Below are 56,715 nucleotides of genomic sequence, written 5' to 3'. Positions count from 1 at the left end.
CCCGGTGAGCAGGGCACGGACGGCGGCCGGGAAGAACTCGCCCGCCGGGACGTCGAGAGTCGCCGCGGCGTGCACCGCGACGTCGTGGCCCGCGGCCAGCTCCGCGACCCGGTCGGCGTCGGTGACGTCGCCGGTCGTCGCGTCGAGGTCCGCGTGCTTGGACGGGTCGTGTACCACTCGTGTCACCGCGTGGCCGCGGGACTGTGCCTCCGCCGCGATGGTGCGGCCCGCGCGGCCGCCTGCTCCGAAAACGATGATTTTCGCCATGGCTGGGACGGTAGCGGGGACCATGGTTACCGCCCGGATACCTCATGTCTCGCTAAGCTGGGACGATGCGACCGCTCCATCCGCAGATGTTCGACGAACTGTGCCCGTCGGTCTTGTCGCCCGTTCGCATCGGGGACAAGTGGGGCGCACTGGTCGTGGCCTGTCTCGCCGACGGGCCCCGCCGGTACTCCGAGCTTCCGAATTCCATTGGCGCGCATCACGCCCAAGGTCATGACGCAGTCCCTGCGGACCCTCGAGCGGCTCGGTCTGGTGGCTCGGACCGCGGTGGGCCGCCAGGTCACCTACGAGCTGACCGCCCTCGGCTACAGCATGCTCGAACCGCTGGAGGCGATCTGCGTGTGGGCGGCCGAGCACTGGGACGAACTGGTCGACGCCGTGGACCCGGACGAGGTGTCGGAAGCGCTGGGGGCCTGAGTGCCCGTCGCCTCAGAACCTTTGCCGCGCCGGGTGTTCCGTGCCGTTCCCGGCCGTCTCCTCTTGGCGCAGGTCGCGTACGAGCAGGGTGGCGCCCGCGACCGCGCCGGGCATGAGGAATACCGCTACGAACGGGATGAGGAAGGCCGCGGCCAGGGGAATGCCGAAGCCCCACACCAGCATTCGGCGGGTGCGCAGCAGGTTCAGTTGATCGCGGAGTTCGACGCCGCGCCGGGCGAGGGCCACCGAGGTCAATTCCTGGGCGAGGAACCAACCGGTGACGCAGACTCCCAGCACGGGCACCACGGTCTGGCCGACCACCGGCAGGAATCCCGCGGCGAACAGGAGTACGCCCCAGCAGGCCGCGCGCGCCACGATCCGTAGCCCGTCGCGTACCGAGATCCACAGTTCGCGCAGGAACGGCAGCCCCGATTCCGGCGCGGTGCCGTCGGGCGACTGTGACCGGTCCACCTGCTCGGACAGCGCCTCGTAGAACGGCTGGCCGATCACCAGCGTCACCGCGGTGAAGGTGACCACCGATAGCAGCAGCCCGAGCGCCACCAGCAACACCGCGAGAAAGCCTCGCAGCAGCCCCGGCCACGGCGACGCCCAGGAGTCGGCGAACGGCGTCGCCCAATCGACGATATCCCCCGCGAAGACCACCAGCGCCACCAGCGCCACCACGTACAGCACCAGCGAGATCAACCCAGGAATCAACCCCAACCCGAGCGCCCGCCGATGCGCCCCCACCCACCGCTGCCCGCGCAACAGATACCCGAACCCACTCGCCAGATCACGCACCGCCCCAGGGTAATCGGGTCTGATCCGTACGGCCGTTTCCGCACCGGTCCAGTGTGATGGGGTCCCGTCCGCGTGTCCCGGTTCCGCACCGTTCCCGGCGTGGTTGGGTCCCATCCGTGCGGCGGGCATCCGCACCGGGCCAGTGTGGTCGGTTCCATCCGTGTGGCCTGGTTCCGCACCGCTCGGTGTGGTCGGGTTCTGTCCGTGCGGCCTGTTTTCACTCCGGTCCGGCGTGGTTGGGTCTCCGTCCGTGCGGCGGGCTTAGGTCGGCGTTGGTGATGAGAGTGCGGGCGCCGACGTCGGCGGTCAGCAGGATGATGGCGCCGATCAGCGCGGAAAGGGGATCAGGACGCGGTGGGCGGGGCCGATGGCGCACCGGGCCGGTGTGGTTGGTTCCATCCGTGTGGGCTGGTTCCGCACCGCTCTCGGTATGTCGGGTTCTGTCTGTGCGGCCTGTTTCCACTCCGGCGCAGCGTGGTCGGGTCCCGTCCGCGTGGACTGGTTCCGTATCGCCCCAGCGTGATCGGATCCCGCTTGCGTGGCTCGCTCGCATAGTGCCCCTCGGTATGGGTCTGCTGTGTCTGTTCACCCAGGGACCGAGCCGGTTCCACACCCGGGGCCGTGAGTGGTGGACATCGGTGGTTACGGCTGTCGGAGGTTGTCCATCTGCTGAGGCCGGGCGGTGTGCTGGTTTCATCGCTGGTACGGGGTTGCTGCCGGGCCGGTGGCGTGTGGTTGCGAAGAGTTGTGTGCGTGTGGGGGTTCACAGGAGGGGGTTGGGATCGGGGGTGGGTGGCGGGCCTAGAGTTGGGGCCGTGTCCGAATCCCGAACCACTGTGGGTCCGCATTCCGATGGCGCGTCGGCGCGTGAGGGGGAGGCCGGGTTCCCGTTCTCGGCTGTGGTGGGGCAGGAGCGGCTGCAGTTGGGGCTGATCTTGTGTGCGGTGCATCCGGGTATCGGCGGTGTGTTGGTGCGTGGGGAGAAGGGCACCGCGAAGTCGACGGTGGTGCGGGCGCTCGCGGAGTTGCTGCCGCCGGTCGTGGACGAGCGTGGTGAGCGGCCCGCGCGGCTGGTGGAGCTGCCGGTCGGGGCCACCGAGGACCGGGTGGTCGGCTCGCTGGATCTGCAGCGCGTGCTGCGCGACGGCGAACAGGCGTTCCGGCCCGGGCTGCTGGCCGCCGCGCACCACGGCGTGCTCTACGTCGACGAGGTGAACCTGCTGCACGACCATCTGGTGGACGTGCTGCTCGACGCCGCGGCCATGGGCCGGGTGCACATCGAACGCGACGGGGTGTCGCATTCGCATCCGGCGCGGTTCGTGCTGGTCGGCACCATGAATCCGGAGGAGGGGGAGCTGCGCCCGCAGCTGCTGGACCGCTTCGGCTTGACCGTCGATGTGGCCGCCTCCCGCGACGTCGATGTGCGCATGGCGGTGGTGCGCCGGCGGCTGGACTACGAGGCCGACCCGGCGGCCTTCGCGACTCGCTACGCCGAGGCCGATCGTGAGGTGGCCCAGCGCATTCGGGCCGCGCGCCGTCGACTCGGGGCAGTGGCCCTCGACAATGTGGAACTGCGCCGGATCGCCGCGCTGTGTGCCTCCTTCGACGTCGACGGTATGCGCGCGGATCTGGTGGTGGCCCGTACCGCGACCGCGCACGCCGCGTGGCGGGGCGGGGACCGGGTGACGGCCGAGGATGTGCGTGTCGCGGCGGAACTGGCGCTGCCGCATCGTCGTCGGCGTGATCCGTTCGACGAGCCGGGCATCAGTGAGGAGCAACTGGACGAGGCCATGCGGCAGGCCGACGAGGAGGTTGCCCGCGCTGAGCCCGAAAACGGCGGCGGCACAGGCGAATCGGGTGCGTCCCAGGATGGCGGTGCCGATTCGGACGGCGTGCCCAGTGATGGATCGGGTGGGGCGAACGGTGATCCCGGTGAGCCGAGTGATGGTTCGCGGGGGCCGCAGGACCGCACCGACGAACCGGGTGACCGAGGGCCGAAGGGCGACCCCGACGACCCGAGCGGCGGTCTCCGCGATTCCGATAACGGTCCCGGCGATCCGGACAGCCGCCCCGGCGACCCGCACAACGGACCGGGCGACCCGGACAACGGACCCGGTGATCCGGACAGTGGGCCCGATGGCCCGGATGACGGACCTGATGGTCCGGACGGTGGGCCTGACAATCCGGATGGTGGCCCAGGCTCGGGGCGCGGGCAGTCTCGCGCGGGCAATGCGGGTACGCCGGTGAATGCCGGTGCGCGCCCGCCTCGTTGGGAAATTCCCGGAATCGGCGAGGGCGCTCCCGGCCGTCGCTCCCGTGCCCACACCCGGCACGGACGGGTGGTGCGCTCCACGGCCGACCCGTCGGCGGGACTGCACTTGCTGGGCACCGTCTTCGCCGCCGCGCCGCACCAGAACGCGCGCGGCCGCGTCGCCGGACCGCTGGCTCTCGAACCGGCGGATCTGCGCGGCGCGTATCGCGAAGGGCGGGAAGGCAATCTGGTGGTGTTCGTGGTGGACGCCTCCGGCTCGATGGCGGCCCGCGACCGCCTGTCCGCGGTGACCGGCGCGGTGGTGGCGCTGCTGCGCGACGCCTATCAGCGCCGCGACAAGGTCGCCGTGATCACCATGCGCGGCGCCGAGGCCGAACTGGTGCTCCCGCCGACCTCCTCGGTCGATATCGCGGTGCGGCGCCTGTCCGGCCTCCGTACCGGCGGGAAAACCCCACTGGCGCAAGGACTTCTGAAGGCGCGCGAGATCGTGCAGCGCGAGCGAGTGCGTGATCCGCGCCGCCGCGCGCTGCTGGTGCTGCTCACCGACGGCCGCGCCACCGGCGGCGTCGACCCGCTGCCCCGCGCCCGCGCCGCCGCCCGCCGACTCGCCGGTGACGGTGTGGCGGGAGTGGTGGTCGACTGTGAACGGGGCATGATCCGGCTCGGCCTCGCCGCGGAGCTGGCGCGCGAGCTGCGCGCGACCTATCTGCGGCTGGCCGAACTCACCGGTGACTCGGTGGCCGGTGCGGTGCAGGCGGCGAGGTCTTCCAGCGCGGCCTGATCCGGCCTGCGCGGACACAATTCGCGCTCACGTGGTCGAATTTCGCGCTCTCGCATCGATCTGTGTCCGCTTAGACCGGGCGCCCCCGGGTCGCACCCGTCCGAGCTTTCAATATCCGATGCCACCCAAGGCCGGAACAGCATTCGGCGGCAGAGCCCGTAGTCTTCCGCGCGGGCGATGTCAGCCGACAGGATGATCAGCGCGTTTTGCGGCCGGGCGGCCGTGGGCAGGCCTTCATCTACGTTGACGGCTTCCACCGCCGTCGATAATTCGTGATCATGTCTGGCAGCCCCCGCCTCCCCGGCCTCTCGCTCTCCGAGGCGGATCTGGTGGTCCAAGCCGCGTTGGCGGTCGGCGCCGAACGCGGGTTCCCGCCGCTTGCGGTGGCGGTGGTCGACGTGACCGGAGAGGTGATCGTCCTGCGCCGGGCCGATGGCGGTATGCCCATGACCAGCCGGATCGCCGTGGCCAAGGCGCGCACGGCGCTTCATACGTTGCAACCGTCCGGTCGGCTCCAGCTGCCCGGCCCGATCGCCGACAGCATCCAGCATCTCTACAACGGGGACTATGTCCCGTACGCCGGCGGTGTTCTGATTGTCGACGGCGACTTGATCATCGGCGCCGCGGGCGCGTCCGGGGCGCACGCCGCGGAGGACGAGGAGGCCGTGCAAACCGCGGTACGGCAGTGGCAGGAGTACCGCTCGGCCTGATGGTCCCGAGGTCCAGCAGATACCGTCCGCAGCCCACGCCGATTCAGGCCGCGACAGAGGCGCTGCGCTCGGCCAATGCGGACAGCACGTCGGAGCAACTCGCGTCGACCGTGAGCGTGGCGAGGTCGTCGCCCCGGGTGCGACCGCGATTGAGGATGACCACCGTCCGCCCCGTCTTCGCGGCGTGCCGGACGAACCGCAGCCCCGACATCACCGTCAGCGAAGACCCGGCGACCAACAGCACCTCGGCCCGGTCCACCACCTCGAACGCGGCCGCCACCCGGTCCTTGGGCACGTTCTCCCCGAAGTAGACGATGTCGGGCTTCAGCATCCCGCCGCAGTGGGCGCAGTCGACCATCCGGAAGCTGCCGGTGTCGATGACCACGGCGTCGGCGTCGGGCGCCACCTCGAGACCGTCGAGAGTGGCGTCCTCGGCGAAGCCCGGGTTCGCGTCCTCGAGCCGGTCGGCCAGTGTCATGCGGGAGATCAGGGCGTCGCAGCGCAGGCAGCGCACCCGCGCGTAGGTGCCGTGCAGGTCCAGCACCCGGCGGCTCCCGGCCTTGGTGTGTAGCAGGTCGACGTTCTGGGTGATCACGCCCGTCACGATGCCCGCGCGTTCCAGCCGCGCGAGGGCGCGGTGCCCGGGGTTCGGCCGCGCGGCGTCCATGCGCCGCCAGCCGACGTGGTTGCGGGCCCAATAGCGCTGCCGGAACACCGGATCGCCGACGAACTGCTGATAGGTCATCGGGGTGCGTGGCGGCGAGCCCGGACCGCGGTAGTCGGGAATACCACTGTCGGTGGAGATCCCGGCGCCGGTCAGCACGGCCGTGCGGCGGCCCGCGACAAGCTCCAGCAGGGCATCGACGGGTGGCGGCAGATCCGGCATGCCATCCAGGGTACGGGCGGGTCAGCGCAACCGCGGCGGTCGCGATATGGCACCGTGGAGCGGCAGTGCAGGTGCGAGAAGGAGCGAATTGATGCCCAAGGGTGTTCCGGAGACGATTCCCGACGACGGACTGACCACCCGGCAGCGGCGCAATCAGCCGGTCCTCGCGGTGCACACCGGGCCGGGCAAAGGCAAGTCGACCGCGGCGTTCGGCATGGCGCTGCGAGCCTGGAACCAGGGCTTCGACGTCGCGGTGTTCCAGTTCGTCAAGAGCGCCAAATGGAAGGTGGGGGAGGAGGCGGCGTTCCGTACGCTCGGCCGCCTGCACGCGGAGACCGGGACCGGCGGGGCGGTCGAATGGCACAAGATGGGCGAGGGCTGGTCGTGGGTGCGTAAGGCGGGCACCGAGGAGGACCACGCCGCCGCGGCGCTGGCGGGCTGGCAGGAGATCTCCCGGCGCCTCGCCGCCGAGCAGCATCGGTTCTACGTGCTCGACGAATTCACCTATCCGTTGAAGTGGGGCTGGGTCGACGTGGACGAGGTCGTCGAGACCCTGCGCGCCCGGCCCGGCAACCAGCACGTGGTGATCACCGGCCGCGATGCCCCGCCCGCGCTGATCGAGGCGGCGGACCTGGTGACCGAGATGAGCAAGGTCAAGCATCCGATGGATGCGGGGCGCAAGGGTCAGCGGGGCATCGAGTGGTGAGACCGGGACCGTCCGGGCGTCGGGGGATTCGGTGAGCACTCCGGCTGTGGTGATCGCCGCGCCCGCCTCGGGGAGCGGAAAGACCACTCTCGCAACGGGTTTGATCGGTGCGCTGCGGCGCGTGGGGCATCGGGTGGCGCCGTTCAAGGTGGGGCCGGACTACATCGATCCCGGTTATCACGGACTCGCCGCGGGGCGGCCGGGGCGGAATTTGGATCCGGTGCTGGTCGGCGTGGACCGCGTGGTGCCCCTGTACCAGCACGGTGCCCGCGGCTGCGACCTCGCCGTGGTCGAGGGGGTGATGGGGCTGTTCGACGGACGCATCGATGACAACCATGCGGCGGCCGTCGCGGAAGGATCGACCGCGCAGGTGGCGGCGCTGCTCGGAGCCCCGGTGGTGCTGGTGGTCGACGCGCGCGGACACAGTCAGAGCCTCGCGGCGCTACTGCACGGATTCGCGACCTTCGACAGCGGGATCCGGCTCGGCGGAGTCATTCTCAACCGCGTCGGCAGCGAACGGCACGAGGAGGTCCTGCGCGCGGCCTGCGACCGGGTCGGCCTGCCGGTACTGGGCGCACTGCCTCGCATGGCCGAATTGTCGGTCCCCTCACGGCATCTGGGCCTGATCCCCGCCGTCGAACACGGCTCCGCCGCCCGAACCGCGGTCGACGCAATGACCGAACTCGTCGCCGCACACGTAGATCTGGCCGCACTGGCCGCACTGGCACGACTGGCCGCAATGCATGCGTCCGCCCCCGCATGGAACCCGGCCGACGAGGTCCGTTCCGCGGTCGACGGCGTGATCCCCTCACCTGGTGTGGGCGCGTCACCCGCTCCCGCGATCGCGGGCGAGCCCGAGCAAGTGGGGGGCGTGGTGGCGAGCAGTGCTTCTCGGTCGCCGGTCATTGCGTTGGCGGGGGGCGTGGCGTTCACCTTCGGGTACGCGGAGCACCGCGAGTTGCTGGAGGCCGCAGGGGCGACGGTAGTGGTGTTCGATCCTTTGCGTGATGAATTGCCCACCGGCACAGCCGGACTGGTGCTGCCAGGTGGGTTCCCGGAGGAGCATGCCGCCGCGCTGGCCGCCAACGAACCGCTGCTGACCGCGGTCGCCGCGGAGGCGCGGCGCGGGATGCCGATCCACGCCGAATGCGCCGGGCTGCTGTATTTGACGCGTTCGCTCGACGGTCACCGGATGGCCGGAGTAGTAGACGCCACAGCGGAATTCGGCTCCCGCCTCACCCTCGGCTACCGCGATGCTGTGGCCCTTGCCGATTCGCCGCTGTGGCCCGCCGGTATTCGCGTCCGCGGCCACGAATTCCACCGCACCCACCTCACCACCGCCGACACGGCCACCCCCGCATGGGCTTGGCGCGCACCCACCGGCGCCACCATCCGCGAGGGCACCCTCACCCACCGAGTCCACGCCTCCTACCTCCACACCCACCCCGCCGGAAACCCCGAAGCCACAACCCGTTTCGTCACCACAGCCGCCACCCACGCCACCCACCGCGCCGACGCATGAACCACCCTCCCGACGACGGCCGAGTCCGCCCACATCCACACGTGACCCTGCCCGCCCAGCGGCAACCGAATACGCACCGACCTGCCCGAACTCTCCATCGCACGTCGCCGCCACCCGCGCGATCGGCCGCAGCCGAATGGGTTCCGCGCTGGCGGGACTCCGTGCCACGGCATGTCGGAGGCGGGGCGGTCGGCCGCCGTATTGGCTTGTGCCGCATGTTTTTCGTGTCCGGACGGTGCTCTCGTGCCGGGGAATGAACTGGTGGTCGGGATCGGTTTTCGTCCGGATACCGATGCTGCGGTAATTCTTGCGGCCGTGCGGGAAGTGGTGGGGGACGGTGCGGTTTGGTGTTTGGCGACGGTTGAGCGGCGGGGTGGGGAGGCGGGGCTGATAGCTGCGGCGGGGAAACTCGGGGTGGGCATCGTAGCCTTTTCCGCGGAGCGGTTGGCGGCGGTCGAGGTGCCGAATCCGTTGTCTCGCACGGCGTCGGCTGTCGGGACTCCCAGTGTGGCCGAAGCCGCGGCCTTGTGTGCCGCCGTGGACGGAGTGCTGCTTGTCCCGAAACGGGTGGTACGCGGCGTTACGGTCGCGGTGGCCCGCTGAGCCTGCTGGCCCCGGCCTCAGCCTCGCCAGGACTCCAGGACGCTGTCGAGGGCCGGGCGGATTGTGGTGCGGGCGTCCATGCGGGGGACGCCGTCCATCAGTAGGCGGTCGTAGTCGGTGTCGCGGTGGCGGATGGAGGCAATGACGGCGAGGGTGATGGCCTCGGGGTCGAGGATTTGGGCGGCCGCGCTGCGGCCCACGCGGCCGCTGCCGCGGACCGCGGCGTGGGCGGCGATCTCCTGGGCGCGGGTGGCGGGGCAGCGGGGGAACAGGCGCAGGATTCCCGCTGCCATCCGGGCTTGGAATTCCACGTCCTGGGCGGCGCGCCGGATTCGGTCGCGTTCGCGGCGTCGTTCGCGCAGGTCCTCGTCGGCGAGGCACTGCTCCTCCGCGCGGGCGAGCGCGGCCTCCTCGACGAGGATGCCCTGGCGTTCGTACCGGCGGCGGCGCTTGTTGAAGCGCATCACGACCGCGGCCAGCGTGCTCTCCTTCTTCGCCCGCCGGCTCAGCGCCGCGTCCCCGGCGGGCAGGAACTCCAGATGGTCGAGGTCGGCGCAGGTCAGGCAGAGTGCACCGGCGGTGGACATGATCAGGTGCGGCCCGGTTTCGTCGCATTCGACGCAGGCCCACACCTCCTGCGCCTCGACCACCACCAGATCCGGCGCCTTGTTCTGCCGCCGCACCAGCTGTTCGCGGCGCGCGGGGCTGAGATCGCCGGAGAGCCAATGCATTCGGAACGCGGTGTCGTCGCCCTCGGCGAGGAATCGGAGCGGCTGCCGATCCCGGGCGCCCGACAGGTACGCGGTCTCGCTGGCGGTCAGGCCCCGGTCCCGCGCCCAGTCGCGCAGGATGTCCACCGCGTCACCGAGCCGTCGCGCGTCCACCGCCGCGAGCTCCTCCAGCGAATCGACCCGGCCCTGCCGCCACCGATCCACGTGACTCGATTGCACCCAGCCCACCCCGGTGAACACGTCGATCGCCGACACGTACCGCTGCCGGGCCAGCACCGCCTCCGCCGCCTCGACCACCCGCCGCCGCAGTTTCGCCACGTCGGTGAACACTAGGACTACGGCGCCACCGAGGTCCAGTCGGCGAAGCCGGTCGGGTCGTGGCGGCCCAGGCTCGCGTGCTCGAACAAGCCCCAGCCTTCGGCCCCGTTGCAGCGCGCCCGGGCGACATGATCGATCACACCCCACGGAATGCGCCCGGCGACGGCCGGATCGGTGAGATCGTAGGCGGCGCTCGCCGACCACCCCGCGCCCTTCCACTGGCCGTGCCCCCAATCCGGATCACCGCCGTACCCGCAGCCGATGTGCAACGCCATGAAGGTGTGCGGCGTGATCTCCACCTCGAGCGGTTTGCCGTCGGGCGCGGTCAGTTCCAGCCGCGCGGCGACGGGAATCCTGGTGCCGGAACGGTATTCGATGTGCACCCGCGGCCAGCCGAGCTGCTCGACCCGGCCGTCCGGCCAGATCCGGGTGGCGTCGTTGAGCGTGCGGAAGCCGTCCGGGTTCTCCTGCACGATCACCACGATCGCGAAATCGTCGAACCGCAGCGGTACATACAGCCACCAGAACCCGCCCGCCCCTTCGGCATTGGCGCGCCCGGCCGGTTCCGCCTCGCCGACGGGACGGATGCCCCACGAGCGGTCCCGCGTCCCGGTCCACACCCGCGGGTCGACGGCGATGTCCGTGCCGTCCACGCGGAGCGTCCCCGCCCACGAACCGACCTGCGCGAAACGCGACGCGTCGATGATCGGCCGACTGCCCGCGAGGATCAGATGCGGCTGCTCCTGCACGGCGGGGAAGGCGCCCGTCCAGGTGAGGTCGAAACCCAGATCGTCGTGCTCGCAGACGATCCGGAGCCGCCGCAACGGCTCCAGCACCTCGATGCGGTACCCGCCGACGCGCTGGTCCAGCCCGCGTTCGGCCAGCGCGTCGGAGAACCGCACCACGCGTTGCGTATCGCCTCGGCGCACGGCGGCATACGCGTCGACCACGCCCAGGTTCGGATACACGCCGAAACCCGTGACCAGCAACGTGCCGCCGTCGCGGTCGTGGGCGTTGAAGTAGCTGCGGTCGTAGAAGTTCCGATCGCTGCTCGCGACCCGGGCCAGTGACAGCGGGGTCTGATGGATGGGGTATTCGTCCAGTGGTACCGGCGCGGACATGCTCGCTCCTGTTCGAGGTCAATCCCAGTGGTAGGCGCCGGCGAGCAGGGCCTCCAGGCTCGGCCGGTGCATGACGTAGTCGTCGCGGTCGTCGGTGTCGGTGTCCTCGCCGAAATGGATCATCCGGCGCTTGATGCGGGCCATCACGATCCCGTGCCGCAGCGCGGCGTAGACCACGTACCAGTCCAGGTCGCGCACGATGTGCCCGGTGCGCTGCTCGTAGTGCCGCACCACGTCGTCGCGGCGCAGGTAGTCGGGCAGGCCGGGCTGGTCGAAGCGGACGGCGAGATCCTGGAAGAAGCGGTGGATGAAGATGATCCAGGCGATATTGATCTCGCGCGGCCCCAACGTGGCCATCTCCCAGTCCAGGACGGCGACCGGGTCGAATTCGCGATAGATGATGTTGCCCGGCCGGGCATCGCCCCAGTTGAGCACGTCCGGCCCCGGATCGGCGGGCCAGTTCTCCTCCAGCCAGTCGAACGTTCGCTCCAGCAGCGGAATGCGGTAGCCGTCGTCGGCCAGCGCCCAGCGGTACCAGGCGCGCTGGGCGTCGACGTGGCGGCGCAGCGCCGAACCCGGTCCGTCCAGCACGGGAAACTTCGCGGCCGGGTCGGGGATGGCATGGATCCGGGCGATGATGTCGACGGTGTTGCGGGTCAGTCGCAGCCGCTGTTCGGGCGTCGCGTCGAACAGCCAGCCGACGAACACGTACGGCGGATTGTCCTCGGGGATGCGCCCGTCCACCCGTCGCATCACGAAGAACGGCGCACCGAGTACGGAGTCGTCGGGCTCCAGCCAGCACAGCGGCGGCACCGGTACGTCGCTGTGCTCCGCCACGCCGGACATGACCGCGTACTGGGTGGCGAGATCGTAGGTCTCGAAGACCGGGAAGGACCCCTCCTCCGGGGCCATGCGCACCACGTACGAGCCGCTCCCGGCGCGGCCTTCCGCCTCCCATTCCGCGTCGAACAACACCGACGAACTCGACATGCCGCCGGCCTGCGGTCGGGACGCGCCGGTGATCCGCGGCGGGGAGTCGCAGCCCAGCCGCGCGCCCAGCCAGTCGGTGAGGCGGCCGGTGAGGTCGTCGAGGTCGCGGGCGCTGGTGGTCAGCTGCCGTCGCCGGCCGGGATCGGATTCGGGCTCGGCCGCCATGGCACGTCCTCCTGGCATGTGAAAACCATTGTGCACCAACGTCTTCCGCGCGGCTCCGGGTGAGCGGCGACGGGCGTGGTGGAAGAAATGTAACGCGTTCTACCCCGCCGTGGGTGCGGAATCCGGCGGCGAGATTCCCGCGCGTCCGGTGACCGGGACGGCCGATTGCCGCGCCGGTGCACGCGTACCCGGGTATCGGGCCGTACCCGCGACTCACCCGGAGGTCGGTCCGGCATGTCGATCCTCCGGGGGACGCGCGCGCGGCGATACCGCACGTAACCTGCGCTGAGGTCGGACCACGCGGCACGACTCCACTCACGGCACGGGTGTAAATCGGGGTCTTCCCCGAGGCGTGCGGCGGGGTGCGGCCCGTAGTTTCGATGAGCGATTCTTTCCGGAAAGGGGACGAGCGTGAGCGCAGTCGCGACAGCGGCCGAACCGGTGGCGGCGCAATCGGGGACCGAGGAGCCGCCGCGCACCGGGTGGCACCCGGCGACGCGGATCGCGTTCCGCTTCACCTTCTTGTACTTCGGGCTGTTCTGCCTGGTCTATCCGCAACCGATCTACGAGTTCGTGGGCTGGTTCGGCACCTGGCTGCCGGACGACGCGGTGCTGTGGCAGGCGCGTGTGCTGGAGCCGGTGCTGTCCTGGGTGGGCCGCACGGTCTTCGGCGCCGACGTGCGCCTGCACTTCAACGGCAGCGGCGATCAGGGCATCTTCTGGGTGCTGCTGTTCTGCCTGCTGGTGATCGCGGTGGTGGGCACACTGATCTGGACGTTGCTGGATCGCCGCCCGGAATACCGGCGGCTGTCGGGCTGGTTCCTGCTTTTCCTGCGGCTGTGCGTGGCCGGGCAGATGGTGAACTACGGTCTGGCCAAGGTGATTCCGACCCAGATGCCGGAGCCGGCGCTGTCGACGCTGCTGGAGCCCTATGGCAACCAGCCGCCGTTCGCCGTGCTGTGGAACCAGGTCGGGGTGTCGCCGGTGTACGAGATCCTGCTCGGCTCGGCGGAACTGCTGGCGGGCCTGCTGCTGTTCATCCCGCGCACCGCGGTGCTCGGCGCGATGCTCACGCTGGTCAGCATGGCGCAGGTGTTCCTGCTGAACATGACCTTCGGCGTGCCGGTGAAGATCCTGTCCGGGCATCTGCTGCTGATGAGCCTGGTGCTGCTGGCCCCCGAGGCGCGCCGGTTGACCGCGGCCCTGGTGCTGAACCGCGCGACCGGTCCGTCCACCACGCCGTATCCCTTCCGGACGGTCCGCTCCCGGCGGATCGCCGCGTGGGTGCAGGTAGCGCTCGGGATCTGGGTGACGGCCTCGGTCGCACATCTCACCTGGGGTTTCTGGCAGGAGAGCGGCCCGGATCGGCCGAAGCCGGCGCTGTACGGCATCTGGTCGGTGTCGGAGTTCACCCGGGACGGGCAGCCGGTCGCGCCGCTGCTCACCGACGAGAACCGGTGGCGCACAGTCGTGGTCGACTACCCCGGCATGATCAGCTACCAGCGCATGGACGGCGCCATGGTGACCGTGCCGGGAACGGTCGACGCCGCGACGCATCGCATGGAGATCACCGGCGGACCGCAGCAACCGGCCGCGCTCACCTTCGAACAGCCCGCCCCCGACCGGGCCGTGCTGACCGGCGAGCTGAGCGGGCACCCGGTGACCATCACACTGCAGCGCGTGGACCCCGACAGTTTCCCGTTGCGCAGCACGAAGTTCCGGTGGGTGCAGGACGCGCCCGCCGAATGATCAGCGTCCCGCCGCGCCGATCTGGTTGACCCAGTTGGGATTCGGCTGATAGAACTCGCCCGATCCGGGTGTGAAGGCGCCGAGCGCGTACGCGTCACCCCACAGCTGCGCCACCAGCCAGGCCGTGGGATATCCGAGATAGCCGAAGACGCCGGTGGTGCACGGCGCCGAGGCCCGGGCGCAGTCCGGCTGCCCCTGGACGTCGTTGTGGTTGGCGCGCACCAGCGTTCCCCACGCCTTGGTCACCGAGCCGGGCAGAGCGTCGTAGTAGGCGCGGTTCGACTGCAATCCCTCCGGTTGCCACGGTGGCTGGTTCGACGGCGAGATCAGCGCGTCGTCGGCGCCGTTGACGAACAGCACCGAACCGCCGCCGATCCTGCGGGTGTCGGCGCACCGGGTGGGGTCCTTGCAGAACGCCTGTGCCGGAAGTTCCACCGGGACAGCCGTTTTGATCAGGCCGCCGGAGTCGGCCAAGGCGTTGAGGACGCCGGTGGCCCCCTGCGAGTGACCCATCGCGCCGACCGCCGCGGTGTTCAGCCGATTGTGGAAGACGCTGGACGGATCGGCGGCGGCATCGATGAGATGCCGTGCCGCACTGGTGATATCGGCCCCGGTCCCGGTGTTGCGGTTCGCCGTGGCGACCACCACGAAACCCCAGGACGCCAGGTGTTCCAGTAGGTGCGCGTACTGGCTGGGCACGGCGTTGGTGCCGTTGCCCCAGGTGATGATCGGGTGCCGCATCCCGCCCGCGCCCAGATTCGCCGGATACCAGACGTCGAAGGGGGCGCCGGTGGAGTCGCAGCAGCCGACACCGGGCTGTGCGGTGACCGGCCACGGACCGTGCTGGGAGAACACCGTCTCCACCACGCCGACCGGCCGATACGGCGGATCGGCGTGCGCGACCGGCGCCGCGGCCAGGACGAACGCGGACAGGGCCACCAGGATCCGGAAGACGCCTCGTCGCATAACGGGAGCATAGAAGCAGACCGCCCGGGCCGCGCGGGACCCGCGGAATACGCGCGCGGCGTGCAGGGTTCGTTCCGAAGGTGACAGCCGAACTTTCCGACGAACTGAAGAAGCACCTCGACAACGAGAAGGTGTTCGCCACGATGGCCACGATCGGCCGCGACGGTCAGCCGCACCTGACCGTCAACTGGATCGAGCGCGACGGCGACGAACTGCTGTATTCCACGACGGTGTCGCGGCAGCAGTACAAGAACCTCGCCCGCGACCCCCGGATCACCGTCCTGATCAACCCGCCGGAGACGCCGTACCTGTACGCGCAGATCCGCGGCACGGTCACCATCACGGCGGACCCGGCGCGCGAAATGCCGGACCGGTTGTCGCTCAAGTACACCGGCAAGCCGTACGCCGAGTTCAACCCGGCCTCGGTCGAGGACGCCGACCGCGTGACCGTGCGCATCACGCCGACCAAGGTGCTCGGCCGCTTCTGAGCGCTTACCGGACGCAGTGGGCGATTGCCGGACTCATCGGCGCAGGCCGTAGGCTCGAACCTTGTGCCGAACACGCCAGCCGACCCGCATGCAGGAGACCCGAACTACTTGGTCGGGCTCGATCTCGCCGGCCGCCGCGTCGTCGTGGTGGGCGGCGGAACCGTCGCCCAGCGCAGGCTCGGGCTGCTCATCGCGTCCGGCGCCGACGTGCACGTGATCAGCCGCGCCGTCACGCCGGCCGTGGAGGGCATGGCGACCTCCGGGCAACTCACCCTGCACCTGCGCGACTACGCCGAGGGTGATCTCGAGGACGCCTGGTACGCCATCGCCTGCACCGACGAACCGGAGACCAACGCCGCGATCGTCGCCGAGGCCACCGCCCGTCGCGTCTTCTGCGTGCGCGCCGACGTCGCGCGGCTCGGGACCGCCGTCACTCCGGCCACCGCCCGCTACGACGGCATGACGCTCGGTGTGCTGGCGGGCGGCCAGCATCGCCGGTCGGCCGCCGTGCGGACGGCCCTGCTGGAGGCGTTGCAGTCCGGCGTCGTATCCGACGACGCCGCGCCGCCGACGCCCGGCGTCGCGCTGATCGGCGGCGGCCCGGGTGATCCGGATCTGATCACGGTGCGCGGGCGGCGGCTGCTGGCGCAGGCGAATCTCGTTGTGGCCGACCGGCTCGCGCCCCCGGAACTGCTCGCCGAACTCGGCCCCGACGTCGAGGTGGTCGACGCCGCGAAGATCCCGTACGGCCGCGCGATGGCCCAGGAGGCCATCAACACCACCCTCGTCGAGGGCGCCAAGTCCGGCAAGTTCGTGGTGCGGCTCAAGGGCGGCGACCCGTATGTGTTCGGCCGCGGCTACGAGGAATTGGAAGCCTGCGTGGCGGCCGGGGTGCCGGTCACCGTGGTTCCCGGCGTCACCAGCGCGATCTCCGTACCGGCACTGGCCGGGATCCCGGTGACCCACCGCGGCGTCACCCACGAATTCGTGGTGGTCAGCGGGCACATCGCCCCGGATCATCCGGATTCGCTGGTCGATTGGCCCGCGCTGGCCCGGTTGCGCGGCACCCTGGTGCTGCTGATGGCGGTGGAGCGCATCGAGCAGTTCGCCGACGCGCTGCTGGCGGGCGGCCGTCCCGCCGACACCCCGGTCACCGTCGTGCAGGAGGGCAGTCTGCGCACGCAGCGCGTCCTGCGCGCCGACCTCGCCACCGCCGCCGAACGGGTTCGCGCCGAAGGCATTCGCCCACCGGCCATCATCGTGATCGGCCCGACGGCGGGCTTCACGGCCGGTGTTCCGGATGCGGTCGCGGCCTCGTCGTGAGGTCCTACTGGTCAGTAGGGGTGCGCGCGGCAAGGGCGTGCACGGGCGGGGTTGGGGCGTCGAGTATCCGTTACAGTGACTCACTGTGCTCGATAACCCCGCCTCGACGACGAGATATCCGGTGACGACGCGGGCCTTCGGGTTGCCGATTCTGGTACTCAGCGGTCTGAACCTGATGGTGATCCTGGACGGCACCATCGTCATTCTGGCGCTGCCGCGACTCCAGGAGCAGATGGGCCTGTCGAGCGGCGGCAGCGCCTGGACGGTGACCGCCTACGGCTTGACCTTCGCGGGTCTGATGCTGCTCGGCGGACGGCTCGGTGATCTGTTCGGCCGCAAACGCGTCCTGGTGATCGGCGTCGTGATCTTCACGCTGGCCTCGCTGGCGTGCGGGCTGGCGCAGGACGAGGTCATGCTGATCGTGTCCCGCGCGGTGCAGGGTCTCGGCGGCGCCATCGCCGCGCCCTCGGCCATGGCGTTGGTGGTCAGTACGTACGCGCCCGGCCCGGTGCGCAACCAGGCCATCGCGATCTTCGGGTCGATGCAGGCGATCGGATCGGTCGGCGGTCTGGTGATCGGCGGTGCGCTGACCCAGCTGGATTGGCGGCTGGTGTTCCTGATCAATGTCCCGATCGGCGTGCTCATCGTGGTCGGCGCGCTGTTCGTGCTGCGGGATACGACGCATCAGCGTCTGGCACTGGATGTTCCGGGATCGGTGCTGGGCACCGCGGCGTGCGTCGCGGTCGTGTTCGGCGCCACCGAGGGCCCCGCGCTGGGCTGGGGCAGCCCGGTGATCCTCGGGTCCCTGCTCGGCGGCGTGGGGCTGCTGGTGGCGTTCGTCTTCGTCGAGCGGACCGCGGAGAATCCGGTGCTGCCGCTGTCGCTGTTCCGCGATCGTGATCGCGCGGCCACCTTCCTGGCTCTGCTGCTCGGCTCGGGCGTGCTGGCCGGGATGACCTACTTCGTCGCGCAGTTCCTGCAGAACGTCATCGGATACAGCCCGCTGGTCGCGGGTCTGGCGTCGATCCCGTTCACGCTCGGCGCGGGCGTGGGCACGGCGGTCGCTTCCAAGGCGGCCATGGCCGTCCGGCCGCGCTGGCTGCTGCTGACGTCGGCGATCGTGCTGGCGGCGGCCGGTGTCTACGGTTCGACCCTGGACGGCGGGGTGGAGTACGCGCCGACCTTGCTGATTCTGTTGCTGGGCGCGGGATTCGGTGTCGGTGTCGTGATCGTCGTGGCGCCGCTGTGCCTGCTGGTGGGCGTGCCCACGTCGGAGGTGGGCCCGCTGTCGGCCATCGGGCAGATGATCTTCAACCTGGGCACGCCGCTCGCCATCGGCATTCTGAGCCCGATCGCCGCCTCGCGCTCGTTGTCGCTGGGCGGCCGGACCGGCCGGGCCGCGAATATGACCGAGGCCGAGATTTCCGCGCTGAGCAGCGGTTACACCCTGGTGCTGCTCGTGTGCGGCATCGGCGCGGCGCTGGTCGGCGTGATCGCGCTGACCCTGCGCTACACGCCGCAGCAACTCGCCCAGGCACAGCACGCGCAAGAGGAAGCGCAGCAGTCCGGGACGTAGCGGATTACGCGGGCACTTCGGTAACCGCGATCGCCGGTTCCGTCAAACTCCCCAGGTACAGCGTGCCGTCGCGTTCGGCGACGCCGGTGACCATCGCGTACTCGTCGCCCGCGCGTTGCAGGTCGTGCACCAGGGCGCCGGTGAAGTCGAAGGCCTGCACCCAGGCCGTGCGGGCCGGTTTCGGCTGGAGTCCCGCCGGGATCGCCCATACCGCCTTCCGGAGGACGCCGGGGAGCGGAAGCAACTTGTCCAGCAACGGATTTCGCGGCGACACCAGCGTGACCCAGATCAGCCCGTCGCTGCCGAGGCCCATATTGTCGGGGAACCCGGGCAGGTTCTGGACCAGCTCGTCGGTGGTGCCCGCTTGCTCACCGGTCAGCCGGTAGCGGGTCACCCGGTAGGCGGCCGTCTCGGCGACCAGAACGCAGGAACCGTCGGGGGCCAGCACCACGCCGTTGGCGAATTGCAGTCCGTCGAGCAGGGTTTCGACCTGCCCGTCGGGGGTGCGCCGCAGCAGCCGACCGGTTCCGGAGTGCTCGAAGAAGTCGCCCATGTAGTTGTCGAGAGAGTAGCGGCGAGTCGACGCGGAGAAGTAGATCGTGCCGTCGTCGGCCGCGACGACATTGCTGGCGAAGGCGAGCGGCTGCCCGTCCACCTCGTCGACGAGTACCTCGATCTGCCCATGGGGTTTGTCCAGCCGCAGCAGTCCGCGTTCGGAGTCGCAGATCAGCAGCGTGCCGTCCGCTCCGGCGTGCAGGCCGAGGGGGCGGCCGCCGGTGTGGGCGATCTGCTCGACCGTGCCGTCCGTCGGGTCGACGGCCAGGATCGCGCCGTCGCCGATACCAGTGAGCACCCGGCCGTCCGAGGCCAGCACGACGTCCTCCGGCCCGGAGCCCGGTAGCGGCAGCACTCGCAGCGCGGGCATCGGTGGGACGCTGTGGGTTTCACGGGCACGCGGCGTCGCCGGAGGCGGGGTCCACCGTTCGGGCTGGAGGGGCATAGGCAAAAAGGTACTCGGTTCGCTCGCCTCGCCTACTCGGTGTGCTGATCGGCCAGCGCCAGGGCACCGTCGAGAATCGACAGGCCCTCCTTCGCCTCCGCCTCGCTGATCGTGCACGGCGGGACCACGTGCAGCCGGTTGAAGTTGACGAACAACAGCAGCCCGGCCGCGCGGCAGGCTGCCACCACTTCGGCCATGGCCGGGCTGGTGCCGCCGTAAGGGGCCAGCGGCTCGCGAGTCTCGCGGTCGCGCACCAGTTCCACAGCCCAGAACACGCCCAGTCCGCGTACCTCGCCGATGCTCGGATGGCGTTCGGCGAGATCGCGCAGACCCGGACCGAGCACGCGTTCCCCGATCCGGGCGGCGTTGTCGACTATGCCCTCCTCGGCCATGGCGGTGATGGTCGCGACCGCGGCGGCCGTCGCCAGCGGATGCCCGGAGTAGGTCAGCCCGCCCGGATAGACCCGGTCGTCGAAGGTGGCGGCGATCCGCGGGCTCAGCGCCACCCCGCCCAGCGGCACGTACCCGGAGTTCACGCCCTTGGCGAAGGTCATCAGGTCGGGAACGACGCCGAAGTGGTCGAGGGCGAACCACCGCCCGGTGCGGCCGAACCCGGACATCACCTCGTCGGCGATGAAGACGATCCCGTGCCGATCGCACAACTCGCGCACGCCGGCCAGGTAACCGGGCGGCGGCACCATGATTCCCGCTGTGCCCGGCACCGATTCGAGCACGACGGCCGCGATGGTGTCCGGCCCCTCCATGGCGATGGTCTGTTCGAGATGGGCCAGCGCCCGCTGCGATTCCTCGGCCTCGTCGCGGGCGTAGAACTGCGACCGGTACAGGAACGGCCCGAAGAAGTGCACCACGCCGCTGCTGCCGCGATCGTTGGGCCAGCGCCGGGGATCACCGGTGAGATTGACCGCGGTCTCGGTGCCGCCGTGGTAGGAACGGTAGCGCGACAACACCTTCGGACGCCCGGTGTGCAGACGCGCCATCCGCACGGCATGCTCGATCGCGTCGGCGCCACCATTGGTGAACAAGACGCGGTCCAGCTCGCCGGGTGTGCGCTCGGCGATCAGCCGGGCGGCCTCGGACCGGGCGGCGTTGGCGTGGTGCGGTGCGATCGTGCACAGCTTGGCGGCCTGTTCCTGCACGGCCGCAACGACTTTCGGGTTCTGGTGGCCGATGTTGGTGTTCACCATCTGCGAGGAGAAGTCCAGCAGCCGGTTGCCGTCGCCGTCCCACACGTAGCTACCCTGCGCGGCGGTGATCGTGAGCGGTGACAGCGTCCGCTGCGCCGACCACGAGTGGAACACGTGGCGGCGGTCCAGCTCGTAGGCGCGGTCCGCCTCGGCGCGGGCGGCGTCGAGGCTCAGGCCGTTGGGCAGTGTCATGCCGTGCCTCCGTCAATCGTTCTGGGGGAAACCGAGATTCAGCCCGCCGTGGCTGGGGTCGAGCCAGCGGGTGGTGACCGCCTTGGTCCGGGTGTAGAAGTGCACGCCGTCGATGCCGTGCGCGTGCGAGTCGCCGAACAGCGACGACTTCCAGCCACCGAAACTGTAGTAGGCCATCGGAACCGGAATCGGCACATTGATGCCGACCATGCCCACCTCCACCTCGGTGTGGAAGCGCCGCGCCGCGCCGCCGTCGTTGGTGAAGATGGCGGTGCCGTTGCCGTAGGGATTGGCGTTGATCAGCGCCAGCGCCTCCTCGTAGCTGGTGGCCCGCACCACCGACAGCACCGGGCCGAAGATCTCGTCGGTGTACACGCTCATCTCGGGGCGCACGTGGTCGAGAATCGTCGGGCCGAGCCAGAATCCGTCGGCCGCGCCGTCCGGCTCGACGCCGCGCCCGTCGAGCACCACGCGCGCGCCCTCGGCCTCGCCCTTCGCCACGTATCCGGCGACCCGGTCGCGGTGTTCGCGGGTCACCAGCGGACCCATGTCGGTGCCGCGGGTGCCGTCACCGGTGCGGATAGTGTTGGCGCGCTCGGTGATTCGGGACACCAGGGCGTCGGCGACCTCGCCCACCGCCACCACCACGCTGATCGCCATGCAGCGCTCGCCCGCTGAGCCGAAGCTGGCGTTGACGGCGGCGTCCGCGGCGAGATCCAGGTCGGCGTCCGGCAGCACGACCATGTGGTTCTTGGCTCCGCCCAGGGCCTGTACCCGCTTACCGGCGGCGGTGCCGCGCTCGTACACGTACCGGGCGATCGGGGTGGAGCCGACGAACGACACCGCCTTGATGTCCGGGTCGTCCAGCAGCCCGTCGACGGCGGCCTTGGCGCCCTGCACCACGTTGAACACCCCGTCCGGGAGCCCGGCCTCGGTCCACAGCCGCGCCAGCCACAGTGACGCCGACGGATCCTTCTCGCTCGGCTTGAGCACCACCGTGTTCCCCGCCGCGATCGCGACCGGGAAGAACCACATCGGCACCATCGCGGGGAAGTTGAACGGGGAGATGACCGCCACCGGGCCCAGTGGCTGCCGGATCGAGAAGATGTCCACCTTGGTCGAGGCGTTCTCGGTGAAGCCGCCCTTGAGCAGATGCGGTATGCCACAGGCGAACTCGACCACCTCGAGTCCCCGCGTGACCTCCCCGAGCGCGTCCGAGGTGACCTTGCCGTGCTCGGCGGTGATCAGTGCGGCCAGTTCCTCGCGGCGCTCGTTGAGCAGCTCGCGGAACCGGAACAGGATCTGCGTGCGCCGGGTCAGCGAGGTGTCCCGCCAGCCCGGAAACGCCGCCGCCGCGGCCGCTACCGCCACCCGCACGTCGGCGGCATCGGCGAGGGCGACCCGCCCGGTGACGACACCGGTGGCCGGGTTGGTCACCGGCGCGGTCGCGGGGCTCGTGCCGTCGAACGGCTTGCCGTCGATCCAGTGGGCGATGGTCTGCATGACGCTCCTCGAGTTCCGTCTCCGGCCGCCGGATTCTCGCTCCGTGACCGACATCGTCGTGCCCTCGCACCGTACGGCCACGGCGGGCAGGCCGCGACGCGTTCGTGCGATCGCTTCCCTGCAAAAGGCGCTTGCAGCGCCGCGTGGTGTGTCGGCCGGGCGTGGTTGCCGCTTGCTCGTGCCTGGTGCGGGTGTTGTTCGGCCCACGGGCAGTGCGGGGACGCCGTTGTCCCTGGCATTACTCTCCCTTCCGCATGGCGGTCTGGCATCCGGCGATATGTCGGATCCTCGGTCGAATGATTTACGATTCGTCGGTGCTTCCGACCGTCGCTGACATTCTCGACATGCCGGTGGTGCGCGCCGGGCGGCCGGAGGTGATCGGTGGGGGCGCTGCCATGCATCGCCCGGTGCGGTGGGTGCATGTGAGTGAGCTGGCGGAGGTGGCGGGGCTGCTGGCCGGGCGGGAGCTGGTGCTCACCACCGGGCAGCCGCTGGCCGAGGGCGCGGATGCCGCTGTGGCGTACTTGGAATCGCTTGCGGCAGTGGGAGTCTCGGGGCTGGTCGTAGAACTCGGCGGCACGGTCGGGGAACTGGCGCCTCCGGTCGCCGCCACCGCCGACCGGCTGGAGCTGCCGGTGATCGCGCTGCATCGGGTCACCCGCTTCGTCGAGGTCACCGAGGCGGTGCACCGGGTGATCGTGGCCGACCAGTACGCCGAGCTGGAGTTCGCGCACTCGGTGCACGAGACCTTCACCGCGCTGAGCGTGCGCCGCGCATCGCTCGCGGAGATCGTGAATACCGCCGCCGACCTGCTGGACGCCTCGGTGGTCCTGGAGGATCTGGCGCATCGGGTACTGGCCTCGAGCGCCCGGCACGCCACCACCGCGGCACTGCTCGATGACTGGGAAACCACCTCTCGCCTGCTCGCCGAGGACTGGACCGTCGTTCCTGTCGGTCCGCACACGCAGCGCTGGGGCCGGCTCATCCTGCGCTCCCGGCACACCTCGCCCACGCGGGCCCGTCTGGTCCTCGAGCGCGCCGCGCAGACCCTCGCCCTGCATCGGATGATCGAGCGGGACCGCTTCGGACTGCACCGGCAGGCGCAGACCGGACTCCTCGAGGATATGGTCAGCGGCCGGCTCGGTGACGAACGCGAGGCGGTGGCACGCGCCGCGGCGCTCGGGCTGGCCCGTCGCGCCCGCTACGTTCCGGTCGCCATTCGCAGTGCGGCGCTTGCCGAATCGGATCCCGTCGCGCGGCAGCGGCGCGGCGCCGCGCTGCTGGAAGCGGTCGGGCACGGGCTGAGTCTCACCAAGGCGACCGCGCTGGCGACCGCCGACGACCAGCAGGTGACGCTCGTGCTGGCCGTCGGCCGCACCGCCGACCTCGACGCGCGCCTGGCGGAGGTGTGTACCGCGGTGACCGCCGAGGTTCGCCGGGTCGAGGGTGTGCGGCGCGTGGCCGCCGGAGTCGGCGCGGACTCCGAGTCGCTCCTGGACGCCGCCCGCGAACTGGCCCACGCCGGACACGTGGCCGAGGTGGCGCTGTCGCTGCGCCCGGCCGTGCCGCGGGCGTTCTACCGGGCCGGCGACGTCCGGCTGCGCGGACTGCTGTCGCTGCTGCGCCACGAACCCGGCGTGCAGAACTTCGCCGAGACCGAACTGGGCGCCCTGCTCCGGCACGACCTCCGCCACCGCGGCGACCTCACCCCGCTCCTACGGCAATTCCTCGACCTGGCGGGCAACAAGACCGAATTGGCCCGCCGCACGAACATCAGCCGCCCCACCCTCTACGACCGCCTCGCTCGCATAGAACGCATCCTCGGTGTCGACCTGGACGACGGCGAGGCGCGCACCTCCCTCCACGCCGCCCTCCTCATCCGCGATCTGGTCACCCACACCGACGGAACGTGAAGCCCCGGCGAAACACGGGGCAGCGGAAATCGGGCACGCCAACTCCGGGACGCCCCGACCAAGCGCTTGCTACGCTCGCTCGATGATCCCCACGATCGTCTGGGGCACGGGCAATGTCGGCCGTGCCGCCGTGCGGGCGGTGACCGCCCATCCGGCCCTCGAGCTGTGCGGTGTGCTCGTCCACAACCCCGACAAGGCCGGGCGCGACGCCGGTGACCTCGCGGGCCTCGACTGCCCGCTGGGCATCGCGGCCACCCTCGACATCGATGCGGCGCTGGCGACACGGCCGCGTGCGGTGGTCTACGCCGCCTCCGGCGATATCCGTCCCGACGACGCCCTCGCCGACATCGTCCGGGCCATTCGTGCGGGCGCCGTGGTCGTGACTCCCGCGCTGTACGCGTTCTACGACCACCGCAGCGCCCCGCCGGAAGCACGTGAGCAGGTGCTGGCTGCCATCGCGGACGGCGGTGGCTCGCTGTTCGTCTCCGGCGTCGACCCGGGCTGGGGCAACGATGTGCTGCCGCTGCTGGTCGCGGGCCTGGGCAGCGAGGTCGAGACGATTCGCTGCCAGGAGATCTTCGACTACACCACCTACGATCAGCCCGACTCGGTCCGCTATCTGGTCGGCATGGGCCAGCCCATGGACTACCAGCCCCCGATGCTGGCGCCGGGCGTGCCGACCATGGTGTGGGGCGGGCAGATTCGCCTGCTCGCCCGCGCGCTGGGCGCCGAACTCGACGAGATCCGCGAGACCCTGGATCGCCGTCCGCTGGAGTCGACCGTGCACACCGAGCGCATGGGCGCGTTCGAGGCGGGCACCCAGGGCGCGGTGCGGTTCGAGGTGCAAGGCCTCGTCGGCGGCGCACCGCGCCTGATCATCGAGCACGTCACCCGCATCCACCCGGCCTGCGCGCCGGACTGGCCCACACCCCCGAGCGGCGACGGCGCCCACCGGGTGATCGTGGCGGGCCGTCCGCGCATCGAGGTGACCGTCGAGGCCACCGACGAGGACGGCAACCGCTCGGCCGGCGGCAATGCCACCGCGGTCGGCCGCCTGGTCGGCGCGATCGACTGGCTCGCCGCCGCCGAACCCGGACTGTACGACGCGCTCGACGTGCCGCTGCGCCCGGCGGCGGGGCTGCTCGGAAGGAGACACCCGTGATCATCGACGTGCCCGAGGGCCGCGACCCCATCGAATACGTGTGGGGCGAGCTGGTGCCCGGAATCGGCCCGGCCGCTTCGCAATTCGCGCTGGCCGTCTATTCGCACAGTACGCTGGGGCTGCGCGAGTTCGAGGCCGCCCGGCTGCGCATCGCCCAGCTCAACGGCTGCCTGTTCTGCCAGGACTGGCGCACCGAGCGCGACGGCGTGCGGGTCGAACCGGAGTTCGCCGACGCCGTCACCGACTGGCGCACAACGGATCTGTTCGACGAACGCACCAGACTCGCCGCCGAGTACGCCGAACGCTACGCCCTCGACCACCACAACCTCGACGACGAGTTCTGGTCGCGCATGCTGTCCCACTACACCCAGCGCGAGGCCGTCGAACTCACCATGTGCCTGGGCTCGTGGCTCGGTTTCGGCCGCCTCAACCACGTGTTCGGCCTGGACGCGGTGTGCGTGCTACCGAGTCACCTGAACAGCGGTCAGTTGTAGGACTCCGCGATGCCGTCGAGCAGATGCTCGAGGGTGTCGTAGGCGGGGGTGTCGACCACGTCGACCACATTGCTCGCCACCGGAACCTGATGATCGGCAACGACTTTCGCGAACTGTGCGCCGTCGTTGGGCCGGAACCCGTGCTCGGCGGCCAGACGCTGCAACTCGGGATCGGTCGACAGCAGGCGGCCGATGCGGTCACCGTCGGACGTCAGCGGGACCAGGGTGTGCCGGGACAGCACCGTCGGCGACGGGTACAGCAGGGTCATGTCCGGCCGCAGGCGGCCCTGCACGCCCGCCTCCACGAACTGCGCCTCGTAACTCCACACCATCGGCGTGGGACCCATTCCCGCCGAAAGGTATTCGGCGAAGGGGCCTTCGCTGGAGCTGTCGGTGAAGCCCTGCCGGGTGAACAGCCGCGACACCTTGGACACCACGAATTCCTCGGCGGTGCGGCCGCGCACGATCGAGTTGTCGTTGGCGACGTAGGCCGCCGCGGCCAGGTACATCGCCGCCGAGTTGGAGGTGCGGGGGTCGGTGGTGGAGATCAGCAGGCTCTTGCGCACCGGGTATTCGGTATTGCCCGGCAACTGATCCCACTGTGTGCCGCGCTGCGTGAGGTCCAGGTAGCGGTTCATGTCGAAGGTGGGCACCGGGCCGGGCCGCACCACCCCGGCGCGGGTCAGCAGGTCGGCGATCGGCCGGAAGGTCGCGATCGTCATCGGAGACGAGAAGGGGGTGTATTGGGCGGTCGTATTGCGCTGGCGCAGAATGCGTTCCGCCGCGGGCCCGCTCGACGGGAAGGCGAAGTCGTAGTTGCCGAGGTTTACCGTGGTGGCGATCTGACGGGATCCGGCACGGTCCACCTCGACCCGTAGGCCGTTGCGAGCCAGCACATCGACGACATGCGGGTCGGTGAAGAACGCCGCCTTCTCCGAACCCACCACGCCACTCACCGTCGTCAGCGACGTGGTGGCGGCGACGGGAGCGTCGGTGGACGAACCGCCGAGCCCCACCGCGGCCGCGACGGCCACCACGACCGCCAGCGCACCGACCGGCAGCGCCAGGCGCCGGCCGGTCCACGGCGGCGGCAGCAGAGTTCGCACGCCGGACCGGCCGCTCTCCGTGGCGGGCGGCTCGCCCGGCCGTGAAAGCTCTCCGGCCGCAGCGGTTTCCGCCGAAATCTCCGGCGGGTTCTCCAGATCGCGCCGGGCCATGCGTTCCACCAGAATCGGCACGAAATCCCGCACCGATGTCCCGTCGAACCGGCTTCTGGCCGCGCCGACCGCGCTTTCCACCCGTTCCTGGGAATGGCTGCCGGTATAGGTTTCGACTAGACGATTCGTCAGCTCGCGCAGCGCTTTTTCTTCACGGGCGGCCTTGTCATCAGGGGCGGAACGGACACCCACGCCAAGCTCCTCGGCATCGCAGCGAAAATGTGTGCGCGGTTCGCGCGGCACCGACCTTACGTGACGGCTCCGGACATTCCCAAGCGCGACAATAGTTTACGGGCTCTTGCCGCGGGAATGTCCGAGCGCCAGGTGATTTCGTCACTTGATATTCGAATTCAGGTCGGGTGTAGTTCTTTCCGAATTCGATGAACAGACACCGAGAATTAACTCAGGTGAGTACGAGAAGTTCGGCGGACGACGCGATTTCGACGCGCAGCCCCGCCTTCTCGGCGACCCGGGCCAGGCCCCGGATATCGGCGGGTTCGCCGCGCGCGCATACCAGCGCCCGCGCCAGCAGACCCTTGTGATGCTTGTTGAAATGACTGACCACCGTGCGGGTGCCGTCCGGGCGCTCGGTGAGCACGGTCGCTGTGACCGCGCCGGGGATGCGGCCCAGCTGCTGATAGGTGCCCGAGCGCAGGTCCACCACCAGCTGCCCGGCGGTCTCCGCGCGCAGCGCCGGGGCCAGCACCGGCTTCCACAGCGATGAGAGTGTGGGCAGCCCAGGCAATTTCGAGCCGCCCGACAGTCGATACGCGGGAATCGGGTCGGTGGCGCGCACCACCCCGAACAGCGCCGACCCGATCGCCAGCCGCGCCTCGGCCTTCGCGCGCTGTGCCTTGGTGAACGACCGGGCGTCGAGCGCGTCGTAGAGGACGCCGGTGTAGCGCTCCAGCGCCGGGTGGGTGGCGGAGGTGCGCAGGGCGGCGTTGCGGGCGATCTCCGCGTCGGCGCCCTTGCCGAGCGCCAGCGCCTTGCGCGCCGCCCCGGGATCCGCCGACAGTTCCACCAATTCGGTGACCAGCTTGTCGCGTACCGCGGTGAGCTGCGGCAACGACAGCGCGTCGAGGTCCAGCGGACCGAGCGCGCCACCGTCGGACTTGGTTTCGGAGGGAGGCAGGATCACCAGCACGAGCGGAAACGGTACCGGCTACGCTGTGCACCCGTGATCACCCGCCTCTCCCACCTGTTCCTGCGCACCCTGCGCGACGATCCCGCCGACGCCGAGGTGCCCAGCCACAAGCTGCTGGTCCGTGCCGGGTACGTCCGCCGCATCGCGCCGGGCGTCTACTCCTGGCTGCCGCTGGGTCTGAAGGTGCTGCGCAAGGTCGAGAACGTGGTGCGCGAGGAGATGAACGCCATCGGCGCCCAGGAGATCTCGCTGCCGGCGCTGCTGCCGCGCGAACCCTACGAGACCACCAACCGGTGGACCGAGTACGGCGACGGCCTGTTCCGGTTGCAGGACCGCAAGCAGGCGGACTACCTGCTCGGCCCCACCCACGAGGAACTCTTCGCGCTCACCGTGAAGGGTGAGTACAACTCGTACAAGGATCTGCCGGTCACCCTCTACCAGATCCAGACCAAGTACCGCGACGAGGAGCGGCCGCGGGCCGGCATCCTGCGCGGGCGCGAGTTCGTCATGAAGGACTCGTACTCCTTCGATCTGGACGAGGCGGGGCTGGCGGCCAGCTATCAGGCGCACCGCGACGCCTATCGGCGCATCTTCGAGCGGCTCGGGGTCGACTATGTGATCGTCGCGGCGACGTCGGGCGCCATGGGCGGCAGCGCGTCGGAGGAGTTCCTGGCCGACAGCGCGGTCGGCGAGGACACCTACGTCGTATGCCGCGAATCCGGGTACGCCGCCAATGTCGAGGCCGTGGTCACGCCCGCGCCGCCGGAGATCCCGATCGAGGGACAGCCCGCGGCCGAAATACACGACACGCCGGGCACACCCACCATCGCCACACTCGTCGAGTGGGCGAACTCCGCGGGAATCGGTGAGCGGCTGGGCCGTCCGGTGACCGCCGCCGACACCCTCAAGAACGTGATGGTGAAGCTGCGCCACCCCGACGGCAAGACCGAGATCCTCGGTATCGGTGTCCCGGGCGACCGCGAGGTCGACGACAAGCGACTGGGCGCGGCGCTCGAGCCCGCCGAGGTGGACCTGCTCGGCGAGGCGGACTTCGCGGCGAACCCGTTCCTGGTCAAGGGTTATATCGGCCCGAAGGCGCTGCAGGCCAACGGGGTTCGTTACGTGGTCGATCCGCGAGTGGTGTCCGGCACGTCCTGGATCACCGGCGCCGACGCTCCCGGCAAGCACGTGGTGGGCCTGGTCGCCGGGCGCGACTTCACGCCCGACGGCACGATCGAGGCCGCCGAGGTCCGCGACGGCGATCCGTCACCGGACGGGCAGGGCGTGCTGCGCGCCGCGCGCGGCATCGAGATCGGCCATATCTTCCAGCTCGGCTACAAGTACACCGACGCGTTCGAGGTCGACGTGCTCGGTGAGAACGGCAAGCCGGTGCGCCTGGTCATGGGCTCCTACGGCATCGGCGTCTCGCGCATGGTCGCGGTGCTCGCCGAACAGCTGCACGACGAGAAGGGCCTGCGCTGGCCGCGCGAGGTCGCGCCGTTCCAGGTGCACGTCGTCATCGCCAACAAGGACGAGGGCGCTCGCGCGGGCGCCGAACAGGTCGCCGCCGAACTCGACGCCGCGGGCCTGGAAGTCCTGCTCGACGACCGCACCGCCTCCCCGGGCGTGAAGTTCAAGGATGCCGAACTCCTCGGCATGCCCCTGGTCCTGGTCGTCGGCCGCGGCTGGGCCGACGGCAAGGTCGAACTCCGCGACCGCTTCGCCGGAACCGCCGCGGAGGTCCCCGCTGCCGACGCGGTGCCCGCGGTCCTGGCCTTGGCGCGCGCCTAGGGCTTGCCGGGGAAGGCTGTCGTGGGCGGGTTCGTGCCCAGGATGGTCTGCCAGGTGGTGAGGCGGAGGGCGCATTCGGTGAGGGCGTCGGCGCCGGTGCGGCGGATGTCGGGGGAGCCGGCGCGTTCCACCACCGATCGCCAGGCGACGGCCGTCTCGGATTCCACGGTGACCGCCAGCTTCGCGGCGGGGATCGGATCGTTCACGGGGAACGGGGGCGGATAGGCCGCGGCGGGAGCCGGGACGGTCGCGCCGAGCGACTTCAAGATGTCCGCGGTCGCGTCGCGCCGCGCACGATGGGCCGCGGTGAATTCGGCGACCACCTGATTGCGCTCCGCCGCGGCATAGGCGGCGATCACCCCGTAGGCGTACACCGCCGCGTACTCGGCACTCAGCGCGTCGGTGAGCGCCTGCTGATCCTGACCACTCATGCCACGTCCTCCGTGCTCACCTTGCGCTGCACTGTGCGACCGCTCGAGCCGCACTCTCGGGTTACCTCGCGCCGCTGCCTCCGGTCCGGACGGTTCATGCGAGCAGCACCCCCGTGTGCGTGGCGCAGCAGGCGCCGATGGACGCCAGTAGCCCGGCGCGATAACCGGATTGGCTCGCCGCCAGGTCGGCGGCCGAGCGCTGGGAGCGGGCGAGCTGCTCACGCAGGGCCGCGACGGTCGGGGGCGGGACGGGCGCGGGCGGCGGGGGCACTGCCGGGCTGGCCGACTTCGGTTTGGTGCCGTCGCCGTACACCCCGATCGCCCGGTCGATCTCGGCGCGCAGCGCGTCCGCGTGCTCGGTGCGCTGGGCGGCGATCACCGTCAGCGCGGCCGTGCGTTCGGGCGCCACGGCCACCGCCGCCTGTGCCCACACCGCGTCGGTCCGCGCCGATTGTTCCTGTGCCACAAGCACATCCGGTTGCAGCGGCGCGTCCTCGGCGCAGGCCGCGGCGCCGAGTGCGGCCGTGGCGAGAGCGCCGCCGCCCGCCATCCGCAACATCGAACGACGGTTCAACGCAAGGGGGTTCATCGCTGAGGTGTGGGTGCTCGGCACGCCTACATCGTGCCAGCCATTGTCGCGACCGAATTGCCGAGGGCCGCCGACACGCCCCGGGCGGTCGGCACGCCACGGATACCTGCGCGAAACTCGAGAAGGTTGGCTGGTCCTTTACACTCTTGCAGCGCGTTACGCTGGAACTGCGGCGGAGAATTTCGCCGCCGATGCGCGCTGACCATGCTCGACCAGGACCTATACCGACAACTCCACCGCGACACAACTGAACCAGGAGCCGCTCCACATGCCGATGCCGACCGAGGAAAGGGTGAGCCAGCTCGTAGCTGGACCCGTCGAGCGCCGAGGATTCGACCTCGAGGGCGTGTCGATCGTGGCCACCGGTCAGGCGCGGGTGACGGTGACCGTGGACGGCGACGAGGCCCTCGACCTGGACACCGTCGCGGAATTGAGTTCGGAGATCTCCGAGCTGCTCGACACGGCCGGCGATTTCGGTGAGACCCAGTATCTGCTGGAGGTCACCTCGCCCGGCGTCGACCGCCCGCTCACCGCGCCCCGTCATTGGCGCCGCGCCCGCGGCCGCAAGGTCCGGGTGACCATGCGCCCGGGTGTGCCGGGCCCGTGGAACGAGAACAGATTCGACGCGCGGGTGGGCGCGTCCACCGATTCCGAGGTGGCGCTGGTACTCGGCGGAAAACGAAAACCGCATCGCGTCACCGTGCCCCTCGCGGATATCGCCGAGGCCGTCGTCCAGGTGGAATTCTCCGCCCCCGGCGCGGCGGAACTGGAATTGGCGGGAGGAGTGGTGCCGGGTCGTCCCGAACCGGGCACTGGGACAGAAGACCAGGGAGCACTCCACTCAGTAGCGTCGACCGAAGGGATCGTGGAATGAACATCGAAATCGAAGCCCTGCGAGCGATCGTCGCCGACAAGGGGATCTCGATGGAGACGGTGATCTCCGCGATCGAGTCCGCGCTGCTGACCGCGTACCGGCACACCGAGGGCCATCAGCCCAACGCCCGCATCGACATCAACCAAAAGACGGGCGTGGTGCGCGTGCTGGCCCGCGAGGTCGACGACGACGGCAACACCATCTCCGAATGGGACGACACCCCTGAGGGTTTCGGCCGCATCGCCGCGACCACCGCCCGCCAGGTGGTGCTGCAGCGGCTGCGCGACGCCGAGAACGAGAAGTCGTTCGGCGAGTTCTCGACTCACGAGGGCGACATCGTCGGCGGCGTGGTGCAGCGCGACGCCCGCATGAACGCCCGCGGCACCATCGTGGTGCGCATCGGCAGCGAGGCGACCGGCGCGGAGGGCCTGATCCCGCCCGCCGAGCAGGTTCCCGGCGAGACCTACGAGCACGGTGACCGCATCAAGTGCTACGTCTACGCCGTGTCCCGCGGCCCGCGCGGCCCGCAGATCAACCTCTCGCGCTCGCATCCGAATCTGGTGCGCCGGTTGTTCGCCCTGGAGGTGCCCGAGATCGCCGACGGCTCGGTGGAGATCGTCGCGGTGGCCCGCGAGGCCGGGCACCGCTCCAAGATCGCGGTGCGCACCAACGTCCCCGGCGTCAACGCCAAGGGCGCCTGCATCGGCCCGATGGGTCAGCGCGTGCGCAACGTGATGAGCGAGCTGGCGGGGGAGAAGATCGACATCATCGACTACGCCGACGATCCGGCCACCTTCGTCGGGAATGCGTTGAGCCCCTCGAAGGTTGTGTCCGTGGCGATCGTGGACCCGGAGGCGCGTGCGGCGCGCGTCGTGGTCCCCGACTTCCAGCTCTCGCTGGCGATCGGCAAGGAAGGCCAGAACGCCCGCCTGGCGGCCCGCCTCACCGGCTGGCGCATCGACATCCGCAGCGACGCCGCACCCGACGTGACGGGCTCGGTCCGGACGGAGGCGCCGCACAGCTGAGACCCGGCGCCGACGGGCCGGAACGGCCCGTCAGCAGCCGGAACGGCGGAGCGGGATGACAGGTTGGTAACTAACCAGAGGGCTGGATGCGGGGTTCGGGACATGGCAGCGGTAGAGTGGACGCAGGCTCAGCACGAGTCTCCGGTTTCCACGCGCACCGCGCGGATCGAGGGTCCACCCTCGGGTCCCGTTCGGACGTGTGTGGGCTGCCGGAAGCGCGAGCTGGCCGCCGATCTGTTGCGGGTCGTGGCGCTGTCGTCCGACGAGGGCGGTGTTGCGGTCGTTCCCGATCCGCGGCACAGACTTCCCGGACGGGGTGCCTGGTTGCACCCCGCTTCGGCTTGTCTGAGCGCAGCAGTTCGGCGCCGAGCGTTCGGCAGAGCGCTAAGAGTGTCCGGAAAACTGGATATCTCAGCCCTGGAGCACTACGTGGAGAACAGGCACGAGCACTCATGAGCACACCGTGAAGTACCAACGATGATCGGCCATCGAAGATAATCGGAGGTCGTGCGGACTTCCGTCTCCGGACGGACTGTCACGCTCGACCTCTCAGTGAGGAGAGCAGTGGCAGGCAAGGCCCGCGTGCACGAGTTGGCAAAAGAACTCGGTGTCACGAGCAAAGAACTACTCGCAACGCTGAAAGAGCAGGGCGAGTTCGTGAAGTCGGCGTCGTCGACGGTGGAGGCACCCGTCGCGCGCCGGCTGCGGGAGTCGTTCTCGACGAAATCAGCCCCGGCGAACGGCAGTGCGAAGTCGGGCGCCCGGCCCGGTCCCGGTCAGACCGCGCGTTCGGGCGGCAAGCCCGGACCCGGCGCCCCCGGTCCGCGTCCCGGACCGCGTAGCAATACGCCCAGCCCGGCGCAGCAATCGGCCCCGGCCGCGGCCGCGCAGCAGTCCGCTCCGGCGGCCCGCTCCGAGGCTCCGGCGGCCGCGTCGGCTCCGTCGCAGGAGGCCCGGCCCGGTCCGGCGGTGAAGCCCGGTCCGGCTCCGGCGCCCGGTCCCAAGCCCGGCGCCGCGCGTCCGGCCGCTCCGGCCCCGGCGGCCGCGCAGCAGTCCGCTCCGGCGCCCGCGCCGCAGCAGGGTTCGCGTCCGGCTCCGGGCGGTGGCCCGCGTCCCGGCCAGCCGAAGAGTGGCGCTCCGGCACAGCCGGGTCAGCGTTCCGGTCCCAAGCCCGGCCCGAAGACACCGCGCGTCGGCAACAACCCGTTCACCTCCGCGCCCGAGCGGCCCGCGCCGCGTCCGGCTCCGGGTGGCGGCCCGCGTCCGGGTCCGTCGCAGGGCGGTCCCCGGCCGACACCGGGCAACGCGCCGCGTCCGGCCCCGCAGGGCGGTCAGCGACCGTCCGGCCCGCGGCCGAGCCCCGGCTCGATGCCCCCGCGCCCGAACCCGGGTGCGATGCCGCAGCGCGCCGCGCGTCCCGGCCCGGCCGGTGGTGGCCGTCCGGGTGGCGGTCGTCCCGGCGGTGGCGCCGGTGGCGGTCGTCCCGGTGGTGGCGGCGGCGGTAACTACCGCGGTGGCGGTGGTGGCGCCGGTGCCGGTGCGGGCGCTCCCGCGGCCGGTGGCGGCGGTTTCCGCGGTCGTCCCGGTGGCGGCGGTCGTCCGGGCGGTCCCGGTGGCCGCGGTGGTGCGGCCGGCGCGTTCGGTCGTCCCGGCGGCGCGCCCCGCAAGGGCCGTAAGTCGAAGCGGCAGAAGCGGCAAGAGTACGACTCGATGCAGGCTCCGTCGGTCGGTGGCGTGCGGCTGCCCCGCGGCAACGGCGAGATCATCCGTCTCGCCCGCGGCGCGTCGCTGTCGGACTTCGCCGAGAAGATCAACGCCAACCCGGCCTCGCTGGTGCAGGTGCTGTTCAACCTCGGCGAGATGGTCACCGCGACCCAGTCGGTCAACGACGAGATCTTCGAGCTGCTCGGCGGCGAGATGAACTACGTCGTGCACGTGGTCTCGCCCGAGGACGAGGACCGCGAGCTGCTGGAGAGCTTCGACCTCACCTACGGCGAGGACGAGGGCAACGACGCCGACCTGCAGGTCCGTCCGCCGGTGGTGACCGTCATGGGTCACGTCGACCACGGTAAGACCCGACTGCTGGACACGATCCGCAAGACCAACGTCCGCGAGGGCGAGGCCGGCGGCATCACCCAGCACATCGGCGCCTACCAGGTGCTCACGAACGTGAACGACGAGGACCGCCTGATCACCTTCATCGACACCCCGGGTCACGAGGCGTTCACCGCCATGCGTGCCCGCGGTGCGAAGTCGACCGATATCGCGATCCTGGTGGTCGCCGCCGACGACGGCGTGATGCCGCAGACGGTGGAGGCCATCAACCACGCGCAGGCCGCCGACGTGCCGATCGTGGTGGCGGTCAACAAGATCGACAAGGAAGGCGCCAACCCGGAGAAGGTCCGCCAGCAGCTGACCGAGTACAACCTGGTGGCCGAGGAGTACGGCGGCGAGACCATGTTCGCCAACATCTCCGCCAGGCAGGGCACCAATATCGAGTCCCTGCTGGAGGCCGTGGTCCTGACCGCCGACGCGGCGCTGGACCTGCGGGCCAACCCGGATATGGACGCGCAGGGTGTCGCCATCGAGGCGCACCTGGACCGCGGCCGCGGCCCGGTGGCCACGGTGCTGGTGCAGCGCGGCACGCTGCGGGTCGGCGACTCGATCGTGGCGGGCGACGCCTACGGTCGCGTGCGGCGCATGGTCGACGAGCACGGCGAAGACGTCACCGAGGCGCTGCCGTCGCGGCCCGTCGAGGTCGTCGGCTTCACCTCGGTGCCCGGCGCCGGTGACAACTTCATGGTCGTCGAGGAAGACCGCATCGCCCGGCAGATCGCCGACCGGCGCAACGCGCGCAAGCGCAACGCGCTGGCCGCCCGTAGCCGCAAGCGGATCAGCCTGGAAGATCTGGATGCCGCTCTGAAGGAGACCTCGGAGCTCAACCTGATCCTCAAGGGCGACAACTCCGGTACGGTCGAGGCGCTCGAGGAAGCCCTCATGGGTATCGAGATCGACGACGAGGTGCGCCTGCGGGTGATCAACCGCGGCGTCGGTGGCGTCACGGAGACCGACATCAACCTGGCGTCGGCCTCCAGCGCGATCATCATCGGCTTCAACGTGCGCGCGGAGGGCAAGGCCACCGAGCTGGCCAACCGCGAGGGCGTCGACATCCGGTACTACTCGGTGATCTACCAGGCCATCGACGAGATCGAGAAGGCCCTCAAGGGCATGCTCAAGCCGATCTACGAGGAGGTCGAGCTGGGTCGCGCCGAGATCCGCGCGATCTTCCGTTCCTCGAAGTTCGGTAACATCGCCGGTTGCATGGTCACCTCCGGGCTGGTCAAGCGCAACGCCAAGGCGCGCCTGCTCCGCGACAACGTGGTGGTCGCCGATACGACGATCGAGTCGCTGCGCCGCGAGAAGGACGACGTCATGGAGGCTCGCGAGGGCTTCGAATGCGGTATGACGTTGCGCTACAACGACATCAAGGAAGGCGACATCATCGAGGCCTACGAGCTTCGCGAGAAGCCGCGGGACTGAGTGTCGAAGGCCGCGCCGGGCGAAGTCATTTCGCCCGGCGCGGTCGTCCGTCGTAGTAGATGAGGTGAGCCGTTGTTCGTCGGGGCGCTGGAGTTCGACATTCTGCTCGGCGACGTGCATTCGCTGAAACAGAAGCGTTCCGTGATTCGTCCCCTGCTCGCCGAACTGCAACGGTTCGGGGTGTGCGCGGCCGAGGGCGGGGAACACGACCGGTATCGGCGCACGCTGCTGGGTGTGGCCGTGGTCAGCTCCGCGATGGGCCATCTCACAGAGGTCCTGGACCGGTGTGAACGCCACGTGGCGGCGCGTCCGGAGTTACAGTTGCTGGCAGTGCGCCGCCGGATCTTCGGACCCGAAGACTGAGTCAACACAAAGAGGAGGGTCGGCCATGGTGGACCAAGCCAGGGCACGCCGGCTCGCGAAGCGGATCGTCAATATCGTCGGTACCGCGATCGAGTACGAGATCAAGGACCCGCGGCTGGGATTCGTCACCGTCACCGATGCCAAAGTGACGGGTGACCTGCGGGAAGCCACCGTCTACTACACGGTGATGGGCGAAACGATCGACGCGGAACCGGACTTCACCGGTGCGGCGGCCGGGCTGGAGAAGGCCAAGGGCGTGCTGCGCTCGAAGGTCGGCGCGGCGACCGGTATCAAGTTCACGCCGTCGCTCGCGTTCGTTCTGGACACCGTCCCGGACGCCGCGCGGGAGATGGAGGAGTTGTTGGCCCGCGCCCGCGCGGCCGACGAACAGGTCGCACAGGTGGCGTCCAACGCGACCTATGCCGGTGACGCCGATCCGTACAAGAGCGACGAGGAAGACTGACCGCCCGCGAGGCGGTCGAGGCTGAAGCGATGACAGCAGTAACGCCGGCGGCGGATCTGGCCGCGGCCGTCGAGGTTCTGGACGCCGCACGGTCGGTCACGGTGCTGTGTCATGTGCAACCCGACGCCGACACCGTCGGCAGCGGGCTGGCGCTGGCGCAGGTGCTGCACCGGCGCGGCGTGCCGGTGTGGGTCTCGTTCGCCGAGCCCGCGGAGTTACCGGCCTCGATGCGGTCACTGCCCGGCATCGAGTTCCTGGTGCCGCCCGCGCGGGTGCCGCTCGAGGTGGATCTGCTGGTGGCGGTCGACTGCGGCAGTGTCGGGCGGCTCGGCACGCTGGCCGACCGGATTCCCGGCGCCGCAACGACTCTCGTGCTCGACCATCACCGGTCCAATACGCGCTTCGGCACGGTGAACGTGATCGACGCTACGGCCGAGTCGACCACCAGCCTGCTGGCGCGGGTCTTCGACGCCTGGGGCGAGCCGATCGATGACGCGGTGGCGTACTGCCTGTTCGCGGGCCTGGTGACCGACACCGGGTGTTTCCGGTGGGCCGGTCCCACCACCCACCGGCTTGCCGAACGTTTGCTGGAGACCGGGATCGACGGCGCCGGTATCACTCGCACGCTGATGGACACCCATCCCTTCGGTTGGCTGCCGATGTTGTCGCGAGTGCTGGGCTCGGCCCATCTCGAGCCCGACGCCGCCGCCGGGGCCGGGCTCGTATACGCCTTCGTGCTCCGCGACGATATCGACGGCCTGCGCTCGGAGGAGGTGGAGAGCGTCATCGACCTCGTCCGCACCACCTCCGAGGCCGCCGTCGCCGCCGTCTTCAAGGAGTCACGGACCGCGCCGGGCGTATGGACGGTCTCGCTGCGCTCCCGCGACACCGGCGTCGGCCTGGACGACGGCGTAGACGTGGCGCAGGTGGCCACGAAGCTGGGCGGCGGCGGACACCGCTACGCCGCCGGATACACCACCACCGGCACACCCGACGACCTGGTCGCCTCCCTCCTGTCGGCCCTCTCCACCTGATCTCTACAGTGCCGGTCGGTTCGGAGTTCCGTCTTCGTCAGCAGGGAGCACGGATCGGGGCGGTCATTGGTCGGCACGTGACGGGGCGGGGGCGGTGAGACGTGGCCTCGGTCGAGCTGTCGGTGGGGTGTGCGAGGGTGGTTGTCGGCGGGACGACATTCGGGAGGTTGGCGTGCGCGGCGATGGGTCGGGGGAACGCGGGGCTGGGTCATCATGAGCGCGCAGCAGGGGTGTGAGCCGGTCGAGGCGGTGGCCGAGGACCCGTCCGAGGCGGGGCCGCGGCGGATTCTCGGGATCGCGGTGCCGACGTTGGGCGTGCTCGTCGCGGAACCGATCTATCTGCTGTGGGATATGGCGGTGGTCGGGCGGCTGGGGGCGCTGGCGCTGGCCGGTCTGGCGGTGGGCGGGCTGATTCTCGGGCAGGTCAGTACGCAGCTGACGTTTCTGACCTACGGCACCACCGCGCGGTCCGCCCGCCGGTTCGGATCGGGGGATCGGCGGGGCGCGATCGAGGAGGGCGTGCAGGCCAGCTGGACGGCGATCGGTATCGGTGTGCTGATTCTCGTTGTGCTGCAAGCGTTCGCGGGCCCCGTCACCGAACTGATCGCGGGCGGGCACGACATCGCCGACGCGGCGCTGGGGTGGTTGCGGATCGCGCTGTTCGGAGTGCCGCTGATCCTGGTCACCATGGCCGGAAACGGATGGCTACGTGGCGTGCAGCAGACCCGGCGGCCGCTCGCCTACGTGATCGCGGGACTGGTGGTGTCGGCCGTGCTGTGCCCGCTGCTGGTGCACGGCTTGCTGGGGGCGCCGCGGCTGGGGCTGGACGGTTCGGCCGTCGCCAATGTGATCGGACAGGTCATCGCGGCCGCGATGTTCCTGGGCGCGCTCGGCCGGCGATGCCTACTGCCGCCGGGCGACCCCGACCGGATCTCGCCCGCGCCTCGCCCGGCGATCATGCGGGCGCAACTGGTGCTCGGGCGCGACCTGATCGTCCGCAGCCTGGCCTTCCAGGCGTGCTTCGTCTCGGCCGGTGCGGTGGCGTCGCGGTTCGGTGCGGCGTCGGTGGCGGCGCATCAGCTGGTGTTGCAGCTGTGGAACTTCATCGCGCTGACCCTGGACTCGCTGGCTATCGCCGCCCAGACGCTGACGGGCGCGGCGCTCGGCGCCGGGAACGCGCGCGGGGCGCGGCGGCTCGCGGGACGGATCACGGTCTGGTCCACGCTGTTCGCGGTCGCGCTGGCGGTGTGCTTCGCCGCCGGATTCGAGGTGGTGCCGCGGTTGTTCACCACCGATCCGCTGGTACTGGACCGGACCCATGTCGTCTGGTGGTTCTTCGTGGCCCTGATCCCGGTGGTGGGTGTGGTGTTCGCGCTCGACGGCGTGCTGCTCGGCGCGGGCGACGCCGCCTACCTGCGCAACACCACCATGGGTGCGGCGCTGGTCGGATTCCTGCCGGTCATCTGGCTGTCCCTGGCCTTCGACTGGGGTATCGCCGGAATCTGGAGCGGTCTGGCCGCATTCATCGTGCTGCGGCTCGTCGCGGTGAGCGTGCGAGCCTGGTCCGGGCGCTGGGCTCGGGTCGGCGCGGAGATTCCGGGCGGCATGGGGTAGTCGGCCCGCAGAGCCACAGCCAGCCCCGCCGGGACGGTGAGCGCAGGGCATGGGAATGTGGAACGGACCGCCGCGGTTGCCGCATGCAGGCGTGGCAGGAGAGTAGGAGGTTGGTGCCGGGTGAATCCGAAGCTGATGGCCGTGAGCGATATCCATGTCGGGCACCAGGGCAACAAGCCCGTCGTCGAGGAGATCAGGGCCGATTCACCCGAGGACTGGCTGATCGTCGCGGGCGATGTGGCGGAGAAGACCGACGACATCCGGTGGGCTCTCGAACTGCTGCGCAAGCGTTTCGCGAAGGTGATCTGGGTGCCGGGAAACCACGAATTGTGGACCACCACAAAGGATCCCGTGCAGATGCACGGCGCCGCCCGATACGACTACCTGGTGTCGCTGTGCCGGGACCTGGACGTGCTGACGCCGGAGGATCCGTTCCCGGTGTGGGAGGGCGCGGGCGCCGAACAGCACGGCGGCGCGGTAACGCTGGCGCCGTTGTTCGTGCTCTACGACTACTCGTGGCGGCCCGCCGGCACGACCACCAAGGCCGAGGCGATGGCGCTGGCCCGCGACCGCAACGTCGTCGCCACCGACGAATTCCTGCTGTCGCCGGACCCGTACGTGACCCGCGACGCCTGGTGTCACGCCCGCGTGCAGTACACCCGCCGCCGCCTCGACGACCTGGGCACCGACACCCCGGTGGTGCTGATCAACCACTTCCCGCTCAACCGCGAGCCCACCCGGATGCTGTTCTATCCGGAGTTCTCGCTGTGGTGCGGCACGGAGCTGACCGCGGACTGGCACGTCCGCTACAACGTGGTCTGCTCCGTCTACGGCCACTTGCACATTCCGCGCACCACCTTCTACGACGGCGTCCGCCACGAGGAGGTGTCGCTCGGCTACCCCCGCGAATGGCAACGCCGCGGTCTGCCCGACAAACTGCTGCGCCAGATCCTCCCCGCCCCGGAGTACGGCCCGGACGATCTGAACGAGTGGGGCGGCCACTTCAAGATCACCCCCGCCATGCGCGCCGCCGCGGTGGAGATGCGCCGCGTGGCCGACCGCCGCCGCGGACTGGGGTGATCGAGCGGACCCTGCCCTCCGTTAATCTCGTGAGGCAAGCAAGGTGTCGAGTCAGGAGGCGGTCATCGAGGAGCGGGCGAGCATCATCGGCAGGATCCTTCCCGATGGGGTGGCCGCGGCCGAGTTGGTGCGGTATCCGGAGGAGCTGAAGCCGCACCCCGGTGAGGAACATCTGATCGCGAAGTCGGTGGAGAAGCGGCGCCGGGACTTCATCGGGGCGCGCTACTGTGCACGGCAGGCCCTGGCCCAGCTGGGCGAGCCGCAGGTGGCGATCGGCAAGGGGGAGCGGGGCATGCCGCTGTTCCCGACCGGCGTGGTCGGCAGCCTCACCCACTGCGACGGCTATCGGGCCGCGGCCCTGGCGCATCGGCTGCGCTGGCGATCGGTGGGTATCGACGCCGAGCCGCACGACACCCTGCCCGAGGGCGTGCTGGACTCGGTCAGCCTGCAACCCGAGCGCGACTGGCTACAGGGCGCCATCCCGGCCACCGGTCTGCACCTGGACCGATTGCTGTTCTGCGCCAAGGAAGCCACCTACAAGGCGTGGTTCCCGCTGACCCTGCGGTGGCTGGGTTTCGAGGACGCGCACATCACCTTCACCATCGACGACACCGGCAGCGCGGGCACCTTCCACAGCAAGCTGCTGGTGCCGGGCCAGACCAATGACGGTGGGGCCCCGCTGATCTCGTTCGACGGGCGCTGGCTGATCGGCGACGGGCTGATTCTGACCGCGATCGCGGCGGGCTGATGAGCGAACAGCGCACCCCGCTGGTGAACGCGCTCGGCGGCCTGCTGATCGTCGACAAGGACGGCGGCATGACCAGCCACGACGTGGTGTCGCGGTGCCGGAAGCTGTTGCGCACCCGCAAGATCGGGCACGCGGGCACCCTCGACCCGATGGCGACCGGTGTGCTGGTGCTGGGGGTGGAGCGGGCGACCAAGATGTTGGGACTGCTCAGCCTCACCACCAAGTCCTACGCCGCGACCATCCGGCTCGGGCAGTCGACGGTCACCGACGACGCCGAGGGCGAGACAGTCGCCACCACGCCCGCCGGGCACCTCACCGACGCCGAGATAGCCTCCGGTACAGCGAAATTGACCGGTGACATCCAGCAGGTCCCCGCCACGGTGAGCGCGATCAAGATCGACGGCGAACGCGCCTACGCCCGGGCCCGCGCGGGCGAGGACGTGCAACTGGCCGCCCGCCCGGTCACCGTGAGCCGCTTCGACGTCCTGAAACGCCACGATATCGACACCGGCGCAACGACATTCGTGGACCTGGACGTCGAGGTCGACTGCTCGTCGGGCACCTACATCCGTGCCCTGGCCCGCGACCTGGGCGCCGACCTCGGCGTCGGCGGCCACCTCACCGCCCTGCGCCGCACCCGCGTCGGCCCGTTCACCCTCGACCACGCCCGCACCCTGGCCCAGCTGGCCGACGCCCCCGCTCTGAGCCTGGACATCGATTCCGCTGCCCGCCTGGCCTTCCCGTCCCGGACCATCACATCGGACGAGGAACAATCCCTGCGCGACGGCCGCTGGCTGGACCCGCTCGGCATCGCGGGAACGCACGCGGCGCTCACCCCGGACGGCCGAGCCATCGCCCTGCTCGAGGAAAAAGGCAAACGCTCCTCCCCGGCCTTCGTCATCCGCCCCCGCGGCCTGATCGACTGACGCTCGCGGGAGCGCTACGAGTTGGCCGGTTGCGGCGCGGTGGACGCGGCCGCGGCGAACGACACGCGCAACCGTTCCACCGCGTCGTGCATGTGGTCGACCAGGAGTTTGCGGGCGCGGGCGGGGGCGCCGGAGCCGATGGCCTCGCGGAGGTCGGCGTGTTCCTGGATCTGTTCGAGTACGTCGGGGTAGGTGGTTTCCAAGGCGCCCAGGCACATTCGGGTCTCGATGAACAGGGTGCGGGCGGCGTGTGCCAGGCGGGGGCTGTCGGCGCTGGCGACCAAGGCCTCGTGGAAGGCCTGGTCGGCATCGGAGACGCCGGCGGCGTCACCGCGGTCGGCGCAGGCGCGCATCGCGAGGACGCTGGGTTCCAGTGCGGTGTAGGCGATCTCGCGGCGGCCCTCGAAGATCAGCTCCAGCGCGCCGCCCTCGATGGCGGTGCGGGCGCGGTACACGTCGAGCACGTCGTCGAGGGACAGTTCGATGACGAAGATGCCCCGGTGCCGGATGCTGTGCAGGAGACCCTCGGACACCAAGCGTTGCATCGCCTCCCGCACCGGACCGCGGGACACGTCGAACTGGGTGGCGAGGTCGGCCTCGACCAGCTGTGCGCCGGGCGCGAGCGTACCGCGCATGATCGCCGCACGGAGCCGGTCGGCGATCATCTCCGCCGTGGACTGCCGGTTCACCGGCTCGAATTCAATAACCGACATGAATGAGCCTTTCCGAGAACAGCTTACCGAGTTGCGGTGCGATCGGTTCGCTCCCCGGCGAATATCCGGCGAGCCGGATACCCTCCCAGATCGTCACCTGGTTCGCGGTCAGCACCGGTTTGCCGAGCGTGGCCTCCAGCTCCGGCAGCACCGCCACGGTGTGCATGGCGGTGTCGGGGATCAGCAGCGCCTGGGCGTCCGGATGATCGTTGGCCACAGCGAGTTTCACGACCTGCTCGGCCTCCAGGGTGCCGACCTCGGCGGCGGTGTCGATGCCCGCGCTGGACATCGATATCACGTCGATGCCCTCGGCACCCAGGAAATCTACGAACAGCCGGGCGACGTCGTCCGGGTAGCTGGCGCACACCGCGACCGACGAGATACCCAGTGCGCGTGCGGCATTGACGAACGCGAAGCTGGTGCTCGAGGCGGGCACCCCGGCCGCCTCCCGCAAACCCCGCACCTGGTCTCGTGCTCCCCGCGGCCCGTAGACGAAGCTGCCCGAGGTGCAGGCCCACACCACCGCGTCCGGCCGCGCCTGCGCCAGCAGCCCCGCGCCCTCGCGCAGCCGCTCCGGGCTGCCCAGATCGAGCAGTTCGGGTACCGCGTGCAGATCGGTGCCGTAGATGTGTGCGACTCGCAGTTCCGCGCCCAGGATCTCGGCGGCGCGGGGGTAGTCGTCCTCGGCGGCGTGGTCGGGGTAGATGAAGCCGATGGTGGGTGTCTGCATGGTGATTCCCCTAGAAGACGTCCTGGAGCCACTTGCCGGGCCCCATCATGGGCAGTTTCATGCGGCCCAGGCACGCCCACATGGTGAGCTGGTTGGCGGTGAGCACCGGTTTGCCGAGGGCCTGTTCGAGCGGTTCCACGAGGTCGTAGGTGGGCAGGTTGGTACAGCTGACGAAGATCGCCTCGGCCGCCGGGTCGTCGGCATTGATGATGCGTTCGGCGATGGTGCGGTAGCTGACCTTCCAGATGCCGCCGCCGAGCCCGAGATGATCGGAGCGGACGACCTCGCAGCCGGCCTCGCCGAGAAACTCGTGCAGCTTGCGGGTGAGGATCTCGTCGTACGGGGTGATGACGGAGATGCGGGTGAGTTCCAGCTTGCGGATCGCCTCGATCAGCGCGCCGGAGGTGGTGACCGCGTCCCGGGCGCCAGCCGCGCAGATCGTGTCGCGCAGCGACTGCTCGTACTCCAAGCCCTTGATGAAGCTGCCGGAACTACACAGGTAGGCAATGACTTCCGGCTCGACGTGCAGCACGTTGCGGGTGGCCGCGGTGAGGTGCGCCGCGTTCGACACCAACTCGGCCATCGCCACCGACACCGGGACCGGCTCGTAGGGCGTGCGCGCCAGGTGCAGGCTGACCTCGAGCGGCGCCCACCGCCACAGCTCACGCTCCAGCGCGAGATCGAACGGTGCGATGATGCCTATACCCCGCTGCGCGACCGGGCCGTCGATGTCGGGAAAATTGAGTTCCACTACGAGGGGCCCCTCTCGCGTTCAGCTGGGTATTCCTCCGCACACGATCGGATTGTTGACAATCATACGATGTCTTTCTAGCCTGTCAATGTGGTTGAGGGCCAAATAGTCACCGTTCTTCACGATGGCACCAGGCCCGATGCGGGACTGATGCGTCCGGTGTCCGAGCGGGCCACGGTCCGCTACACCGATTCCGACGGTCTCGCCGATGCGCTGCATGGTGCCGACGTGTTGTTCGTATACGACTTCACCAGTACAGCCGTCCCCGGGGCCTGGCCATCGGCGGACCGGCTGCGCTGGGTACACGTCGGCGCCACCGGGGTCGACTCCGTAATGTTCGACGGACTGATCGGCAGCGACGTCGTCGTCACCAACACCCGCGGCATCTTCGACGGGCCGATCGCCGAGTACGTGCTCGCGCAGATCCTGAACTTCGCCAAGGACCTGCCCGAGTCGTGGCGGTTACAGCAGCGGCACGACTGGCGCCACCGGGAATCCGAGCGATTGTCCGGTGCCACCGTACTCGTCGTCGGCACCGGGTCCATCGGGCGGGCCATCGCCCGCATGCTGCGCTGTGTCGGCATGGACGTGCGGGGGCTGGGGCGGCGCGCCTACACCGATGACCCGGACTTCGGCAGCGTCGGCACCGATCTGCACGCCGAACTGCCCGCGGCCGATTACGTCGTCGCGGTCGCACCGCTCACGCCGCAGACCCGGCACATGTTCGATGCGCGGGCGTTCGCCGCGATGAAGCCGCATGCCCGTTTCGTCAACGTCGGTCGTGGGGAACTAGTAGTGACAGACGATCTCGTCGCCGCGCTGCGCAACGGCAGCATCGCGGGCGCGGCGCTCGATGTCGTCGATCCCGAGCCGCTGCCTCCCGGGCACGCGCTGTGGGATCTGCCCAACGTCCAACTCACCCCCCACAACTCCGGTGATGTCCTCGGATGGCGCCGCGACATCGTGACCGCCTTCGCCGGGAACTTCCGGAAGTGGATCGACGGCCGGCCGCTGGAGAATGTGGTCGACAAAAGGCTGGGATACGTCCCCAGCTGAAAGGGAGTCAGCCATGGCCCACCCCGATATTGATATCCCCACCGAGCCGGCCGCGATGACAGCGGTCGAGCTGATCACCGCCTACTCGGCGGGTGCGTTGTCACCGGTGGAGGCGACCGAGGCCGTACTCGGCACCATCGCCGAGCGCGACGGCGAGCTGAACGCCTTCTGCCTGATCGATGCAGAGCGTGCCCTGATGCAGGCCAAGGAGTCCGAGGCGCGCTGGCACTCCGGGCACGTGCAGGGATTGCTGGACGGGGTACCGATCTCGATCAAGGACATCTTCCTCACCGAGGGGTGGCCGACCCGCCGCGGCTCCACCTCCATCGAGCCCGACGTGCCGTGGCCGCTCGACAGCCCGGTCACCGCGCGGCTGCGGGAGGACGGCATGGTGTTCCTGGGCAAGACGACCACCCCGGAACTGGCCTGGAAGGCCACCACCGACAGCCCGCTGACCGGCATCACCCGCAACCCGGCCGATCCGTCGAAGACGTGCGGCGGTTCCTCCGGCGGCAGCGCCGCGGCGGTGGCGGCCGGGATGGGCCCGGTGTCGGTGGGCACCGATGGCGGTGGGAGCGTGCGCATTCCGGCGTCGTTCTGCGGCATCGTCGGATTCAAGCCGACGCACGGGCGGATCCCGCTGTATCCGGCCAGCCCGTTCGGGCCGCTGGCACACGCCGGGCCGATGACCCGCACGGTCGAGGACGCGGCTCTGCTGATGGACATCCTCTCGCTGCAAGATCCGCGCGATCCCACGGCGCTGGCGCCCACGCTGTCCACCTTCCGCGGCGAGTTGCAGCGCGATGTGCGCGGGGCGACGGCCGCCTATTCGGAGACGCTCGGCTACGTCGAGGTCGACCCGGAGGTGGCGGCCGTGGTGGGCGAAGCGGTGCGGCAGCTCGAAGCGGCCGGATTGCATGTGACACAAGCCGACCCGGGCTTCAGCGATCCGCTGGAGGCGTTCGAGGACCTGTGGGCCGCGGGCGCGGCGACGATGCTGTCGAAGTTCTCGGCGGGCAGCCGCGGGCGCGTCGATCCGGGCCTGGGCGAGGTCTGGGATCGCGGCGCGCGGCTGGACGCGGTGGCCTACCTCGACGCCCGCGCGGTCGCGGCCGAGGTCGGCATCGTGATGGGCGCCTTCCACACCGCCTACGACGTGCTGATCACCCCGACCGTGCCGATCCCCGCCTTCGAGGCGGGCCACGACGTACCTCCCGGCAGCGGCATGCGCAGCTGGCCTCAGTGGACCCCGTTCACCTACCCGTTCAACATGACTCAGCAACCCGCCGTCAGCCTCCCCGTAGGCACCACGAAGGCGGGTCTCCCGGTCGGCCTCCAGATCGTCGGCCCCCGCCACTCCGACGACCTGGTACTGGCCTTGGCCCGTTTCGCCGAAGTGGTGCTGGGCTAGACGCGAGTAACAGGCCCGGCCTGGGCGGACACAGATCGCACTTACGCGGCGAAATTTGCCGCATCCGTGCGTTCCGTGTCCGCTCAGGCCGGGCCTATTTGCCGGGAGCGTCAGCCGGGCCGGTCTGTGGGAGCGTCAGCCGGGCCTGTCTGCGGAAGCAGCACTGGGCCCGCCACCGGAAGATTCCGGTGGCGGGCCTACAGCGGTGCTACTCGGAATCCCGGGCGAAGGCGAGGGTTTCGCCTTCTACGCCGCGTAGCCAGAGGTTGTTGCAGGCGGTGGCGATGTCGGTGAGGCCTTCTTCGATGGTGGCGAAAACGTTGCCGGGGACCCAGCCTTGGTCGCCGTTGATGAGGAGGTTGTTGCGGCCGTAGAACAGGGCGAGGTCGGTGGCGCCTTGGGCGTGGTGGGCTTCGGAGCCTGGTTCGTAGCCGTAGGCCGGGTTGCCGATCTCCCACGGTTCGAAGTCGAACAGGCACACGTCGCCGGGAATCGGTGTGATGGTGGGGTTTTCGCGGTGCGGGGCGGCGGTGAGGCGGGGGACCAGCGTGTACACCTCGTTGCGGGCGTACTTGGCGTGGAAGGCGTCGCCCTCCTGCGGCAGGGCGTCCCAGACCGCGGCGCAGGTGAGCGGGGCCTCGTCGTCCAGCAACCGGGCGCGGCAGCGGACGCCGGCCTTGGTGAGCGTGATGGTGATGTAGCGGGCCATGTCGATGTCTCCCTACAGTTCGTCGAGCACGGCGGACCAGATACCCAGTGCCTCGTCGACCTGCTCGGCGCTCACGATCAGCGGGGGGATCATGCGGACCACATTGCTGTAGGCGCCGCAGGTGAGCAGCAGCAGACCCTTCTCGTGGGCGAGCCGCTGCGCGGTCGACGCGGTCGCGGTGTCGGGTTCGCCGGTGGGCGTGGTGAATTCGGTGCCGACCAGCAGGCCGAGGCCGCGGACGTCGCCGACGGCCTTCGTCGCGCGCTCGCGCGCACCGGCCAGCAACTGGCGCCCGCGCTCGGCGGCGTTGTCGACGAGGCCTTCGGATTCGATGACGTCGATGGTCGCCAGCGCGGCGGCGCAGGCCACGGCGTTGCCGCCGTAGGTGCCGCCCTGGGAGCCGGGCCACGCCTTCGCCATCAGCTCGCTCGAGGCGGCGATGCCCGACAGCGGGAAGCCGCTGGCGAGGCCCTTCGCGATGGTGATGATGTCGGGCCGCACGTCGAAGTGCTGGTGGCCGAAGAACTTTCCGGTGCGGCCGAAACCGGTCTGGATCTCGTCGAAGACCAGCAGGATGCCGTGCCGGTCGGCACGCTCGCGCAGGCCCTGGAAGAAGCGGGTGTTACCGGGGATGTATCCGCCCTCGCCCAGCACGGGCTCGACGAAGAACGCGGCGGTCTCGGCGGGCGCCGAAAGCGTGGTGAGCAGGTAATCCAGCTCGCGCAGGGCGAAGTCGGTGGCCTGCTCCTCGCTCCAGCCGTAGCGGAACGCGGTCGGGAACGGCGCCACGTGCACCCCGGCCATGAGCGGGCTGAATCCGGCGGAGAACCGGGTGCCGGAGGTGGTCATCGTAGCGGCGGCGACCGTGCGGCCGTGGAAACCGCCGTGGAACACCACGACATTCGGTCGTCCGGTGGCCTGACGGACCAGACGCAGCGCGGCCTCGATCGCCTCGCTGCCGGAATTGGCGAAGAACACCGAGTCCAGGCCGGTCGGCAGCACATCGCCGAGTCGTTCGGTCAACGCCAGCAGCGGCTTGTGCATGACGGTCGTGTACTGGCCGTGGATCAGGCTGCCGATCTGCCGCTGCGCGGCCTCGACCACCTTCGGGTGGCAGTGCCCGGTGCTGGTGACACCGATCCCGGCGGTGAAGTCGAGGTAGCGGCGGCCGTCGGACGCGTAGAGGTAACAGCCCTCGCCGTGGTCGACGGTGACCGGGGTGGCCTGCTTCAGGACGGGGGAGAGAGCCGTCATCGTGATCCGCCTTCCGGAGCGTGGGATATGGGCGCCCGGCGCGGGAGGAGCCGCGCCCGCACGGATTGTCTATTGTCTGATTGTCGACAATATGCATAACATGGCGAGCGGGGCCGCAGCAATGGGCCGCAGTCGAACCAGGGTGAGGAGCACGCGGTGACGCAGACCGACACGATCTCGAATCGGCCCGGCGCGAGCCTGAACGCGGACGAGCGGGCCGCGGTCGACAGCGTGCCTACCGGGCTTTACATCGGCGGCCAGTGGCGCGCGGCCGCGCGGACGATGCCGGTGACCGACCCCGCGACCGGGCAGGTCCTGTGCGAGGTGGCCGACGCCGCGCCGGCGGACGGGCTGGCCGCGCTCGAGGCGGCCGCGGCCGCGCAGGCCGACTGGGCGCGCACACCGCCGCGCGAGCGCAGCGACATCCTGATGCGGGCGCACCGCATGCTGCTGGACGATGTCGACCGGCTGGGCCTGATCGCGACCCTCGAGATGGGCAAGCCCCTGGCCGAGGCGCGCGGCGAGATCGCTTATGCCGCAGAGTTCTTCCGCTGGTTCGCCGAGGAGGCCGTACGCCTGGACGGCGGATACATGACGGCTCCGGCGGGCGGCTCCCGGTTCCTGGTCGCCCGGCAGCCGGTCGGGCCGAGCCTGCTGATCACGCCGTGGAACTTCCCGATGGCCATGGGCACCCGCAAGATCGGCCCCGCGCTGGCGGCGGGTTGCACCTGCGTGGTGAAGCCCGCCGAGCAGACCCCGCTGTGCACGCTGGCCCTGGCCGACATCCTTCGGGCGGCGGGGGTGCCCGCGGGCGTGGTGAACGTGGTGACCACCTCGGACCCGGGCGCGGTGATGACGCCGATGATCCTCGACGAACGCTCCCGCAAGCTGTCGTTCACCGGTTCCACCGCGGTCGGCAAGAAGCTGCTGGAGCAGTGCGCGCAGACGGTCATGCGCACCTCGATGGAACTCGGCGGCAACGCGCCCTTCATCGTCTTCGACGACGCCGATCTGGACGCGGCCGTGGACGGCGCGATGGCGGCGAAGATGCGCAATATCGGCCAGGCGTGCACCGCCGCCAACCGGATCTTCGTGCAGCGCAGTGTGATCGGCGATTTCGCCGAGCGGCTCGCGGCGCGCATGGGGGAGTTGCCGCTCGGTCGCGGCACCGAACCCGGCGTCGTCGTCGGCCCGCTGATCGACGCGGATGCCGTGGCCAAGGTGACCGACCTGGTGGCCGACGCCCGGGCGCGCGGAGCGCGGGTGCTGCTCGGCGGCGAATCCCTCGACGGTCCCGGAAACTTCTATCCCGCAACAGTTCTGGTCGACGTGCCCGACGACGCCGAGATGTGCCACACCGAGATCTTCGGCCCCGTGGCCAGCCTGACCCCCTTCGACACCGAGGACGAGGTGGTGGCGCGCGCCAACGACACCCCTTACGGTCTGGTCGGCTATGTGTACACCGAGAGCCTGCGTCGCGGGCTGCGCGTGTGCGAGGCCCTCGAGAGCGGCATGGTCGGGCTGAACCAGGGCGTGGTGTCCAACCCGGCGGCCCCGTTCGGTGGGGTCAAGGAGTCCGGCCTCGGCCGCGAGGGCGGGCTCACCGGCATCGACGAGTTCCTGGAGACCAAGTACATCGGCGTGCAGTTGTGACGGGCCGCAACCGCGTGAATCAGAGGGAGTACAGGTGAGCACCTACCGCATCGCGACCATCCCCGGCGACGGCATCGGCGTCGACGTGACCGCGGAGGCGGTGAAGGTGGTCGACGCGGTGCTGCCCGGTATCGAATGGACCGAATTCGATTGGTCCTGTGAGCAATACCTGCGCACCGGGGCGATGATGCCCGCCGACGGCCCCGAGCAACTCGCCGGGTTCGACGCGATCCTGCTGGGCGCCGTGGGCTTTCCCGGTGTGCCCGACCATATTTCGCTGTGGGGGCTGCTGATCCCGCTGCGGCGCGCGTTCTCCCAGTACGTCAATCTGCGGCCGGTGCGACTGCTGCCCGGCACCGAATCCGCGCTGCGCGACCGCACCGCGGCGGATCTGGACATCCTCATCGTGCGGGAGAATTCCGAGGGCGAGTACTCCGAGATCGGCGGTATCCACAATCCGGGACGCCCGGAGGAGTTCGTGCTCCAGGAGTCGGTGTTCACCAGGGTCGGCTGCGAGCGCATCATCCACTACGCCTTCGAACGCGCCCGGGAACGCAACCGACGCGTGTGCTCGGCCACCAAGTCCAACGGCCTGATCCACTCGATGCCCTACTGGGACAGCGTCTTCGAGCGCATCGCCGCCGAATACCCGGACGTCGAGACCCGGCAGATGCACGTGGATGCCCTGGCCGCCGAAATCGTGCTGCACCCGGACCGGCTCGACGTGATCGTCGGCTCGAATCTGTTCGGCGACATCCTCTCCGATCTCGCCGCCGCCGTCACCGGCGGTCTCGGCCTCGCGCCCTCGGGCAATATCAATCCGCGGCGTGACGCCCCGTCCATGTTCGAGGCCGTGCACGGCAGCGCCCCCGACATCGCGGGCCAGGGCATCGCCAACCCGGTCGCCCAGATCCTCGCCGCCGCAATGCTGTTGGACCAGCTCGGCGAGCGGGACGCGGCCGCCGCGATCGACCGCGCCGTCTGCGAGGTCCTCGCCGAGGGCAGCATCCGCACCCCGGACCTCGGCGGCACCAGCACCACCACCGAACTCGGCACCGCCATCGCCAAACGCGCGGGGGAATTCGGCGCGGGCTGAGCGGGACTACCGCCGGTCAGTGGGTCAGCCAGATGGCTTCTGCCGCAGGGCTGCCCAAATCCAGGGTGTGGTCGCCGATGCGGATGGCGATGGTGCCGGCGAAGTCGCGGCGCTCCACCACCGTGATCGGGGTGTCCAGGGCGATGCCGACCGAGTCGAAGTAGCGGAGCATGGCCGGGTCGAAGTCGGAAATCCTGGCGACGCGGCCCGATTCGCCGGCTTGGAAGTGGCTGAGCTGGCGCGCGGGCGGGGTGGGCACCGCGCCGTCGGCCGACGGGATCGGGTCGCCGTGCGGATCGCGGTCGGGGTGGCCGAGTTTGGCGTCGATGCGGGCCATCAGCGTCTCGGTGACCGCGTGCTCGAGCACCTCGGCCTCGTCGTGCACCTCGTCCCAGCCGTAGCCGAGTTCGTTGACGAGAAAAGTCTCCAGCAGGCGGTGCCGGCGCACCATCGCCACGGCCGCCCGGCGGCCCTCCGCGGTGAGGGTGATGGACCCGTACCGCGCGTGCTCGACCAGACCTTGATCGGCGAGCTTGCGCACGGCCTCCGACACCGTCGACGCCGAGACGCCGATGCGCTCGGCCAGCAGCTTCGTCGATACCTTCTCCTGCGACCATTCCTGCGCGGTCCAGATCACTTTCAGGTAGTCCTGGGCGACGGAGGACAGCACCGGCGCCAGAGTGGCCTCGGCGCTCGCCGCCCCGCGCTCGGCCGATTCGGCCACGCTGCCGTGGGATTCCTGTGTCGCGGAGGGATCGACCAGCTCGCGGCGGGTGGCGATGTCTCGTTTTCCGGGCACGTTTCGAGCTTAGCGGTGGGAGCGATAGGACCGGAGGAGGCGGCTTGCGTAGGCTTCCGGGTGTGCAGAGATGGCGAAGTCTCGAGGACATGCCCCCGGACTGGGGCCGGTGCGTGCTCACGATCGGAGTGTTCGACGGTGTGCATCGCGGGCACGCCCAGTTGATCAGCCGTGCCGTCAAATCCGCCGCCGTGCGCGGTGTGCCCTCGGTGCTGATGACCTTCGATCCGCACCCGATGGAAGTGGTGCGGCCCGGTTCGCATCCCGCGCAGCTGTCCACGCTGACCCGGCGAGCGGAACTGGTCGAGGAACTCGGGATCGATGTCTTCCTCGTGATGCCGTTCACGCAGGACTTCATGAAGCTGACCCCGTCGCGTTACGTGCACGACCTGCTGGTCGAGAAGCTGCACGTGACCGAGGTCGTGATCGGCGACAACTTCACCTTCGGCAAGAAGGCCGCCGGCACCGTGCAGACGATGCGAGAGCTGGGCGGCCGCTTCGGGTTCGAGGTGGACGGCGTGCGGCTGGTCGGCGAGCACGCGGTCACGTTCTCCTCCACCTACATTCGCGCCTGCGTGGACGCCGGGGACATGGCCGCCGCCGCCGACGCGCTGGGCCGCCCGCACCGGGTGGAGGGCGTCGTCGTGCACGGCGACGGCCGCGGCCGCGAACTGGGCTTCCCGACCGCCAACGTGGCGCCGCCGATGCACGCGGCGATCCCCGCCGACGGCGTGTACGCGGGCTGGTTCACGGTGCTCAGCCCCGGCAAGACGGTCGGCACGACGCTGCCCGGCAAGCGCGCGATGGCGGCCATCTCGGTCGGCACCAACCCCACCTTCTCCGGCCGCACCCGCACCGTCGAGGCGTACGTGCTCGACACCGATGTCGACCTGTACGGCCAGCATGTCGCGGTGGATTTCGTCGACCATGTCCGCGGGCAGAGCAAGTTCGGTTCCGTGGCCGATCTGGTCGCCGCCATCGGCCGCGACGTCGACCAGACCCGCGAGATCCTCGCCGCCGCCGATCACGCGGCCGACGGCGAGTAGGTCGGGGCACCGGGGGGCATTCCCGCGGCCGCGCGGTGGTCCGGTAGGCTGGCGTGTCGGGTTTGCTGCGGTCCGCGGCGGCGCCCGCCCGGGTCTCCCGGTTACCTCGAGCGCGGACTGGAACAACAGGGAGTGAATTCGTGGCGCTGACCACTGAGCAGAAGAAGGCGATCCTCGCCGACTACGGGGTGCACGAGAAGGACACCGGTTCGCCGGAGGCACAGATCGCGATGCTGACCAAGCGCATCTCCGACATCACCGAGCACCTCAAGAAGCACAAGCACGATCACCACACCCGCCACGGCCTGATGCTGCTCATCGGCCGTCGCAAGCGCCTGTCGAAGTACCTGCAGGACAAGGACATCGCGCGTTACCGTGCGCTGATCGAGCGGCTCGGACTGCGTCGCTGATCTGTCCCGACACACGTTCTGCACAGGCAGTTCGCAAGGCAGCCGACGGGGAGGCTTAGAATCTCCCCGTCGGCTTGTCGTGTATGGGGGTCGCTCGGCCACGTGCACGACGACGACACAGCCGTACGCACCCGTCGCGTGGCGTCGGTCTTCGGTAGTGGCTTTTCGGCACGACAGTCCGGAGAGCTTCGATCGATGACCGCCTCCGCGTTGCCGCTTCCAAGGGGAATCGACCGGGTGCGCGCGTCACGATGCGCGCCCGAACCGGGTACGGCAGACGACAGCTGGATCGCGCACACCTGCGCTGGATCCGGCGAGACGAGAGGTTGAGAAAAGAAATATGTCAGACACTGTGACCAGCTCCGCCGTCGAGGTAGAACCCGGCGTGTTCGAATCGGTGGCGTTGATCGACAACGGTAGCTATGGCACCCGCACCATCCGGTTCGAGACCGGGCGGCTGGCCAAGCAGGCCGCCGGATCCGTCGTCGCCTATCTGGACGACGAGACCATGCTGCTGTCGGCCACCTCGGCGGGCAAGCAGCCCAAGGACCAGTTCGACTTCTTCCCGCTGACGGTCGATGTCGAGGAGCGGATGTACGCCGCGGGCCGCATCCCCGGCTCGTTCTTCCGCCGCGAGGGCCGCCCGTCCACCGACGCGATCCTCACCTGCCGCCTGATCGACCGTCCGCTGCGCCCGTCGTTCGTCGACGGCCTGCGCAACGAGATCCAGGTCGTCGTGACGATCATGAGCCTGGACCCGAAGGACCTGTACGACGTCGTCGCGATCAACGCGGCCTCGGCGTCCACGCAGATCGCGGGCCTGCCGTTCTCCGGCCCGGTCGGTGGCGTGCGGATCGCCCTGATCGAGGGCCAGTGGGTGGCGTTCCCGACCGTCGAGCAGCTCGAGGGCGCGGTATTCGACATGGTCGTGGCCGGCCGCGTGGTCGAGTCCGGCGATGTCGCCATCATGATGGTCGAGGCCGAGGCCACCGAGAACGTGATCAGCCTGGTCGAGGGTGGCGCGCAGGCGCCGACCGAGACCGTGGTCGCCGAGGGCCTCGAGGCCGCCAAGCCGTTCATCGCCCGCCTCTGCAAGGCGCAGCAGGACCTGGCCCAGCTGGCCTCGAAGCCGACCGAGGACTTCCCGCTGTTCCCGCCCTACGAGCAGGACGTCTACACCGCCGTCGAGGGCACCGCGAAGAACCCGCTGAGCGAGGCGCTGTCCATCGCGGGCAAGCAGGAGCGCGAGGAGCGGATCGACGAGATCAAGCTCGAGGTGCTCTCGAGCCTCGCCGAGGATTTCGCGGGCCGCGAGAAGGAGATCGGCGCGGCATTCCGCTCGGTCACCAAGAAGCTTGTGCGCCAGCGCATCCTGTCCGACGGCTTCCGCATCGACGGCCGCGGGCTGGCCGACATCCGGGCGCTCTCGGCCGAGGTCGCCGTGGTGCCGCGGGCGCACGGTTCGGCGCTGTTCGAGCGCGGTGAGACCCAGATCCTGGGCGTCACCACCCTCGACATGGTGAAGATGGCGCAGCAGGTCGACTCGCTCGGCCCGGAGACCTCCAAGCGCTACATGCACCACTACAACTTCCCGCCGTATTCGACCGGTGAGACCGGTCGCGTCGGCTCGCCGAAGCGGCGCGAGATCGGCCACGGCGCGCTCGCCGAGCGTGCGCTGGTGCCGGTGCTGCCCTCGCAGGAGGAGTTCCCGTACGCCATCCGCCAGGTGTCGGAGGCGTTGAGCTCCAACGGTTCCACCTCGATGGGTTCGGTCTGCGCCTCGACGCTGGCGCTGCTGAACGCCGGTGTGCCGCTGAAGGCTCCGGTCGCCGGTATCGCGATGGGCCTGGTGTCCGACACGATCAAGAACGACCAGGGCGAGGACGAGACGCGCTACGTAGCGCTGACCGACATCCTCGGCGCCGAGGACGCCTTCGGTGACATGGACTTCAAGGTCGCCGGCACGCCGCAGTTCGTCACCGCGCTGCAGCTGGACACCAAGCTGGACGGCATCCCCTCCAAGGTGCTGGCCGGTGCGCTGAGCCAGGCCCGCGACGCGCGCCTGACCATCCTGGACGTGATGGCCGAGGCCATTGCCACCCCGGACGAGATGAGCCCGTACGCGCCGCGCGTCACCGCGATCAAGATCCCGGTCGACAAGATCGGCGAGGTGATCGGGCCCAAGGGCAAGGTCATCAACCAGATCACCGAGGAGACCGGCGCCAACATCTCCATCGAGGACGACGGCACCGTGTTCGTCGGCGCCACCGACGGCCCGTCGGCGCAGGCGGCGATCGACCAGATCAACGCCATCGCCAACCCGCAGATGCCGAAGGTGGGCGAGCGGTTCCTGGGCACGGTCGTCA

Annotated in this window: 53 protein-coding genes (2 of these 53 cut by a window edge); 32 read left to right on the top strand and 21 right to left on the bottom strand. The window is 70.0% G+C overall.

Going from position 1 to position 56,715, the window contains the following annotated elements; genetic code table 11:
- Nucleotides 1–267, bottom strand: the beginning of a protein-coding gene (locus tag ACFMRZ_RS11655; protein ID WP_400179163.1) for an NAD(P)-dependent oxidoreductase. The gene continues 354 nt to the left of window position 1, outside the view; 267 of the gene's 621 nt are visible here — the first part of the coding sequence; its start codon is at nt 265–267; the stop codon falls past the left edge of the window.
- A gap of 231 nt (nt 268–498) precedes the next feature.
- Here ACFMRZ_RS11655 and ACFMRZ_RS11650 point away from each other — a divergent pair, with 231 nt between their 5' ends.
- Complete coding sequence (locus tag ACFMRZ_RS11650; protein WP_400179162.1) at nt 499–702, top strand: winged helix-turn-helix transcriptional regulator; 204 nt, start codon at nt 499–501, stop codon at nt 700–702.
- A gap of 12 nt (nt 703–714) precedes the next feature.
- Here the strand turns inward: ACFMRZ_RS11650 and ACFMRZ_RS11645 are convergent, their stop codons facing one another.
- On the bottom strand, nt 715–1,503 hold the full coding sequence (locus ACFMRZ_RS11645; RefSeq protein ID WP_400179161.1) for an EI24 domain-containing protein: 789 nt from the start codon (nt 1,501–1,503) through the stop codon (nt 715–717).
- A 217-nt stretch (nt 1,504–1,720) separates the two neighbouring features.
- Nucleotides 1,721–1,879, bottom strand: a complete 159-nt coding sequence (locus ACFMRZ_RS11640; RefSeq protein ID WP_400179160.1) for a hypothetical protein — start codon at nt 1,877–1,879, stop codon at nt 1,721–1,723.
- A 460-nt stretch (nt 1,880–2,339) separates the two neighbouring features.
- Here ACFMRZ_RS11640 and ACFMRZ_RS11635 point away from each other — a divergent pair, with 460 nt between their 5' ends.
- Both ACFMRZ_RS11635 and ACFMRZ_RS11630 read left to right on the top strand, forming a co-directional pair.
- Nucleotides 2,340–4,556, top strand: coding sequence for a VWA domain-containing protein (locus tag ACFMRZ_RS11635; RefSeq protein ID WP_400182835.1), 2,217 nt, complete (start codon nt 2,340–2,342; stop codon nt 4,554–4,556).
- Nucleotides 4,557–4,834: 278 nt separating this feature from the next.
- Complete coding sequence (locus ACFMRZ_RS11630; protein WP_400179159.1) at nt 4,835–5,266, top strand: heme-binding protein; 432 nt, start codon at nt 4,835–4,837, stop codon at nt 5,264–5,266.
- Between the two features lie 43 nt (nt 5,267–5,309).
- On the opposite strand, the gene ACFMRZ_RS11625 is transcribed toward ACFMRZ_RS11630, so the two are convergent.
- Nucleotides 5,310–6,152 (bottom strand): NAD-dependent protein deacetylase, encoded by an 843-nt coding sequence (locus tag ACFMRZ_RS11625; RefSeq protein WP_400179158.1) that lies wholly within the window; start codon nt 6,150–6,152, stop codon nt 5,310–5,312.
- A gap of 91 nt (nt 6,153–6,243) precedes the next feature.
- On the opposite strand from ACFMRZ_RS11625, the gene cobO reads away from it, so the two are divergent.
- From cobO to ACFMRZ_RS11610, 3 genes are all read left to right on the top strand, one after another.
- Nucleotides 6,244–6,858 carry a cob(I)yrinic acid a,c-diamide adenosyltransferase gene (gene cobO / locus ACFMRZ_RS11620; protein ID WP_400179157.1) on the top strand — a complete coding sequence of 205 codons (615 nt, stop codon included), beginning with the start codon at nt 6,244–6,246 and terminating at the stop codon, nt 6,856–6,858.
- A 31-nt stretch (nt 6,859–6,889) separates the two neighbouring features.
- Nucleotides 6,890–8,380 (top strand): cobyrinate a,c-diamide synthase, encoded by a 1,491-nt coding sequence (locus ACFMRZ_RS11615; protein WP_400179156.1) that lies wholly within the window; start codon nt 6,890–6,892, stop codon nt 8,378–8,380.
- 243 nt (nt 8,381–8,623) lie between these two features.
- Nucleotides 8,624–8,983, top strand: coding sequence for a cobalamin biosynthesis protein (locus ACFMRZ_RS11610; protein WP_400179155.1), 360 nt, complete (start codon nt 8,624–8,626; stop codon nt 8,981–8,983).
- A 17-nt stretch (nt 8,984–9,000) separates the two neighbouring features.
- On the opposite strand, the gene ACFMRZ_RS11605 is transcribed toward ACFMRZ_RS11610, so the two are convergent.
- Genes ACFMRZ_RS11605 through ACFMRZ_RS11595 form a run of 3 tightly spaced genes read right to left on the bottom strand, consistent with a single transcriptional unit; the run spans nt 9,001 to nt 12,326 of the window.
- The gene (locus ACFMRZ_RS11605) at nt 9,001–10,032 is read right to left on the bottom strand and encodes a DUF2293 domain-containing protein (protein ID WP_400179154.1); all 1,032 of its coding nucleotides are present in this window, start codon (nt 10,030–10,032) and stop codon (nt 9,001–9,003) included.
- A gap of 17 nt (nt 10,033–10,049) precedes the next feature.
- Nucleotides 10,050–11,153 (bottom strand): hypothetical protein, encoded by a 1,104-nt coding sequence (locus ACFMRZ_RS11600; RefSeq protein ID WP_400179153.1) that lies wholly within the window; start codon nt 11,151–11,153, stop codon nt 10,050–10,052.
- 18 nt (nt 11,154–11,171) lie between these two features.
- Nucleotides 11,172–12,326, bottom strand: coding sequence for a phosphotransferase family protein (locus tag ACFMRZ_RS11595; protein ID WP_400179152.1), 1,155 nt, complete (start codon nt 12,324–12,326; stop codon nt 11,172–11,174).
- Nucleotides 12,327–12,719: 393 nt separating this feature from the next.
- Here ACFMRZ_RS11595 and ACFMRZ_RS11590 point away from each other — a divergent pair, with 393 nt between their 5' ends.
- Nucleotides 12,720–14,057 (top strand): DoxX family protein, encoded by a 1,338-nt coding sequence (locus ACFMRZ_RS11590; protein WP_400179151.1) that lies wholly within the window; start codon nt 12,720–12,722, stop codon nt 14,055–14,057.
- On the opposite strand, the gene ACFMRZ_RS11585 is transcribed toward ACFMRZ_RS11590, so the two are convergent.
- The gene (locus ACFMRZ_RS11585) at nt 14,058–15,023 is read right to left on the bottom strand and encodes a hypothetical protein (RefSeq protein ID WP_400179150.1); all 966 of its coding nucleotides are present in this window, start codon (nt 15,021–15,023) and stop codon (nt 14,058–14,060) included.
- 80 nt (nt 15,024–15,103) lie between these two features.
- On the opposite strand from ACFMRZ_RS11585, the gene ACFMRZ_RS11580 reads away from it, so the two are divergent.
- From ACFMRZ_RS11580 to ACFMRZ_RS11570, 3 genes are all read left to right on the top strand, one after another.
- Nucleotides 15,104–15,511, top strand: a complete 408-nt coding sequence (locus tag ACFMRZ_RS11580) for a PPOX class F420-dependent oxidoreductase (protein WP_400179149.1) — start codon at nt 15,104–15,106, stop codon at nt 15,509–15,511.
- A 63-nt stretch (nt 15,512–15,574) separates the two neighbouring features.
- Nucleotides 15,575–16,834, top strand: a complete 1,260-nt coding sequence (cobA, locus tag ACFMRZ_RS11575) for a uroporphyrinogen-III C-methyltransferase (protein ID WP_280371412.1) — start codon at nt 15,575–15,577, stop codon at nt 16,832–16,834.
- An 85-nt stretch (nt 16,835–16,919) separates the two neighbouring features.
- A complete protein-coding gene (locus tag ACFMRZ_RS11570; protein WP_400179148.1) occupies nt 16,920–18,410 on the top strand; it encodes an MFS transporter in 1,491 nt (496 codons plus the stop codon).
- A 4-nt stretch (nt 18,411–18,414) separates the two neighbouring features.
- On the opposite strand, the gene ACFMRZ_RS11565 is transcribed toward ACFMRZ_RS11570, so the two are convergent.
- The 3 genes from ACFMRZ_RS11565 to ACFMRZ_RS11555 form a co-directional block, all read right to left on the bottom strand.
- Nucleotides 18,415–19,335 (bottom strand): SMP-30/gluconolactonase/LRE family protein, encoded by a 921-nt coding sequence (locus tag ACFMRZ_RS11565; protein ID WP_400179147.1) that lies wholly within the window; start codon nt 19,333–19,335, stop codon nt 18,415–18,417.
- A gap of 107 nt (nt 19,336–19,442) precedes the next feature.
- Nucleotides 19,443–20,807 (bottom strand): aspartate aminotransferase family protein, encoded by a 1,365-nt coding sequence (locus ACFMRZ_RS11560; protein WP_400179146.1) that lies wholly within the window; start codon nt 20,805–20,807, stop codon nt 19,443–19,445.
- Between the two features lie 12 nt (nt 20,808–20,819).
- A complete protein-coding gene (locus tag ACFMRZ_RS11555) occupies nt 20,820–22,310 on the bottom strand; it encodes a CoA-acylating methylmalonate-semialdehyde dehydrogenase (RefSeq protein WP_400179145.1) in 1,491 nt (496 codons plus the stop codon).
- A gap of 344 nt (nt 22,311–22,654) precedes the next feature.
- On the opposite strand from ACFMRZ_RS11555, the gene ACFMRZ_RS11550 reads away from it, so the two are divergent.
- From ACFMRZ_RS11550 to ACFMRZ_RS11540, 3 genes are all read left to right on the top strand, one after another.
- Nucleotides 22,655–24,223 (top strand): PucR family transcriptional regulator, encoded by a 1,569-nt coding sequence (locus tag ACFMRZ_RS11550; protein ID WP_400182834.1) that lies wholly within the window; start codon nt 22,655–22,657, stop codon nt 24,221–24,223.
- Between the two features lie 82 nt (nt 24,224–24,305).
- Entirely contained in the window at nt 24,306–25,385 is a 1,080-nt protein-coding gene (locus ACFMRZ_RS11545) for a dihydrodipicolinate reductase (RefSeq protein ID WP_400179144.1), read from the top strand.
- Entirely contained in the window at nt 25,382–25,879 is a 498-nt protein-coding gene (locus ACFMRZ_RS11540) for a carboxymuconolactone decarboxylase family protein (protein ID WP_280371425.1), read from the top strand. The genes ACFMRZ_RS11545 and ACFMRZ_RS11540 overlap by 4 nt, the downstream gene beginning before the upstream one ends.
- On the opposite strand, the gene ACFMRZ_RS11535 is transcribed toward ACFMRZ_RS11540, so the two are convergent.
- Entirely contained in the window at nt 25,870–27,288 is a 1,419-nt protein-coding gene (locus ACFMRZ_RS11535) for a three-helix bundle dimerization domain-containing protein (protein WP_400179143.1), read from the bottom strand. The two genes, ACFMRZ_RS11540 and ACFMRZ_RS11535, sit on opposite strands and share 10 nt — an antisense overlap.
- Before the next feature lie 211 nt (nt 27,289–27,499).
- Complete coding sequence (gene yaaA / locus ACFMRZ_RS11530) at nt 27,500–28,243, bottom strand: peroxide stress protein YaaA (RefSeq protein WP_400179142.1); 744 nt, start codon at nt 28,241–28,243, stop codon at nt 27,500–27,502.
- 33 nt (nt 28,244–28,276) lie between these two features.
- Between yaaA and ACFMRZ_RS11525 the strand changes: the two genes are divergently transcribed.
- Entirely contained in the window at nt 28,277–30,034 is a 1,758-nt protein-coding gene (locus tag ACFMRZ_RS11525; protein WP_400179141.1) for a proline--tRNA ligase, read from the top strand.
- Here ACFMRZ_RS11525 and ACFMRZ_RS11520 read toward each other — a convergent pair.
- The gene (locus tag ACFMRZ_RS11520; RefSeq protein WP_400179140.1) at nt 30,031–30,465 is read right to left on the bottom strand and encodes a ferritin-like domain-containing protein; all 435 of its coding nucleotides are present in this window, start codon (nt 30,463–30,465) and stop codon (nt 30,031–30,033) included. The two genes, ACFMRZ_RS11525 and ACFMRZ_RS11520, sit on opposite strands and share 4 nt — an antisense overlap.
- Before the next feature lie 94 nt (nt 30,466–30,559).
- Nucleotides 30,560–31,024 (bottom strand): hypothetical protein, encoded by a 465-nt coding sequence (locus ACFMRZ_RS11515; protein ID WP_400179139.1) that lies wholly within the window; start codon nt 31,022–31,024, stop codon nt 30,560–30,562.
- A 298-nt stretch (nt 31,025–31,322) separates the two neighbouring features.
- Here ACFMRZ_RS11515 and rimP point away from each other — a divergent pair, with 298 nt between their 5' ends.
- The 11 genes from rimP to truB all read left to right on the top strand — a co-directional run bounded on the left by rimP (nt 31,323) and on the right by truB (nt 42,721).
- Complete coding sequence (gene rimP / locus ACFMRZ_RS11510) at nt 31,323–31,928, top strand: ribosome maturation factor RimP (RefSeq protein WP_400179138.1); 606 nt, start codon at nt 31,323–31,325, stop codon at nt 31,926–31,928.
- Nucleotides 31,925–32,953, top strand: a complete 1,029-nt coding sequence (gene nusA / locus ACFMRZ_RS11505) for a transcription termination factor NusA (RefSeq protein ID WP_400179137.1) — start codon at nt 31,925–31,927, stop codon at nt 32,951–32,953. The genes rimP and nusA overlap by 4 nt, the downstream gene beginning before the upstream one ends.
- A 102-nt stretch (nt 32,954–33,055) precedes the next feature.
- Entirely contained in the window at nt 33,056–33,409 is a 354-nt protein-coding gene (locus ACFMRZ_RS11500) for a YlxR family protein (protein ID WP_400179136.1), read from the top strand.
- A 108-nt stretch (nt 33,410–33,517) separates the two neighbouring features.
- Entirely contained in the window at nt 33,518–36,493 is a 2,976-nt protein-coding gene (gene infB, locus ACFMRZ_RS11495) for a translation initiation factor IF-2 (RefSeq protein ID WP_400179135.1), read from the top strand.
- 72 nt (nt 36,494–36,565) lie between these two features.
- Nucleotides 36,566–36,856 carry a DUF503 domain-containing protein gene (locus ACFMRZ_RS11490; protein WP_280272809.1) on the top strand — a complete coding sequence of 97 codons (291 nt, stop codon included), beginning with the start codon at nt 36,566–36,568 and terminating at the stop codon, nt 36,854–36,856.
- A gap of 25 nt (nt 36,857–36,881) precedes the next feature.
- Nucleotides 36,882–37,319 (top strand): 30S ribosome-binding factor RbfA, encoded by a 438-nt coding sequence (rbfA, locus tag ACFMRZ_RS11485; RefSeq protein WP_280272808.1) that lies wholly within the window; start codon nt 36,882–36,884, stop codon nt 37,317–37,319.
- A 29-nt stretch (nt 37,320–37,348) separates the two neighbouring features.
- Entirely contained in the window at nt 37,349–38,353 is a 1,005-nt protein-coding gene (locus ACFMRZ_RS11480) for a bifunctional oligoribonuclease/PAP phosphatase NrnA (RefSeq protein ID WP_400179134.1), read from the top strand.
- Nucleotides 38,354–38,566: 213 nt separating this feature from the next.
- Nucleotides 38,567–39,967: an MATE family efflux transporter gene (locus ACFMRZ_RS11475; RefSeq protein WP_400179133.1), complete on the top strand. Its 1,401-nt coding sequence runs from the start codon at nt 38,567–38,569 to the stop codon at nt 39,965–39,967.
- Nucleotides 39,968–40,087: 120 nt separating this feature from the next.
- Nucleotides 40,088–41,047: a metallophosphoesterase family protein gene (locus ACFMRZ_RS11470; protein WP_400179132.1), complete on the top strand. Its 960-nt coding sequence runs from the start codon at nt 40,088–40,090 to the stop codon at nt 41,045–41,047.
- A gap of 82 nt (nt 41,048–41,129) precedes the next feature.
- Nucleotides 41,130–41,795: a 4'-phosphopantetheinyl transferase Npt gene (npt, locus tag ACFMRZ_RS11465; RefSeq protein ID WP_400182833.1), complete on the top strand. Its 666-nt coding sequence runs from the start codon at nt 41,130–41,132 to the stop codon at nt 41,793–41,795.
- Nucleotides 41,795–42,721, top strand: coding sequence for a tRNA pseudouridine(55) synthase TruB (gene truB / locus ACFMRZ_RS11460; protein ID WP_400179131.1), 927 nt, complete (start codon nt 41,795–41,797; stop codon nt 42,719–42,721). The genes npt and truB overlap by 1 nt, the downstream gene beginning before the upstream one ends.
- A gap of 14 nt (nt 42,722–42,735) precedes the next feature.
- Here the strand turns inward: truB and ACFMRZ_RS11455 are convergent, their stop codons facing one another.
- The 3 genes from ACFMRZ_RS11455 to ACFMRZ_RS11445 are packed head-to-tail and all read right to left on the bottom strand — an operon-like array spanning nt 42,736 to nt 44,915.
- Complete coding sequence (locus ACFMRZ_RS11455) at nt 42,736–43,434, bottom strand: GntR family transcriptional regulator (RefSeq protein WP_280272803.1); 699 nt, start codon at nt 43,432–43,434, stop codon at nt 42,736–42,738.
- Nucleotides 43,421–44,170 carry a maleate cis-trans isomerase gene (locus tag ACFMRZ_RS11450; RefSeq protein WP_400182832.1) on the bottom strand — a complete coding sequence of 250 codons (750 nt, stop codon included), beginning with the start codon at nt 44,168–44,170 and terminating at the stop codon, nt 43,421–43,423. The genes ACFMRZ_RS11455 and ACFMRZ_RS11450 overlap by 14 nt, the downstream gene beginning before the upstream one ends.
- Before the next feature lie 4 nt (nt 44,171–44,174).
- Nucleotides 44,175–44,915, bottom strand: a complete 741-nt coding sequence (locus tag ACFMRZ_RS11445; protein ID WP_280366119.1) for an Asp/Glu/hydantoin racemase — start codon at nt 44,913–44,915, stop codon at nt 44,175–44,177.
- Nucleotides 44,916–45,065: 150 nt separating this feature from the next.
- Between ACFMRZ_RS11445 and ACFMRZ_RS11440 the strand changes: the two genes are divergently transcribed.
- Nucleotides 45,066–45,971 carry a D-2-hydroxyacid dehydrogenase gene (locus ACFMRZ_RS11440; RefSeq protein ID WP_280366125.1) on the top strand — a complete coding sequence of 302 codons (906 nt, stop codon included), beginning with the start codon at nt 45,066–45,068 and terminating at the stop codon, nt 45,969–45,971.
- Between the two features lie 28 nt (nt 45,972–45,999).
- Entirely contained in the window at nt 46,000–47,382 is a 1,383-nt protein-coding gene (locus tag ACFMRZ_RS11435) for an amidase (protein WP_400182831.1), read from the top strand.
- 208 nt (nt 47,383–47,590) lie between these two features.
- Here ACFMRZ_RS11435 and ACFMRZ_RS11430 read toward each other — a convergent pair whose 3' ends face one another.
- Nucleotides 47,591–48,091 carry a DUF3830 family protein gene (locus tag ACFMRZ_RS11430; RefSeq protein WP_400179130.1) on the bottom strand — a complete coding sequence of 167 codons (501 nt, stop codon included), beginning with the start codon at nt 48,089–48,091 and terminating at the stop codon, nt 47,591–47,593.
- A 12-nt stretch (nt 48,092–48,103) separates the two neighbouring features.
- Nucleotides 48,104–49,345, bottom strand: coding sequence for an aspartate aminotransferase family protein (locus ACFMRZ_RS11425; protein WP_400179129.1), 1,242 nt, complete (start codon nt 49,343–49,345; stop codon nt 48,104–48,106).
- Between the two features lie 231 nt (nt 49,346–49,576).
- Between ACFMRZ_RS11425 and ACFMRZ_RS11420 the strand changes: the two genes are divergently transcribed.
- Nucleotides 49,577–50,998, top strand: coding sequence for an NAD-dependent succinate-semialdehyde dehydrogenase (locus tag ACFMRZ_RS11420; protein ID WP_400182830.1), 1,422 nt, complete (start codon nt 49,577–49,579; stop codon nt 50,996–50,998).
- 34 nt (nt 50,999–51,032) lie between these two features.
- Nucleotides 51,033–52,094 (top strand): tartrate dehydrogenase, encoded by a 1,062-nt coding sequence (locus tag ACFMRZ_RS11415; RefSeq protein WP_280365235.1) that lies wholly within the window; start codon nt 51,033–51,035, stop codon nt 52,092–52,094.
- Nucleotides 52,095–52,110: 16 nt separating this feature from the next.
- Here the strand turns inward: ACFMRZ_RS11415 and ACFMRZ_RS11410 are convergent, their stop codons facing one another.
- Nucleotides 52,111–52,773, bottom strand: coding sequence for a metal-dependent transcriptional regulator (locus ACFMRZ_RS11410; protein ID WP_280272923.1), 663 nt, complete (start codon nt 52,771–52,773; stop codon nt 52,111–52,113).
- Between the two features lie 182 nt (nt 52,774–52,955).
- On the opposite strand from ACFMRZ_RS11410, the gene ACFMRZ_RS11405 reads away from it, so the two are divergent.
- From ACFMRZ_RS11405 to ACFMRZ_RS11395, 3 genes are all read left to right on the top strand, one after another.
- The gene (locus ACFMRZ_RS11405) at nt 52,956–53,939 is read left to right on the top strand and encodes a bifunctional riboflavin kinase/FAD synthetase (protein WP_400179128.1); all 984 of its coding nucleotides are present in this window, start codon (nt 52,956–52,958) and stop codon (nt 53,937–53,939) included.
- A 140-nt stretch (nt 53,940–54,079) separates the two neighbouring features.
- On the top strand, nt 54,080–54,349 hold the full coding sequence (gene rpsO, locus ACFMRZ_RS11400; RefSeq protein WP_280272918.1) for a 30S ribosomal protein S15: 270 nt from the start codon (nt 54,080–54,082) through the stop codon (nt 54,347–54,349).
- A 340-nt stretch (nt 54,350–54,689) separates the two neighbouring features.
- Nucleotides 54,690–56,715, top strand: the 5' portion of a protein-coding gene (locus tag ACFMRZ_RS11395) for a polyribonucleotide nucleotidyltransferase (protein ID WP_280272917.1). It continues 251 nt past the right edge of the window; only the first 2,026 of its 2,277 coding nucleotides appear in the window; the start codon lies at nt 54,690–54,692; its stop codon lies off the right edge, out of view.

The organism is Nocardia sp. N2S4-5, from assembly GCF_044628355.1.
GTDB classification, from domain to species: domain Bacteria; phylum Actinomycetota; class Actinomycetes; order Mycobacteriales; family Mycobacteriaceae; genus Nocardia; species Nocardia wallacei_B.
This window is presented reverse-complemented; position numbering and strand designations above follow the sequence as displayed.

Coding starts and splice junctions, on each gene's coding strand:
- ACFMRZ_RS11650 (WP_400179162.1), top strand. CDS start 499: ATGACGCAGTCCCTGCGGACCCTCGAGCGGCTCGGTCTGGTGGCTCGG.
- ACFMRZ_RS11630 (WP_400179159.1), top strand. CDS start 4,835: ATGTCTGGCAGCCCCCGCCTCCCCGGCCTCTCGCTCTCCGAGGCGGAT.
- ACFMRZ_RS11625 (WP_400179158.1), bottom strand. CDS start 6,152: ATGCCGGATCTGCCGCCACCCGTCGATGCCCTGCTGGAGCTTGTCGCG.
- cobO (WP_400179157.1), top strand. CDS start 6,244: ATGCCCAAGGGTGTTCCGGAGACGATTCCCGACGACGGACTGACCACC.
- ACFMRZ_RS11600 (WP_400179153.1), bottom strand. CDS start 11,153: ATGTCCGCGCCGGTACCACTGGACGAATACCCCATCCATCAGACCCCG.
- ACFMRZ_RS11595 (WP_400179152.1), bottom strand. CDS start 12,326: ATGCCAGGAGGACGTGCCATGGCGGCCGAGCCCGAATCCGATCCCGGC.
- ACFMRZ_RS11585 (WP_400179150.1), bottom strand. CDS start 15,023: ATGCGACGAGGCGTCTTCCGGATCCTGGTGGCCCTGTCCGCGTTCGTC.
- ACFMRZ_RS11565 (WP_400179147.1), bottom strand. CDS start 19,335: ATGCCCGCGCTGCGAGTGCTGCCGCTACCGGGCTCCGGGCCGGAGGAC.
- ACFMRZ_RS11560 (WP_400179146.1), bottom strand. CDS start 20,807: ATGACACTGCCCAACGGCCTGAGCCTCGACGCCGCCCGCGCCGAGGCG.
- ACFMRZ_RS11555 (WP_400179145.1), bottom strand. CDS start 22,310: ATGCAGACCATCGCCCACTGGATCGACGGCAAGCCGTTCGACGGCACG.
- ACFMRZ_RS11550 (WP_400182834.1), top strand. CDS start 22,655: ATGCCGGTGGTGCGCGCCGGGCGGCCGGAGGTGATCGGTGGGGGCGCT.
- ACFMRZ_RS11545 (WP_400179144.1), top strand. CDS start 24,306: ATGATCCCCACGATCGTCTGGGGCACGGGCAATGTCGGCCGTGCCGCC.
- ACFMRZ_RS11520 (WP_400179140.1), bottom strand. CDS start 30,465: ATGAGTGGTCAGGATCAGCAGGCGCTCACCGACGCGCTGAGTGCCGAG.
- ACFMRZ_RS11515 (WP_400179139.1), bottom strand. CDS start 31,024: ATGTTGCGGATGGCGGGCGGCGGCGCTCTCGCCACGGCCGCACTCGGC.
- rimP (WP_400179138.1), top strand. CDS start 31,323: ATGCCGATGCCGACCGAGGAAAGGGTGAGCCAGCTCGTAGCTGGACCC.
- nusA (WP_400179137.1), top strand. CDS start 31,925: ATGAACATCGAAATCGAAGCCCTGCGAGCGATCGTCGCCGACAAGGGG.
- ACFMRZ_RS11500 (WP_400179136.1), top strand. CDS start 33,056: ATGGCAGCGGTAGAGTGGACGCAGGCTCAGCACGAGTCTCCGGTTTCC.
- rbfA (WP_280272808.1), top strand. CDS start 36,882: ATGGTGGACCAAGCCAGGGCACGCCGGCTCGCGAAGCGGATCGTCAAT.
- ACFMRZ_RS11480 (WP_400179134.1), top strand. CDS start 37,349: ATGACAGCAGTAACGCCGGCGGCGGATCTGGCCGCGGCCGTCGAGGTT.
- ACFMRZ_RS11475 (WP_400179133.1), top strand. CDS start 38,567: ATGAGCGCGCAGCAGGGGTGTGAGCCGGTCGAGGCGGTGGCCGAGGAC.
- truB (WP_400179131.1), top strand. CDS start 41,795: ATGAGCGAACAGCGCACCCCGCTGGTGAACGCGCTCGGCGGCCTGCTG.
- ACFMRZ_RS11455 (WP_280272803.1), bottom strand. CDS start 43,434: ATGTCGGTTATTGAATTCGAGCCGGTGAACCGGCAGTCCACGGCGGAG.
- ACFMRZ_RS11440 (WP_280366125.1), top strand. CDS start 45,066: ATGCGTCCGGTGTCCGAGCGGGCCACGGTCCGCTACACCGATTCCGAC.
- ACFMRZ_RS11430 (WP_400179130.1), bottom strand. CDS start 48,091: ATGGCCCGCTACATCACCATCACGCTCACCAAGGCCGGCGTCCGCTGC.
- ACFMRZ_RS11425 (WP_400179129.1), bottom strand. CDS start 49,345: ATGACGGCTCTCTCCCCCGTCCTGAAGCAGGCCACCCCGGTCACCGTC.